The organism is Flavobacterium sp. W21_SRS_FM6 (assembly GCF_052119645.1).
In the GTDB taxonomy this organism is placed as follows: Bacteria; Pseudomonadota; Gammaproteobacteria; order Enterobacterales; family Alteromonadaceae; genus Paraglaciecola.
The window spans coordinates 115344-173014 of sequence record NZ_JBGQOM010000002.1 but is presented as its reverse complement, the minus strand read 5'-3'; the positions used below and the strand labels follow the sequence as shown (position 1 = coordinate 173014).

The 57671-nt window shown below is 43.9% G+C and carries 51 protein-coding genes and 1 tRNA gene (2 of these 52 cut by a window edge); 30 read left to right on the top strand and 22 right to left on the bottom strand.

The features are described from left to right. Both ACEN2L_RS03970 and ACEN2L_RS03965 read left to right on the top strand, forming a co-directional pair. Positions 1-493, top strand: the 3' portion of a protein-coding gene (locus ACEN2L_RS03970) for a substrate-binding periplasmic protein (RefSeq protein WP_441741879.1). 194 nt of this gene lie to the left of the window's left edge; 493 of the gene's 687 nt are visible here — the last part of the coding sequence; the start codon falls outside the window, past its left edge; its stop codon occupies positions 491-493. Between the two features lie 170 nt (positions 494-663). Beyond that, the gene (locus ACEN2L_RS03965; protein ID WP_441741877.1) at positions 664-1209 is read left to right on the top strand and encodes a gluconokinase; all 546 of its coding nucleotides are present in this window, start codon (positions 664-666) and stop codon (positions 1207-1209) included. 76 nt (positions 1210-1285) lie between these two features. On the opposite strand, the gene ACEN2L_RS03960 is transcribed toward ACEN2L_RS03965, so the two are convergent. Beyond that, a complete protein-coding gene (locus tag ACEN2L_RS03960; RefSeq protein WP_441741876.1) occupies positions 1286-2176 on the bottom strand; it encodes a GGDEF domain-containing protein in 891 nt (296 codons plus the stop codon). Positions 2177-2293: 117 nt separating this feature from the next. Here ACEN2L_RS03960 and ACEN2L_RS03955 point away from each other — a divergent pair, with 117 nt between their 5' ends. Continuing rightward, positions 2294-4267, top strand: coding sequence for a cation:proton antiporter domain-containing protein (locus tag ACEN2L_RS03955; protein ID WP_441741874.1), 1974 nt, complete (start codon positions 2294-2296; stop codon positions 4265-4267). 21 nt (positions 4268-4288) lie between these two features. Continuing rightward, the gene (locus ACEN2L_RS03950; RefSeq protein WP_441741872.1) at positions 4289-6112 is read left to right on the top strand and encodes a carboxyl transferase domain-containing protein; all 1824 of its coding nucleotides are present in this window, start codon (positions 4289-4291) and stop codon (positions 6110-6112) included. Here the strand turns inward: ACEN2L_RS03950 and ACEN2L_RS03945 are convergent. Beyond that, positions 6081-6485 (bottom strand): hypothetical protein, encoded by a 405-nt coding sequence (locus ACEN2L_RS03945; RefSeq protein ID WP_441741870.1) that lies wholly within the window; start codon positions 6483-6485, stop codon positions 6081-6083. The two genes, ACEN2L_RS03950 and ACEN2L_RS03945, sit on opposite strands and share 32 nt — an antisense overlap. 253 nt (positions 6486-6738) lie before the next feature. Here ACEN2L_RS03945 and ACEN2L_RS03940 point away from each other — a divergent pair, with 253 nt between their 5' ends. The 3 genes from ACEN2L_RS03940 (at position 6739) to ACEN2L_RS03930 (ending at position 8868) form a co-directional block, all read left to right on the top strand. Next, entirely contained in the window at positions 6739-7185 is a 447-nt protein-coding gene (locus ACEN2L_RS03940) for a DoxX family protein (RefSeq protein ID WP_441741868.1), read from the top strand. A gap of 26 nt (positions 7186-7211) precedes the next feature. After that, on the top strand, positions 7212-7907 hold the full coding sequence (locus ACEN2L_RS03935; protein WP_441741866.1) for a pirin family protein: 696 nt from the start codon (positions 7212-7214) through the stop codon (positions 7905-7907). Between the two features lie 67 nt (positions 7908-7974). Then, the gene (locus ACEN2L_RS03930; RefSeq protein ID WP_441741864.1) at positions 7975-8868 is read left to right on the top strand and encodes a LysR substrate-binding domain-containing protein; all 894 of its coding nucleotides are present in this window, start codon (positions 7975-7977) and stop codon (positions 8866-8868) included. Between the two features lie 152 nt (positions 8869-9020). Here ACEN2L_RS03930 and ACEN2L_RS03925 read toward each other — a convergent pair whose 3' ends face one another. Both ACEN2L_RS03925 and ACEN2L_RS03920 read right to left on the bottom strand, forming a co-directional pair. After that, a complete protein-coding gene (locus tag ACEN2L_RS03925; RefSeq protein ID WP_441741862.1) occupies positions 9021-9890 on the bottom strand; it encodes a 3-keto-disaccharide hydrolase in 870 nt (289 codons plus the stop codon). A 169-nt stretch (positions 9891-10059) separates the two neighbouring features. Continuing rightward, entirely contained in the window at positions 10060-10986 is a 927-nt protein-coding gene (locus ACEN2L_RS03920) for a GGDEF domain-containing protein (RefSeq protein ID WP_441741860.1), read from the bottom strand. 211 nt (positions 10987-11197) lie between these two features. Here ACEN2L_RS03920 and ACEN2L_RS03915 point away from each other — a divergent pair, with 211 nt between their 5' ends. The 3 genes from ACEN2L_RS03915 to ACEN2L_RS03905 are packed head-to-tail and all read left to right on the top strand — an operon-like array spanning position 11198 to position 13597. Next, positions 11198-11959, top strand: a complete 762-nt coding sequence (locus tag ACEN2L_RS03915; RefSeq protein ID WP_441741858.1) for a 5-oxoprolinase subunit PxpA — start codon at positions 11198-11200, stop codon at positions 11957-11959. 10 nt (positions 11960-11969) lie between these two features. Continuing rightward, positions 11970-12656, top strand: a complete 687-nt coding sequence (pxpB, locus tag ACEN2L_RS03910) for a 5-oxoprolinase subunit PxpB (RefSeq protein WP_441741856.1) — start codon at positions 11970-11972, stop codon at positions 12654-12656. Continuing rightward, the gene (locus tag ACEN2L_RS03905; protein WP_441741854.1) at positions 12653-13597 is read left to right on the top strand and encodes a biotin-dependent carboxyltransferase family protein; all 945 of its coding nucleotides are present in this window, start codon (positions 12653-12655) and stop codon (positions 13595-13597) included. Before pxpB ends, ACEN2L_RS03905 begins: the two co-directional genes overlap by 4 nt. 31 nt (positions 13598-13628) lie before the next feature. On the opposite strand, the gene ACEN2L_RS03900 is transcribed toward ACEN2L_RS03905, so the two are convergent. Next, positions 13629-14378 (bottom strand): GntR family transcriptional regulator, encoded by a 750-nt coding sequence (locus tag ACEN2L_RS03900; RefSeq protein WP_441741852.1) that lies wholly within the window; start codon positions 14376-14378, stop codon positions 13629-13631. Positions 14379-14629: 251 nt separating this feature from the next. Between ACEN2L_RS03900 and ACEN2L_RS03895 the strand changes: the two genes are divergently transcribed. The 5 genes from ACEN2L_RS03895 (at position 14630) to ACEN2L_RS03875 (ending at position 22191) form a co-directional block, all read left to right on the top strand. Beyond that, the gene (locus ACEN2L_RS03895) at positions 14630-16705 is read left to right on the top strand and encodes a glycoside hydrolase family 31 protein (RefSeq protein ID WP_441741850.1); all 2076 of its coding nucleotides are present in this window, start codon (positions 14630-14632) and stop codon (positions 16703-16705) included. A 31-nt stretch (positions 16706-16736) separates the two neighbouring features. Continuing rightward, positions 16737-17252, top strand: a complete 516-nt coding sequence (locus ACEN2L_RS03890) for a TRAP transporter small permease (protein ID WP_306022310.1) — start codon at positions 16737-16739, stop codon at positions 17250-17252. A 1-nt stretch (position 17253) separates the two neighbouring features. Further along, positions 17254-18540, top strand: coding sequence for a TRAP transporter large permease (locus ACEN2L_RS03885; protein ID WP_441741848.1), 1287 nt, complete (start codon positions 17254-17256; stop codon positions 18538-18540). A gap of 1 nt (position 18541) precedes the next feature. After that, positions 18542-19585 carry a TRAP transporter substrate-binding protein gene (locus ACEN2L_RS03880; RefSeq protein WP_441741846.1) on the top strand — a complete coding sequence of 348 codons (1044 nt, stop codon included), beginning with the start codon at positions 18542-18544 and terminating at the stop codon, positions 19583-19585. Positions 19586-19827: 242 nt separating this feature from the next. Then, a complete protein-coding gene (locus ACEN2L_RS03875; RefSeq protein ID WP_441741844.1) occupies positions 19828-22191 on the top strand; it encodes a TonB-dependent receptor in 2364 nt (787 codons plus the stop codon). Between the two features lie 540 nt (positions 22192-22731). Here ACEN2L_RS03875 and ACEN2L_RS03870 read toward each other — a convergent pair. From ACEN2L_RS03870 to ACEN2L_RS03860, 3 genes are read right to left on the bottom strand one after another with little or no spacing between them, the layout of a single operon-like run. Beyond that, the gene (locus ACEN2L_RS03870; RefSeq protein ID WP_441741843.1) at positions 22732-23730 is read right to left on the bottom strand and encodes a YeiH family protein; all 999 of its coding nucleotides are present in this window, start codon (positions 23728-23730) and stop codon (positions 22732-22734) included. A 31-nt stretch (positions 23731-23761) separates the two neighbouring features. Beyond that, entirely contained in the window at positions 23762-24751 is a 990-nt protein-coding gene (locus tag ACEN2L_RS03865) for a TauD/TfdA family dioxygenase (RefSeq protein ID WP_441741841.1), read from the bottom strand. Positions 24752-24759: 8 nt separating this feature from the next. After that, positions 24760-25725 carry an aldo/keto reductase gene (locus ACEN2L_RS03860; protein WP_441741839.1) on the bottom strand — a complete coding sequence of 322 codons (966 nt, stop codon included), beginning with the start codon at positions 25723-25725 and terminating at the stop codon, positions 24760-24762. Between the two features lie 201 nt (positions 25726-25926). On the opposite strand from ACEN2L_RS03860, the gene ACEN2L_RS03855 reads away from it, so the two are divergent. Then, on the top strand, positions 25927-26829 hold the full coding sequence (locus ACEN2L_RS03855; RefSeq protein ID WP_441741837.1) for a hypothetical protein: 903 nt from the start codon (positions 25927-25929) through the stop codon (positions 26827-26829). Positions 26830-26876: 47 nt separating this feature from the next. Here ACEN2L_RS03855 and ACEN2L_RS03850 read toward each other — a convergent pair whose 3' ends face one another. The 7 genes from ACEN2L_RS03850 to ACEN2L_RS03820 all read right to left on the bottom strand — a co-directional run bounded on the left by ACEN2L_RS03850 (position 26877) and on the right by ACEN2L_RS03820 (position 37977). Then, on the bottom strand, positions 26877-29549 hold the full coding sequence (locus tag ACEN2L_RS03850; RefSeq protein WP_441741835.1) for a response regulator: 2673 nt from the start codon (positions 29547-29549) through the stop codon (positions 26877-26879). Positions 29550-29785: 236 nt separating this feature from the next. Beyond that, positions 29786-30286, bottom strand: a complete 501-nt coding sequence (locus tag ACEN2L_RS03845) for a GAF domain-containing protein (protein WP_441741833.1) — start codon at positions 30284-30286, stop codon at positions 29786-29788. Positions 30287-30594: 308 nt separating this feature from the next. Beyond that, on the bottom strand, positions 30595-31515 hold the full coding sequence (locus ACEN2L_RS03840; protein WP_441741831.1) for a hypothetical protein: 921 nt from the start codon (positions 31513-31515) through the stop codon (positions 30595-30597). 388 nt (positions 31516-31903) lie between these two features. Next, entirely contained in the window at positions 31904-32335 is a 432-nt protein-coding gene (locus tag ACEN2L_RS03835) for a hypothetical protein (RefSeq protein WP_441741829.1), read from the bottom strand. Positions 32336-33492: 1157 nt separating this feature from the next. Then, a tRNA-Ile gene (locus ACEN2L_RS03830) sits at positions 33493-33569 on the bottom strand. A gap of 203 nt (positions 33570-33772) precedes the next feature. Then, positions 33773-35191: a YdgA family protein gene (locus ACEN2L_RS03825; RefSeq protein WP_441741827.1), complete on the bottom strand. Its 1419-nt coding sequence runs from the start codon at positions 35189-35191 to the stop codon at positions 33773-33775. 53 nt (positions 35192-35244) lie between these two features. After that, the gene (locus ACEN2L_RS03820; protein ID WP_441741825.1) at positions 35245-37977 is read right to left on the bottom strand and encodes a choice-of-anchor B family protein; all 2733 of its coding nucleotides are present in this window, start codon (positions 37975-37977) and stop codon (positions 35245-35247) included. Between ACEN2L_RS03820 and ACEN2L_RS03815 the strand changes: the two genes are divergently transcribed. The 3 genes from ACEN2L_RS03815 to ACEN2L_RS03805 all read left to right on the top strand — a co-directional run bounded on the left by ACEN2L_RS03815 (position 37949) and on the right by ACEN2L_RS03805 (position 40382). Beyond that, entirely contained in the window at positions 37949-38836 is an 888-nt protein-coding gene (locus tag ACEN2L_RS03815; RefSeq protein WP_441741823.1) for an MbnP family copper-binding protein, read from the top strand. The two genes, ACEN2L_RS03820 and ACEN2L_RS03815, sit on opposite strands and share 29 nt — an antisense overlap. Position 38837: 1 nt before the next feature. Next, entirely contained in the window at positions 38838-39944 is a 1107-nt protein-coding gene (locus ACEN2L_RS03810) for an MbnH family di-heme enzyme (RefSeq protein WP_441741821.1), read from the top strand. A 108-nt stretch (positions 39945-40052) separates the two neighbouring features. Then, complete coding sequence (locus tag ACEN2L_RS03805) at positions 40053-40382, top strand: hypothetical protein (RefSeq protein WP_441741819.1); 330 nt, start codon at positions 40053-40055, stop codon at positions 40380-40382. A 66-nt stretch (positions 40383-40448) separates the two neighbouring features. On the opposite strand, the gene ACEN2L_RS03800 is transcribed toward ACEN2L_RS03805, so the two are convergent. After that, positions 40449-41156 (bottom strand): hypothetical protein, encoded by a 708-nt coding sequence (locus ACEN2L_RS03800; RefSeq protein WP_441741817.1) that lies wholly within the window; start codon positions 41154-41156, stop codon positions 40449-40451. Between the two features lie 273 nt (positions 41157-41429). Here ACEN2L_RS03800 and gshB point away from each other — a divergent pair, with 273 nt between their 5' ends. The 4 genes from gshB to serA all read left to right on the top strand — a co-directional run bounded on the left by gshB (position 41430) and on the right by serA (position 44851). Beyond that, positions 41430-42401 carry a glutathione synthase gene (gshB, locus tag ACEN2L_RS03795; RefSeq protein WP_441741815.1) on the top strand — a complete coding sequence of 324 codons (972 nt, stop codon included), beginning with the start codon at positions 41430-41432 and terminating at the stop codon, positions 42399-42401. A gap of 5 nt (positions 42402-42406) precedes the next feature. After that, positions 42407-42964 carry a YqgE/AlgH family protein gene (locus ACEN2L_RS03790; RefSeq protein WP_306020401.1) on the top strand — a complete coding sequence of 186 codons (558 nt, stop codon included), beginning with the start codon at positions 42407-42409 and terminating at the stop codon, positions 42962-42964. Next, a complete protein-coding gene (gene ruvX / locus ACEN2L_RS03785; RefSeq protein WP_441741813.1) occupies positions 42964-43392 on the top strand; it encodes a Holliday junction resolvase RuvX in 429 nt (142 codons plus the stop codon). Before ACEN2L_RS03790 ends, ruvX begins: the two co-directional genes overlap by 1 nt. A gap of 229 nt (positions 43393-43621) precedes the next feature. Further along, a complete protein-coding gene (gene serA / locus ACEN2L_RS03780; RefSeq protein WP_441741811.1) occupies positions 43622-44851 on the top strand; it encodes a phosphoglycerate dehydrogenase in 1230 nt (409 codons plus the stop codon). Positions 44852-44916: 65 nt separating this feature from the next. On the opposite strand, the gene ACEN2L_RS03775 is transcribed toward serA, so the two are convergent. The 3 genes from ACEN2L_RS03775 to ACEN2L_RS03765 all read right to left on the bottom strand — a co-directional run bounded on the left by ACEN2L_RS03775 (position 44917) and on the right by ACEN2L_RS03765 (position 47443). Next, entirely contained in the window at positions 44917-46365 is a 1449-nt protein-coding gene (locus ACEN2L_RS03775; RefSeq protein WP_441741809.1) for a sensor histidine kinase, read from the bottom strand. 70 nt (positions 46366-46435) lie between these two features. Further along, complete coding sequence (locus tag ACEN2L_RS03770; RefSeq protein WP_306020405.1) at positions 46436-47164, bottom strand: 16S rRNA (uracil(1498)-N(3))-methyltransferase; 729 nt, start codon at positions 47162-47164, stop codon at positions 46436-46438. Between the two features lie 108 nt (positions 47165-47272). Then, complete coding sequence (locus ACEN2L_RS03765; protein WP_306020407.1) at positions 47273-47443, bottom strand: hypothetical protein; 171 nt, start codon at positions 47441-47443, stop codon at positions 47273-47275. A gap of 279 nt (positions 47444-47722) precedes the next feature. Between ACEN2L_RS03765 and ACEN2L_RS03760 the strand changes: the two genes are divergently transcribed. Beyond that, entirely contained in the window at positions 47723-48550 is an 828-nt protein-coding gene (locus tag ACEN2L_RS03760; RefSeq protein WP_306020408.1) for a mechanosensitive ion channel family protein, read from the top strand. A gap of 55 nt (positions 48551-48605) precedes the next feature. On the opposite strand, the gene mscL is transcribed toward ACEN2L_RS03760, so the two are convergent. Continuing rightward, entirely contained in the window at positions 48606-49004 is a 399-nt protein-coding gene (gene mscL, locus ACEN2L_RS03755) for a large-conductance mechanosensitive channel protein MscL (RefSeq protein ID WP_441741806.1), read from the bottom strand. Between the two features lie 117 nt (positions 49005-49121). After that, positions 49122-49919 carry a M48 family metallopeptidase gene (locus ACEN2L_RS03750; protein WP_306020451.1) on the bottom strand — a complete coding sequence of 266 codons (798 nt, stop codon included), beginning with the start codon at positions 49917-49919 and terminating at the stop codon, positions 49122-49124. A 137-nt stretch (positions 49920-50056) separates the two neighbouring features. On the opposite strand from ACEN2L_RS03750, the gene ACEN2L_RS03745 reads away from it, so the two are divergent. Further along, positions 50057-50530, top strand: coding sequence for a hypothetical protein (locus ACEN2L_RS03745; RefSeq protein ID WP_441741804.1), 474 nt, complete (start codon positions 50057-50059; stop codon positions 50528-50530). 64 nt (positions 50531-50594) lie between these two features. On the opposite strand, the gene metK is transcribed toward ACEN2L_RS03745, so the two are convergent. Beyond that, the gene (gene metK / locus ACEN2L_RS03740) at positions 50595-51740 is read right to left on the bottom strand and encodes a methionine adenosyltransferase (protein ID WP_306020411.1); all 1146 of its coding nucleotides are present in this window, start codon (positions 51738-51740) and stop codon (positions 50595-50597) included. A 274-nt stretch (positions 51741-52014) separates the two neighbouring features. On the opposite strand from metK, the gene tkt reads away from it, so the two are divergent. The 5 genes from tkt to ACEN2L_RS03715 all read left to right on the top strand — a co-directional run. After that, positions 52015-54012 carry a transketolase gene (gene tkt, locus ACEN2L_RS03735; protein WP_441741802.1) on the top strand — a complete coding sequence of 666 codons (1998 nt, stop codon included), beginning with the start codon at positions 52015-52017 and terminating at the stop codon, positions 54010-54012. A gap of 159 nt (positions 54013-54171) precedes the next feature. Beyond that, positions 54172-55182: an erythrose-4-phosphate dehydrogenase gene (gene epd, locus ACEN2L_RS03730; RefSeq protein ID WP_441741800.1), complete on the top strand. Its 1011-nt coding sequence runs from the start codon at positions 54172-54174 to the stop codon at positions 55180-55182. A gap of 44 nt (positions 55183-55226) precedes the next feature. Next, a complete protein-coding gene (locus ACEN2L_RS03725) occupies positions 55227-56393 on the top strand; it encodes a phosphoglycerate kinase (protein ID WP_441741798.1) in 1167 nt (388 codons plus the stop codon). A 123-nt stretch (positions 56394-56516) separates the two neighbouring features. Next, positions 56517-57416 (top strand): fructose bisphosphate aldolase, encoded by a 900-nt coding sequence (locus tag ACEN2L_RS03720; RefSeq protein ID WP_306020416.1) that lies wholly within the window; start codon positions 56517-56519, stop codon positions 57414-57416. A gap of 187 nt (positions 57417-57603) precedes the next feature. Beyond that, positions 57604-57671, top strand: partial view of a hypothetical protein gene (locus ACEN2L_RS03715; RefSeq protein ID WP_306020417.1) — the beginning only. It continues 271 nt past the right edge of the window; 68 of the gene's 339 nt are visible here — the first part of the coding sequence; it begins with the start codon at positions 57604-57606; its stop codon lies off the right edge, out of view.

Here is a 57671-nt window from a genome sequence, read left to right as displayed (position 1 = left end):
AAAATCGCCAGAGCGCAGTGAACATTTTTTATATTCTCAGCCAATTAACTTCGTGCCTATTCGCCTTTATGTGGCCCAAGATTCACGCATTGATACCATCGAAAAAGTCAGGGGAAAGCGCTTATGCATTCCGCATGGTTATAGTATTGGTGCGGCTGAACAAAGTGTTATTGAGCGATTTGCCATGACAGTGAACCGAGCTAAAGACGGCTTAGGCTGCGTTGGTCAAGTACAACGTGGCTGGAGTGATGCGGGTTTAACCAACGGCTATATTAAAGCGACTAAATTACATAAGACCGACGGACCTTACGGGCCCATAAAAATATTTCCCGAAGAACTCTCTACCGAGCCTTTATATTTTGTGATGAGTAAATCTTATCCGCATGCGCAGGAGTGGATCAACAAGTTTAATGTAGCCTTAGAGCAACTCGTCGCGAAAGGGCAAAAACAGCAAATCGACAAGGTCTTTATAGAAGCCTTAACCGGTAATTAACGTCTCAATACTGGGTTTATTTCTATCTGAATTATGCGGATAAAAACAGTAAGTTTTTATTGATAATCCTGTGATAGAGGTGCACTGTATGAGGCGATTTTGTGGCAGAGGCAGAAATCAGGTTAGGGTGCAACTGCCGTTAAGTGTTTATTCCGTGCAGGGAGCTCAAGATGTCTTTTCAACATAGCCAGTCTGATACCAGACTTAAACTTATCATTATTATGGGCGTAAGTGGTTGCGGTAAATCGTCTGTTGGTTCAAAAATAGCCCACGATCTTGCTTATCGATTTATTGAAGCCGATGATTTTCACTCAACTGAATCAAAGCGCCATATGGCCGCAGGTAAACCCTTAACTGATGCCATGCGAGAGCCTTGGTTGCAGCGCTTATCTGATAAAATTACCAGCGAACCGCTGCAGAATACCGTTATGGCATATTCTGGTCTGCGGCGTCATCATCGCCAGCGTTTTCGTAATTTGGGTTTCAACACCTTGTTTATTCATCTGTACGGCGAGCAAAAAGTCATAGAGCGCCGTATGCAACAGCGGGTCGATCATTTTATGCCCATTAGCTTGTTGACCAGTCAATATGCCGCTTTAGAGTTACCTCATGCGGAGCCTGATGTTGTCACCTTAGATATTGGGATTGATTTCCAGCATATTATGGAAAGGGTACATGCGGTGGTGCGTTTAACTCAACCTGTGGCGCTAGCTTAAAAGCGCCACCTACTTGCCATTCTTCTCTATTTAAAAACGCCACAAGGCAAATTCTTGCCGCTGCTACCGCAAAAGACTACGCCACTTTAATACAGTTTCGGCCGTTTTGTTTCGCTTGATATAAAGCAGAGTCGGCGCGAGCAAACATCGTTGCTGCTACATCGTGTCGTTGATAAAGCGTACTACCAATACTGCATGACACATTGTATTTGCGTAATAAGCCAGTGTGCGTAACGGCTGCTTTTATCCGCTCAGCAATAACTTGAATATCGGGCGCAGTGGTATCGGGTAAGAGACAGCAAAACTCATCACCGCCAAATCTAAACGCAAAGTCAGTATCTCGTAAGCAATGCAGTAGCGTTTGCGTAAAGGCGATCAGCACTTTGTCACCTTCATTATGGCCGTATTGATCATTCACTTGTTTGAAGTTATCCAAATCCAGTACGAGTAAACCAAAGGGGGCATGATGACGTTCTGCCTGGCTAATTAAACGACTCAAAGCCTCATCATAGCTGGCACGATTGCCTAAAGATGTTAAAAAGTCTTTCATGGCAAATTGCTTTATTTTGTAGTGTTCAAGCGCGTTATTCAGCGGATTACAAAAATACATGTGCATTTGTTGCAATATCTGCCAGTCGCCTACCGATAAAGCACGATTAAAGCCATAGTGAATGCTCGCAAAAGTATCGCCACTGCGTAAACAGCTTAAGGTTTTAGGGTGAGTTTGTGGACGTTTGGAACCTAAGCTCAATGTTTTTTCAGCAAACTGAATATCAATACTCTCAAGTCTTAAACGGACTTGTAGCTGCTGAAAATACACTTCGCTTAGACGCGACAAATCTATCGTGCTCAGTAACTTATGCATAAACTGATTCACGTCTGTTTGGCTCATTCCCTGATTGAAATGTTCTAGATTAAAGCGGGTATCACTGATACCTTCATCATAAAACGGACTGAGTTGTTCCAAGAGAAACTCCTGCCAATAATTTGGCGGCTAACTAAATTTTGTATTGCTTGAGAATGCTAGAGCAAAAATTGTGCCTAGTGTTTAAATACCACTCAATTGACTTACTCAAGGGTGAATATGCACGGGAATTTGGCCAACATCGTGATACTAATGGCGGTCGCTGTTGCGACGGTTTGGGTATTTAAACGTATCAATTTACCCCCCATTTTAGCCTATTTATTTTGCGGAATTTTGGCCGGTCCGGATTTACTCGCTCTGTTTGAACATCCTGAAGATATGCAAAATTTTGCCGAACTTGGCATCGTATTTTTGTTGTTTTCGTTAGGTTTAGAATTCTCTCTACCTAAAATGCTAGCCATGCGCCATCTGGTATTCGGGGTGGGCTTGAGCCAAATGCTACTCACCACCTTAGTGTTTATGGTGCTGGCTATCGTGCTTGGATTTGAGCTCAAAACTGCCTTAGTCATTGGTGGCATAATTGCCCTGTCATCAACGGCCATTGTCATCAAGCAAAGCAGCGATTTAGGTATTATCAATACGCCTCGTGCGCAAATCGCAGTGAGTATTTTACTCTTACAAGATCTGGCCGTGGTGCCCTTATTGATCTTGGTTCCCTTATTAGCCAATGATGCGCAACATAGTCTATGGCTGGCTATTGTTATGGCCTTTATCAAAGGCGTGCTCGTGGTTGCCATACTCATGTCTGTCGGTAAATGGGTACTACCTAAGTTATTCAGTGAAGTAGCGAGGACTCGAACTGACGAACTCTTTGTATTAACCACCATCATGGTCACACTTATGGCCGCAGGTTTGGCCTTTTCATTTGGTTTGTCGATGGCGCTGGGCGCTTTTTTAGCAGGCATGATGTTGGGAGAAAGCCAATATAAACATCAGCTTGAAGCAGATATAAGACCCTTTCGTGATATCTTGATGGGGTTGTTTTTTATTACCATCGGTATGCGTCTTGAGCTACATAATTTACCGGGGCAATTGCATTGGGCCTTGCTTGGTTTAGGGGTGATTATTCTTCTTAAGATCGTGCTTATTCGAGTGTCCGCTTGGCTTGTGGGGCTAAATAAACAAGATGGCTGGGCGGCAGGTTTTAAACTATGTCAGTTGGGGGAGTTTAGTTTTGTTTTAGCAGCTTTGGCGGTCGATCATAAACTGCTGTCTTCTGAGCAAGGTTCGTTGTTACTCACAATCGGGGTCATGAGTATGGCGCTGACCCCGTGGTTGGTTGATAAAAGTCATGAGTTTGCACGGCGCATCAGCCCTGAAGCCGTGCCTGTAGTGTTAGGGACAGAGCAGATGTTGGCTGAACATCAAGCTATGTGCGATCACATTTTGATCTTCGGCTATGGCCGAGTGGGGCAGTCAGTGAGTCGTTTATTAAAAACGGAAGCCATTCCTTATATGGTGGTGGATGCGGATCCTATCAGGGTACAAGAAAGTCAAAGTGCACAAGAGCCAGTGTATTTTGGTGATGTAAAACAAAAAGATATTTTACGCTCCGTTGCCATTGAAAAAGCCAAATTGGTGCTGATCACTTTTGATGAACATGAAAAAGCCAAAAGTGTCATTCAATTGATATCCAGTTTATATCCTGACCTACCTATCGTTGTTCGCACCCGCAAAGATTATCGTATGCAAGAGTTACTCGACGCTGGGGCATCACAAGTGGTGCCAGAGATATTAGAGGGGAGCTTAATGTTGATCTCACAGGTGATGCATTTATCTGGCGTGCCGATGTCACGTATTCTGAAGCGGGTGCAAAAAGAAAGGAAAGGTCATTATGGCAATATGCATGGTTTTTTCCCGGGCGAAACCACCGAGTTAGATTACAGCAAAAAAGATAAATTAGAATTTATGCACGCCGTCATTTTAACTAACAAGGCCTTTGCTGTGGGTAAAACCTTACAAGCTCTCGATGCAGAACGTTTGCGTATTCGGGTCAAAGGTTTACGTCGCGACAATAAAGAAATTGCCGAGCCAGAAGATACAATCGAATTACATGTCGGTGATGTGCTGGTTATTGTGGGTAAACCGCGGCGGGTTGAACGAGCAGAGCGCTATATTCTTGAAGGTCATTAACTAAGAAGTAATGGATTAACTATGTCACAAGGTCATACTTTAAATGCGCCGCTTATGGGAACGATTAGCGCTGTTCTTGTCAACGTGGGCGAGCAAGTTCAAGCAAATCAAGCGCTGCTCATTATTGAAGCCATGAAGATGCAACATACCCTGTGTGCTGAACATGCGGGCCAGGTGAGCGCCGTCAATGTGGTACCCCAGCAAAAATGTCAGCAGGGCGATGCACTGCTGTCGATAAAGCAAGGTAATTCAGAGACGCAAACAACAATATTGTCCACAGCGAATTACGAAGAAAGCTTATCAGCCTTGGAGTTACTCAGGCGGCAAGTAGATATGCGTAAAAACGCCACCTTAGATGCTACGCGGCAAAGGGCCATTGAACAACGACATGCTAAAGGCTATTTGAGTGCGCGAGAAAATTTAGCCGCCTTGTGCAATGAGCAACATTTTATTGAATATGGCCAGTTTGCAGTGGCCGCGCAACGTCAAACACGGTCGTATGAAGAACTAAAATCTGCTACCCCTGCTGATGGCATTATCACTGGTATTGCGCGAGTCAATAGTGGCTTAGTTGAGCATAGCCAAACGAGTTGCGCATTGGTGATCAATGATTATTCGGTTCTGGCTGGTACGCAGGGCTATTATCATCACATGAAATTAGACCGCATACTGGCGGTGAGCCTCGACAAACACCTGCCGGTGATCATGTACACCGAAGGGGGCGGTGGGCGTCCAGGCGATACCGATATCACTACGGTCAATTCAGGTTTGCAATGCCAATCTTTTGCTACTTGGGCATTACTTGGAGGGAAAGTGCCGCGCATTGCGGTTGCTAATGGCTATTGCTTTGCTGGCAATGCCGCGTTATTTGGTGCGGCTGATATCACCATTGCCACGAAACAATCTTGGATAGGCATGGCAGGCCCCGCCATGATCGAAGGTGGTGGCTTAGGTAAAGTAGCGGCAACCGATATCGGCCCTAGTCATATTCAAGCCAAAAATGGCGTTATTGATATCTTAGTTGAGGATGAAATAGCCGCAGCCCGTATGGCTAAACAGTGTTTGTTGTATTTTCAAGGGCCATTACAGCCCCAGCACATCAAAGCACCACAGCACAGCCAAGAGTCGTTACGCCACGCCTTACCTGAAGACAGACGCTTTGTGTATGAGGTTAAAACCATCATTGAAACCCTAGCCGATAAAGACTCGTTTACTGAAATAAAAGCCCAGTTTGGGGGAGCGGTTATTACCGGCTTAATGCATCTTAATGGCCATCCGGTGGGCGTGATTGCCAGTAATTGCAAAGTATTAGGTGGGGCGATTGACATAGACGCGGGTGAGAAAGTCAGTCAGTTCATGCGCCTATGTCAGCAGTTTACCCTACCTTTACTGGTGCTGTGTGATACGCCCGGCTTTATGGTAGGGCCCGAGCATGAAAGTCGTGGGGCAGTGCGCCGTCTGTCGCAAGTATTTAGCGCCGCCGCCACGTTAACCGTGCCATTGGTGGCTGTGGTGCTGCGAAAGTGTTACGGACTTGGCGCCCAAGCTTTATTAGGCGGTAGCACCAGTAAACCTAGCTATACCTTTGCTTGGCCCAGTGGCGAGTTTGGCGCAATGGGCTTAGAAGGCGCGGTAAAATTAGGGTATAAAAAGCAGCTCGCAGCTGAGGCTGATCCGGTCGCTCGTCAGGCTCTGTTCGACCGCTTATTGGCTGAACACTATAAAAAAGGGCAAGCGCAAGAAGTCGCCAGTGTGCTGGAAATTGATGCGGTGATTGATCCAGCTGATACCCGTCGGCATGTCTTGTTAGCGTTTAATTTTCCGCTACCTGCTTCATTTTTGTAGCGGCCTGAGCAAGGCGATAAGCGTCAAGGATGCCAAAGAGCCAGCACGCCAATAGCAGCCAAGTACTTAAGCTGACAAAGATATCACTTTGCGCTGCTAATTCGGTTTTTACGGCAAGGCTAATGCTTGGTATATCAAGGGCAATCTGTCCTTTTAACAAACGATCACTTATCAGATTTGCCACATTCAGGGCGACCATAGCGATTTTAATTACACAGGCACCAGTAACGAGTAATAACAGCGTCGCTGTTTTCTTATGTTTTAAATAGTAATGTCCCGCACCAGGAAAGGCGAGGGCGGATAATGCGACGGCGCGGCTGGTTATACTCAAGTTAAAGCCCTTCATGTGTTTGCCCCATTCATAATCAAGCATTGTACCCTGTAATGCTTCGAGTCAAAGGGCAAATGACAGTTCACTGACAGTAAAAATTTTACGAATAGTTAGCGCAGAGTGAGCGTTATACCGGTCCGTTATTTATCGTTCAAAAAAATTGAACTATTAATGCAAAAAATACTGATTTTATATAGCTAAATTTCTCTCTATAGTTATTTTAACAGCACTAATGCTGAATATACTGATTCAACATATTTGTTCAAAAAATTATTTAAACATTGAGGGTTATCACATGAATAAACAAACTTACACGAAATTACTGTCATCTGACGCGGGCTTAGCACCTTTAGCATTACGTCTTCCGGTAGGCATTATCTTTATCGCTCACGGCGCGCAAAAATTGTTTGGGGCCTTCGGTGGCTATGGTCTAGAAGGCACAGGGCAGTGGATGGCATCTATTGGTCTAGAGCCCGGTTATTTGATGGCATTGATGGCCGGTGGTGCAGAATTTTTTGGTGGCTTATTTATATTACTCGGTTTACTTACCCGTCCTACAGCCTTGGTTTTAGCTGTTACAATGCTGGTTGCTATTGTTACTGTGCATGTAGGGAATGGTTTGTTTATGGCCAACAACGGTTATGAATTTGGCCTAGCTTTATTCGCTGCCTCGGTGTCTTTGATGTTTTCAGGTTCGGGCAAAGTGGCTATCGATAATATCATTGCCAAAAAATTGTCTTAATTATTCAAGGCTAAAGGAGAGTAACCATGATTGAAGTAAGAGCAGCAAACCAGCGTGGCAAAGCGAATTTCGGTTGGTTGGAGAGCCACCATACTTTTTCATTTGGTTCGTATCATGATGAAAATCACATGGGACATTCAGCCCTACGTGTTATCAATGATGATACCGTTGCGCCCGGAGCAGGATTTGGTACACACGGGCACCGTGATATGGAGATCATTAGTTTTGTGACCCAAGGGGTCATTGCCCACAAAGACAGTATGGGTAATGTGCAGACCTTACCAAAAGGCGAATTTCAGCTAATGTCAGCCGGTACAGGGGTGACTCACAGTGAATTTAACGCGTCGGACACGGAGGTACTTAAATTTCTGCAAATTTGGGTGGTACCTGAAACGCGTGGCGGTGAGCCGGGTTATCAGCAAAAAAACTTTGGTCAAGCGCAAGGCTTAACACCTGTTATCACGCCAACAGGTGAAAATGGCACCTTAAAAATTAAACAACAAACCCGTATTAGTCAGCTGTATTTAGCTGCGGGTACAGAACAAGACATTCAACTTGCACAGGGTCGTAAAGCTTATGTGCACATGGTTGAAGGAAGCTTAACCTTAAATGGTCAAGGACTTTCTGCGGGCGATGGCGCAAAGGTCTTTGACATTAATGCGCTTAAAACGCGCAACCAGTCAGATGCTGTGGCGATTGCCTTAGTGTTTGATTTACCTTAACGCTAGGCAGGCCTTAACCTAAGCTATGCCGCTTTGGTTAGGGCCTGTTATATAGAGACTAACGACCATGAGAAATGCCTTAACACTAGACGCGATAAGAGTGCTAGAAGCGATTCATAGTCGGGGCAGTTTTGCCGCTGCCGCAGAAGCGCTATTTAAAGTGCCATCTGCCATTACTTATACCATGCAAAAACTCGAAAGTGACTTAGGCATTGCCTTGTTTGATCGCAGTGCTAAACGAGCGGTTTTAACTCCAGCGGGTAAATTGGTGTTAGAAGAAGGCATGGCCTTATTACAAGCCAGTGCCAGGCTGGAAGAAAAAGTGCATCAACTTGAGTCGGGCTGGGAAAACAAACTGACTATTGCGAAAGACACGATCATCCCTGATCACATCCTGTTTGATATTATTGGGCGCTTTTGCAGTTTGGATAAACAAGTTGAAATTACCGTCATCGAAGAAGTGCTCGGCGGTGGCTGGGATGCCTTACACACTAAACGCGCTGATATCGCTATTGGTCTGACGGGCGAGTTACCTAAAGGACAATTTAGCGTACACGAAATGGGGTATTTTGAGTTTGTGTTTGCCGTGGCCAAACATCATCCTTTAGCCGATTTCGTTGGCTTACTTGAAACACAGCACATCAATCAATATCCCACTATTGTGGTGGCTGATAGCTCTCGCACCTTGCCTGGTCGTTCATCAGGCCTTTTTGACAGTAAGCAGCAAATACGAGTATCGAGTATGCAAAGTAAAATTCAAGCGCAAATTCAAGGCATAGGTGTCGGCTTTTTGCCCTTGCATCTTATTCGTAATCAACTAACTGATGGGCAGTTAATTGCCAAAGCCTGTGCTATTCCAAGGCCCGCCGTACCGGTATATTTTGCCACTGAAAAAGGCAAATTGGGTAAGGCCTTAGATTGGTTTAGCCACGAGCTTAAACAACCTATTTGGTTTGTTTAGCGCTTAAATCTGAGGTAATCCGTTTTTAATACTCGAGTTAGTGCGGTTAGCGAAATCAGCTGAGTGATAACAACACACTATCCGCGCGTTTACCCCATTCTTTTTAGTGCCTGTGTCACTCTCCATTGTTTTTTGCTGTGTGTCTTGTCCTTTCAATCAAACATCGCGGCGTATTGCGAGGGGAGGGCGTCGATTGGCTTAATAGCGATGTTTTTATAAAACAGCTCTGCGGCCTCACTTTGCAGTTGTATTTTACCTTCCTCCAAAGGTTTACTTACGCCATTGTCCAAGTAGCGAGAATTTTTAAGCACCATAACAACTTGGCCGTTAACGATGTGTAAGCTTTGCCCTTCAAAGCAAATTAGCTCGATGGTATTCCACTGACCTTGCGGTTTTTCATGATTTTCTTTGCGAAGTACAAAGCCTTTAATATCTTCGCCCACACCGACTTTTATGAAGTCTTGTTTTTCATCGGCAACCGGATTCATAATGTATTCTGGCTTATAGGCTTTAATATCAATGGCTGATGTGGCTTGTTGCCAATAGTCTCCAATGTGTCCTTGCATAATTTGAAATTCTTGCGAAAGCATCCATGAGCGAAAATATTCTTGTCCGTGTTCACCAATGGCGTGATACAAAATACCGCTGTCTTTAAGCTTGTTTTCTCGTGGTGGCCATTTCAATTCACCCCAGCGAAATTGCAGTTTTAAGTGGTAGTTGCGATAAGAGGCTTTGCTGGTGACCGCGCCATAATACTCGCCGCTTACCCGCAACACAGGCTGATTGTTTTCTGGCACGATGGTAAATACTTTATGAATATCATTGCCAGTATTTAAGCCAATGGGTGCGATGGGCTTGCCTTGTTTATCCACGGGCATGCTGCCATCATAGGTTTCAGTGTGTTTGTAACTTAAATAGATGTCCCACTGACTTAAGGTATTATCCAGTAAAGGTTGCCACTGTGCTGCTTGAAGGGCTGGACTGAGAAGACAGATTAGCAAACTGCTTATTAAGGTTTTCATCGAGACACGGATCCTGTAACTGCTATTGATTATAAACTGATTTTGGCTTAGGTTACCGTAAGGTGAATACATCGAGTGAGACAATCGTGTAATTTGACGGGGCGATTGTGAAATTTAGTAAAAGCTATGTTGGCTGTGCACTTTGCTATTGTTAACCTTAACCTTAACCTTAACCTTGGTCGCTTACCACAACCTTATTGCGGCCTCCATTTTTAGCCTGATAAAGTGCAACATCAGCGCGCTTATATAGGGTTTCAAATTTAGTGGCTTGATTGAGTAAGGCGATACCAATAGAAACCGTGATACTCATTTTTTGATGGTCTATTTCTATTACATGTTGCTGAATTTTTTCGCGGATTCGTTGTGCTATTTCAGTGGCGGTGTTGGGGTCTGTATCGGCTAAAAAGATACCAAACTCTTCGCCACCGAGTCGGCCAAATACATCATATTCTCTAAGAAGAACGGTGATGAGTTGGGTGATATTTATTAACACGGCATCGCCCGCTAAGTGGCCATAGGTGTCGTTAACATTTTTAAAATAGTCGATATCCAGTAACAAAAACGCCATCTTGGCTTTATTTCTACTACAGCGACTTATTTCAGCATTGACCGAGTTGATAAAACTGCGGCGATTGGCAATTTGAGTCAGTTCGTCAGTCAGTGCAAGCTTACGCAGTTTTGAAGATTTGGCATGCAGCTCAAACTCATTCTTTTTTTGTTTAGTGATGTCTCTGGCGTGAATGAGCATGTCACCATTTGCTAAGGTTTGCTCAGAAAATAGAAACCACAGCCCATCCAACATATCCACTTCGAAAACTCGGTATGCTGCCGAGCGTCTGCGTGTTTTGGTCATGTCGATAAATTGTTCAACGTCTCCTGAGTCTATTTTTATGCCATGCTGTTTGCGAAAAGCGTTTCTCACCAGATCATCAAAATGCCTATTCAAAAAGGCATCTGGCGAATCGCCAAATAAATTTGCGAAAGCGTGGTTACAGCCGATGAGATGATCTTCACCATTAAAAATGCCATACGCTTCAGAACTTGTGCCTAAAAATTTGCCGATATGTTTGACTAATTCAGCAACGCTGCGCTCCATTTACTGTCCTTTAATTGGTGTGCTGTGGCGGTCGAACCGCATTAAAATATTCATTGGAACTGAGTATAGCGAGTATCTTGTAGAGTAACGATTTTTTCAATTTTTACGTAGTAATTTTTGCACCAGCCTTGTCTTGTGTGTAAATGAATCTTGGTTTTGCGCCCGCTTCATGGGAATATTTTGTAATTGCTACAGGCTAAAAGAGAAAAAAGTGACAACATTAATACGCAGCGTTGACATTAACTGTGATCTTGGTGAGGGGCTAACAATAGCCGATTGTGAGCAAGATGCTTTACTAATGCCTTTTTTGTCTCGATGTAATATCGCCTGTGGCGGACACGCCGGCAATCATGTGACCATGCCAATAACCCTGAGAAATGCTCTATCACATGGCTTGTTGTGTGGCGCGCATCCAGGTTATCCCGATAAAAACCACTTTGGACGTGTTTCTTTAAAGATAGCCACGTCTGAGCTACTTAATTCGTTGGTAACGCAAATAAAGGATTTACAGCAACATGCTCAAGCGCTAGGTATAGAATTGCAACATATTAAATTGCATGGGGCCTTATATAATGATGCAGAGCAATCCTTGGAACTTGCCTCACACATTTGTCAAATGGTGGCACAGCATTTTGGTCAATTGGCGCTACTGGGCCTACCACAGGCAGCTATGCAACAAGCCGCCCAGCAGCATGGCTTACTCTTTTTAGCTGAAGGTTTTATGGACCGGGCATACTTAAGTACTGGTCAATTAGCACCGCGAACGCAAGCCGGAGCCGTTTACACCGATAGTGAACAGTGTATCGAGCAGGTGCTGGCTATGCTAAACCAGCGGCTTGTGACAACATTTGACGGCAAGCAACTGCATTTAGAGGTAGACACCTTATGTTTGCATGGCGACAGTCAAATAGCATTACACCTTGCGAGCACGTTACAGGATCGCCTCAGCGCCAAAAACTGGATTATTGCTTAAGGTGAATACGATGCCTTATCAAATTGTGACCAATGGTGATGCCGGCTTGAGTGTGGTGTTTACGGCGCAAGTCAGTGAAAAACTGACTCGCCACATACAAGTTTTGTCGCGTTTATGCGCCAAGGAATTTGCTGGCTTAGTGACAGATATTATTCCTGCCTATCAAAGTTTGACCCTGTGTTACTTGCCCTTAGCCGCTCATCAGCAACAGATCATGGAAAAACTTCAAAGGATCTTACGCCATGACTTACCCGAGCAAGATTTTAACTCGCAACTTATCACGATCCCTGTTTGTTATGAACAAGCGTATGCCCCCGACCTTATCAGCCTGGCACAGGCCTGTGACTTGAGCGTAGAGCAGGTGATCGCACTTCATAGCAATACCGATTATTTACTTCATATGCTGGGGTTTTCACCGGGATTTTTATATTTAGGCGGCCTCGATCCTCGGTTAACTTGTCCGCGTAAAACCACGCCAAGTGCCAGAGTTCCTGCAGGCAGCGTGGGTATTGGCGGCAATCAAACAGGCATTTATCCGCAACAAACACCGGGCGGTTGGCACATTATTGGCCGAACGCCTATTACCCTGTTCAATCCTAGTTTGCCTTCACCATGCGTTGCTCAACCATTGGATAAAATACGTTTTACTGCCATTTCGGCAGCAGACTTCGAAGCAATAAGGCACACCCCAACATGAGTATTGAGGTGATTAGCCCAGGCTTACAAACGTCGATTCAAGACTTAGGTCGTCAAGGTCATATGCATTTAGGCGTGGCAAAAAGCGGTGCTATGGATAATTTATCAATGCAACTCGCTAATTGGTTGGTTGGCAATGCGCTTGAGCATCCGGTATTTGAGATTTGCTTGTTAGGGCCAACCTTGCGTTTTACCCAAGCCCTCACGATTGCCATTTGCGGTGCTAAATTTGACATTTATCTTGCCAGTGAAGATCGAAAGCGAATAGCGGTCAACACTAACCAGAGCATTCAGGTCAAGGCGGGTGATACCTTGCATTTTACCCAGCGTTTACAAGGAGCAAGGGCCTATTTGGCTTTTGCTGCAACTCTGGATTGCGCGCCCGTGCTAAATAGCTACTCAACCCACTTTGCTGCGCAGTTTGCTGGGTTTAAAGGTCGCGCCTTGCAAAAGGGTGACCGTGTGATACTCAGTCACTGCGAAGTAAGAAAAATCAAAACATTGCCAAAAGTTTTACAGCAACACTACAGCGGTAGTTATCTATTACGCTGCGTGCCTAGTGTTGAAACTGAACATTTTAGTGAGGCGCAGCTCACGCAGTTTTATTCCAGTACTTATGTATTGCGCAGTGATTCAAATCGCATGGGCTTACGGTTTGATGCAAAGCCCCTGACTAAGCTGAACATGCAAGAGTTGGTATCGAGCGGTTTGACCCAGGGTAGTGTGCAAATCCCTCCTTCTGGTCTGCCGATCATTTCAAGTGTTGATGGTCAAACTATTGGCGGCTATTCGCGTATTGCTAATGTGATCAGCGCAGATCATTTTGCATTAGGCCAGCTGGTGGCGGGCGATAAAGTTAATTTTACCTTGCTCAGCCAGCAAGACGCGCAAGACATTTATGCTCGTCAACACATGGCGCTAAAGGCGTTAAGCTCATCCTAAAAACAGCGCAGTGCTGCAAATAACTCTCGCCCTAGTTGAGGGTAACCAAATAGTGATAGTTATCACTGCGACAGCGACTGATACGAAACTCCATGGCTTTGCCGTTTAATGAATGAGCCGTGCGCTGGACACTTAAAATAGGCTCACCGGCTTTAATACTAAGCAGTTCTGCATCATTGCGATTGGCAATATCCGCCTTAATCGCGTCTTTGGTGCTATGCACTGTTAAGTTAAAGTGGGTTTGATAGAAGTGATACAAGGTATGCGGGATATCTGTCATATCGACTAAGGCTTTAAAGTACGCATAGGGCAGGTAAATGGTTTCAGCAATGCAGTATTCGTCGTTTAATAAACGTCTGCGTCGCATCACTATCACTTGATCTTTGTTGCTCAATTCTAACGCCGAGCACACCGTAGCATCAGGTACTTGAGTGTCGATAGACAGTAATTCTGCTTTGGGTAGTTCTGGGTTTTTGCCATCAGCAATAATGGGGAAAAAGCGGAACAAGCCATTTTGCGCAGTATGCTCAGAAACAAAAGTGCCCACGCCTTGTTTGCGCATTAACACTTTGGTATCGGTTAGGCTGTTTAAGGCTTTGCGCATGGTGCCTTGGCTGACATTAAGTTCAGCCGCTAATTGAAACTCATTTGGCAACATATCACCGGGTTTCCAACGCTGTTCAACAATCAATTGTTTAACGTGTTCTTCAACCTGCTTATAAAGCGGTTTAAAAACCGGACCGGTACTGCTTAGTTTGTTGTCAAAACGGGTTTCATTCATAGTTTAAACTGCTACCTTAACCACCACAGAATTCAAGACCTTCAGGATAGTAATTCATTAGGTCTTATACAATATTTCTTTTCAATAAAGACCATAAGCGAAACAAGCACAGATGTCACCTTAAGTTCGTTGACAATAAATTAACACTGTTATAACTTATGTCTTATATAAGAATGTAGTTGAGCAATTAGCCCAACGCGACTAATTTTCATGCTATTGAAGGCTTTAGAGTCAAAAAAAGGTAATAAGACATGTTCGACTGCAGTGCTCCTAATTGGAATGGCGTAAAACAACTGGAAATTAGTGGCAAGGCTGCGCTGTGTGAAAACAAACGTGCTGTCATTATCCCAACTTCTGAAGGCTCTATCAGCGTCGAATTTTATGAGATTGGCATGCGTTTTCGCGCAGGCCAACCAAGCGACAATCACTATGGTATGTTGCAAAGTCTACCTCAAACATTGATTTGTAGCGTTAATCAAGACGCCGAGCATATCGAGATCATCAGTGGTCAGTGGCAATTGCGCTGCCAATTAACACCCTTTGCCTTTTCCTTATTCCATGGTAACACCTTAGTGCAACGTACGCCCAACGACGGCCACTTTGTACGCCAATATCGTTTACCGCCTATGGCTAAAACATCACAAGGGTGGCTATTTAGTTTTGACTTAGCGCCCGAAGAGCCGGTTTATGGACTAGGCGAAAAATGGGCAGGACTGAATAAACGGGGGCAGTTGTTGCGCTCATTTAACCATGACGCCTTAGGTGTAAACGCTGAAATATCGTATAAAAACACCCCTTTTTGCTGGAGTCCACATGGCTGGGGCGTGTTTGTGCATACTCCATCACCGGTGACCCACGCGGTAGGTTATGCGCCATGGTCGAACCGTGGTTACAGCATTTTGGTTGAAGATAAGGAACTCGACCTGTTTATTCTGCGTGGCGAGCAGCCTCAGCAGATAATTGAACATTACACGCAATTGACGGGCAAAGCCCCCGTGCCGCCGTTTTGGAGCTTAGGGCTTATTTTGTCTAAAGCTTATTATCGTGATGTGCCAGAACTACTGGCCACTGCCAAAGCGGTGCGAGAGCACAAAATGCCTTGCGATGTGATCACCCTTGATGGCCGCGCCTGGCAAGACACCGATACGCGTTTTGCTTTTGAGTGGGACGCCAAACGTTACCCTGATCCTGGGGCAATGATTAAGCAGTTAAAAGCGCAAAACTTTAAAATATGTATTTGGGAATATCCCTTGGTGTCGGTAGCCAATCCGCTGTTTGGGCAAATGGCAGCCAAAGGCTGGTTGCTAACTGACAAACGAACGGGCGAGGCCTATCGTTATCAATGGGACATGAGCGCCTTTGCTGAGGTACTCACACCCTTACCAGAGTCTGGCATTGTGGATTTTACCCATCCTGATGCCTTTAACTTTTGGTTAGAATCACACAAACCCTTGTTTGACCTGGGCATTGATATGATCAAGGCCGACTTTGGTGAGCAAGTCGAAGACGACAATATGCTAGCCTACAACGGTGATTCTGGCATGCGTTTGCACAACATTTATAGTTTGTTGTACAACCGCTGTGTTTACCAAGCGGCGCAGAAATACAGCCAATCTGGTCCATTTTTATTTAGCCGTTCAGCGTGGATTGGCTCGCAACAATATCCCAGTCAATGGGGGGGCGATCCACAAGCTGATTGGGGCGGATTGGTCGGTAGTATTCGCGGGGCGTTGTCGTGGGGCATGTCAGGTGCACCGTATTTTGCCACTGACGTAGGTGGCTTCTACAAAGACATGCGCGACCCAGAGTTGTTTGTTCGTTGGTCACAAACTGCGGTTTTCTCTGCTCACATGCGTTTGCACGGTATTGGTCAACGTGAACCATGGAGTTATGGCTTTGCAGCAGAGGAGGCGGTTAATCGGGCCTTAATTTTACGTTACCAACTGCTGCCATACATATATCAAACCATGCAACAAGCCAGTAAAACCGGTTTACCTTTGATGCGCGCCATGGCCTTAGCGTTTCCTCAAGACAGGCTAAGCTGGGGTTTTGAGCTGCAATTTATGTTTGGTGATAGTTTGCTGGTAGTGCCATGTGTGCAGCCAGGCGGCGAAGTGGAGTTTTATTTACCAGAGGGCGATTGGTTAGCCTTTAGTGATAAACAGGTATTTACTGGCGCCAAAATTCATCGTCTTAGTTTAGGTTTAAACGACATCGCGGTATTTGTTAGAGCGGGTCACGATTTACCCATCGGACCCGATGTTGAACATACCGAGCAATTAGGTAATCAGCCTGTGGTGAGTCATTACTGGAGCAAGCAAGTATGAGTCTTACCCCCAATGTAAGGGAGCAACTTGCTTGTTAGCTTGGCTGCAAGGTGGCTTGGGCAAACTCAATTTTGCCATTAGCCATGTAGCAAAAAATATCGCCGGTGTGCTGCTTGCCCTCATGCTGGTGATGATTATTGCACAAGTGGTGTTTCGTTATGGCTTGAATAATTCCTTGGGCTGGACCGAAGAATTAGCCAAGTTTTTTATGGTCTGGATTGCCTGTTTAGTCGCGCCTTGGGCGTATCGTGAAAACCTCAATGTCTCAATCGATATGTTTGCTGATGCGCTGCCTAAGGTTTTGTATCAACTGAGTAATATCGTTATTTCCTTACTTGTACTTTTAGTCAGCGGGATCTTTTTAATGGAAAGTCTCGACTTTGTACAAGGAGGCTGGCAAATCTACGCTTCATCTCTCCCTGTAAAGCTCGCCTACTTTTATTTGTGTACGCCCTTTGCCTTTGGCTCTATTGGTTTGGTGGCCTGTGAAAAGCTACTTGAGCAAATACCTTGTTTGTTTAATTCACCCAGTCAGCGAGAGAGCTAGTATGTCTTTAAGTTATTTTTGGGTGTTTATTTTATTGCTTACTGCGGGTACACCCGTGGTATTTGCCTTGCTTATAGGCCCAGGTGTGAGTTTGCTTATTGACGGTAACGAGGTGTTTTTTTCTGCCTTGTTAACACGCCTTTATTCAGGCATGAATTCGTTTCCATTGATGGCAGTGCCGTTTTTTATCTTGGCCGGTGAATTAATGAATCAAGGCGGCATCACCCAGTCTATCGTCCGCTTCAGTCAAACCCTGATTGGCCATTACCGCGGTGGTTTAGCTCAGGTCAATATCTTGTCATCAGTATTGTTTGCGGGTTTATCGGGCTCGGCGGTAGCTGATACTTCGGCTTTGGGTAAAATGCTGATCCCCGCCATGGAGCAAAACGGTTACAGTCGCCGATTTGCCGCTGCTATCACCGCCGCATCGTCGGTGATTGGGCCAATCATTCCGCCCTCAGGCATCATGATTTTGTATGCCTTTATTATGAATGTATCAGTGGCTGGCATGTTTCTCGCGGGCATCGTGCCGGGCATCATGATCTGCGTGGGTTTAATGATGGTAACCAGCCGAATTGCTAAAAAGCGCAACTATCCAGTGGCCAACGCGAAGGCAACGTGGCATGAGCGCGGCAGTGCACTCAAAGGCTCATTTTTACCCTTATTAACCCCCGTTATTTTGCTAGGCGGCATTGTACTTGGCGTGTTTACGCCCACTGAAGCGGCCGCAGTTGCAGCCGGTTATGCCCTGGTTATCACCCTGTTTTTTACCAAAACCCTTAAAACGAAAGCCTTACCAAGCATATTGGTAAACTCGGCGATCCAGTCGGGCACTATTTTATTATTAGTCGGCTCTGCTGTGACCTTTGCATGGATCATTACCGTCTCGGGTATGGCTGATTTAATGGCGCAAAACATTATTGGTATCACCGATAACGTATTATTGTTGCTGCTTATTATTAACTTGTTTTTATTTGCCATTGGCATGTTTTTAGATGCCGGCCCGGCTATTTTAATTTTGGGTCCGGTACTGGCGCCTATCTTTATTGCGCTGGGTATTGACCCTCTGCACTTTGCGGTGATCATGTGCGTCAACTTAACCGTGGGTTTAGCCACACCGCCCATGGGCTTGGTGTTGTTTGTCGCTGCATCAGTATCGGGTGAAAAAACCGAAAACATCGCCATCGAAATGTTACCGTTTTTGGCGGTAGAAGCCTTGGTTATCTTTTTAATTACCTATTTTCCTGCGCTGACAATGACCTTGCCACGCTGGTTTGGATTTGCTTGATATGCCAATGAAACGCAAAGTGCTGCTGTTTATTTACGGTTGTGTGGTTATTGCCTGCGGCATCGGTTTAATCAACAGCACCACAAACCACGCCGAATATACGATTAAAGCGTCGATTCAAGCCTCTACTCAAGATGAGGACTATGTCGGTTTAGTGGCTTTTAAACACTTCCTTGAACAACACAGTCAGGGCAGGGTAGAGGTACAGCTTTACCCGTCCGGCCAGTTTTGTGGCAGTGTGCCAGAATGTATTGGTAATTTACAAAAAGGCGTATTAGAAATTTTTCCGAGTACCGCAGGTGGCACAGGTAACTTTTTCAGTCCGGCTCAAGTTATCGATTTACCTTATGTATTTAGTAATGACGAGCAAGCTGAGTGTGTTTTAGCTGGCCCTTTAATGGACGAAATGCGCAAGCAAGTATTAGCCCAAGGTTTGAATTTGCGTTTACTGGGGGTATCAAACACCGGTGGTTGGCGAAACTTTGCTACCACCAAAAAGGCCGTTCACCGTCCTCAAGATTTAGTAGGTTTAAAAATTCGCACCACCCCAGCCGACATTCAACAAGAGTTAGTACGCCAGTTAGGCGCTAATTCAACCCCTATTTCATGGGCCGAACTCTATACCGCGCTGGCTACAGGAGTGGTTGAAGGCAGTAAAAACGGTATCCAAGATATCATTGGCGCCAAACTAGAAGAACATCTTAAATTTGTTGTACTAGACGGACACTCTTACATGGCCACCTTGTGGTGGTTTTCAGAGCCTGCGTGGCAAGCCTTACCCAGTGATATTCAACATCTTGTGTTAGAGGGCTTTAAAATTCAAGCCGCCACAGCCAATCAGTTTGTTAAAGACCAAGAAGCAAACTCCTACCGTTTATTTGAAGCCGCAGGCGGCACGATTTATCGCCCCTCTGATGCCGAAAAACAGGCCTTTATTGAAGCAAGTAGTCAGATGCGCCCTTGGTTTGCCCAGCGCTTTGGCAATGACTGGCTCACTCTGCTCGATAGTGCAGTGGCTCAATGCTCCGCCGATCCAGCTCTGTAAATCCTTAGTCCTCACGTGTGTTGTTCTTGATCGCTAAATAGTCAATTAAATTAACAAAATAATTGCAATTGCTTTACAAATTCGTTAGCTTATCTTTTGTCTTATATAAGACAAAAGATAAGGTGACAGTTTATGAGCTATCTCAGCTAACGGCAGATGCGTAAGACATGGAGCTGATTGGCGGCTAAGAGATAACGGGACAACATGAGACACAACAAAAAAGACAATGTCTGGAGCACACTATGCGATTCACACTCAGTAGATTAAACAGCAGCATTAGCGCGGCCTTAGCCTTAACTAGCTACGTCGCTTTAAGCACAGCGGCGTTGGCACAGGAAGCCCCTAAAGAAGATCAAGGATTACTCGAAAAAATCACGGTGACAGCACAAAAGCGTGTAGAGAATCTAAACGAAGTCCCCGTGGCGGTTTCAGTGCTGCGTGAAGATCAAATTAATGCAGCTTTTGCGGCTAACATCGAAGGTTTACAAGCCTTAGTGCCGTCAGTGAGTTTTCGAAAAGGCAATACCAATCGTAACTCAGCCATTACCATTCGAGGTATTGGAACAATTTCATTTAGTGTGGCAGCAGAGCCCAGTGTTTCTACCGTCGTCGATGGCGTGGTTCTAGGCCGTTCTGGCCAAGCCTTTATTGACCTCTATGATCTAGAACGTATTGAGGTATTACGTGGTCCGCAAGGAACGTTATTTGGTAAAAATGCCTCAGCAGGTGTTGTTAATATTTCAACTAAAAAGCCCACCGCAGGATTTGAAGGTAATGCCGAATTAAGCTTGTATCAAGACAACGAATACCGTTTAAAAGCCAGTGTTTCAGGTGAGTTGAACGATAATGCCTTTGGGAGTGTTACCGTTCTTAAATCGCAATTTGATGGGTATATTAAAAACGTTCATAACAATGAAATGACCAATGGTTATGACAAAGAAGGTGTGCGTGCCATGCTGAATTATGAAGCAGCGGGCGACACCAACATGTTGTTTATTTTTGAAAACATGAAGTCAAACGACAATTGTTGTGCCGATTTAGAATTAACCCCAAGTGGCCGTCATCCTGGCTCAGAAGCCTTGCCAAACAGCACCGGATCGGGTGACTTCGATTTTGATCAACGTAAAATAGACCATGATTTTGAAACTCGCACAATTGATGAAACCACTGGCTTTTCATTGCAAATAGACAAACCCATTGGTTCACATGAATTTACGTCAATTACCGCGTATCGTAGCTGGGATAATACCGAGCTACGTGAAGGTGACTTTACTTCTATCGGTGGTAGCCAACCTATTCCAACGGGCACTTTTTTGTTGCACGACACCGGTATTCAAAACTGGAAACAAACCTCACAGGAGTTCAGGTTCGCCTCGCCCACAGGCAATGATCTTGAGTATCAAGTGGGCTTTTTCTGGTGGAAACAACAATCTGAGCGTAACTTTACTCGCGACGCCAGTTGTTCGGGTAATTTAACCACCACTATTCAAAACTACTTGTCGACGCAGTTAGGCCAAGACGCCCCTACCGCCGAACAAGCGGATCAATTCATTGCTGATAATTTGTTATCGTGTAACCGCAACGATATCGTTAGCGCAACAGCTTTTATGAATACAGAATTTAATAACTGGGCCTTATTTGCAGACGGTAAATATCACATTAATGAAGACTTCCGTTTACTCTTTGGTATGCGTTACACCGACGACGAAGTGAGTTTTGAACATAACCGTTACAATAACGATGAATATGGCCGAGGTGGTATTGGTGTACGTGATTTTGCCACTAACTTCGACGGCAAAACCGATGAAACTAACGTATCTGTTAAGGTTGGTGCGCAGTTTGACATCAATAAAGACAGCATGGTGTATGCCACTTACTCACAAGGCTACAAAGGGCCAGCGTTTAACGTGTTTTATAACATGAACCCAACGGATACCTTGCCCATTGGCAAAGAATCATCTGATGCCTATGAGTTAGGATATAAGTTTGCTAGCCGTGATTTGATTTTTAACGCCGCGATATTCCGTACCGAAATCGATGGCTTTCAAGCCAATAATTCAGAATTATTGGATGGCGTGACCATTACCCGCTTAACCAACGCAGGTTCGGTTATCACTCAAGGGATTGAAGCCGACGTTTTGTGGCAAGTATCTGAAAGCTTTACCTTGTCCGGCGGTTTTGCCAGTGTTGATGCCGAAGTTGACGAGTTTTTATGTCCAGTTGGCTCTGCAACCTGTGATGGTCGGTCAGGTGCTGATTTACCGTTTTCCCCTGATTTGAAATATTCAGTAGTAGGTGAATACACGTGGGAGTTGGCTGACATGAATGTCATTTTAAACAGCTCATACGTTTATACCGACGAAATATTTGCTGGCGCACCGGGCGCAACTGCGCAAAGCAACCCGGAAGCCTTGTTACCCGATTACGGTATACTAAACGCAAGCTTAGCCTTCTCGTTTGATGATGATGCCTATCGCGTGACCTTAATCGGTAAAAATCTAACGGATGAAAGCTTTATCACCACCTACTCTGGCGACGGTTTTCGTTATCAGATCCCACGTGATGCCGACCGTTATTTTGGCGTGCAATTTAAAGCCCGCTTTTAAACCTCTTTTGTGTGTGTGACCTGTGAGGCGCCGTAAGGCGCCTTTTTTATGGTGAGAATTCAGTATTGAGGTAGTCACAGGGTGCCTTATTGATGTTGTAAAGCGCTGCCCCGGTTATTGATTTGTTGTGAAAGAATTCGGCCGTGAACGACCTCCTACAAGGGATATTTGGGGGTTTGTAGGAGTTGCTCGGCAATGGAGTTGTTAGCTGCGCAGGCTGATGTTTTGTTATTAAAGAATTCGGCCGTGAACGACCTCCAACAAGGGATGATTGTGGTTTTGTAGGAGTTGCTTGGCAATGGAGTTATTAGCTGCGCAGGCTGATGTTTTGTTATTACAGAATTCGGCCGTGAACGACCTCCTACAAGGGATGTTTGGGGTTTTGTAGGAATTGCTCGGCAATGGAGTCATTAGCTGCGCAGGCTGATGTTTTGTTATTAAAGCATTTGGCCGTGAACGACCTCCTACAAGACGAGGTTGAGGTTTTTGCAGGTGTCATGGCGTGATTTTAGTAAAAGCTGCCGCTATTCGGCAGCGCTATTAGGCCAAATAGGGCAAGCTCAAGAGTATCAAACCTGCTATCCATAAGGTTTCGATGATGAGTAAAATAATCGGTTTAATACCAACCGTTAGCAGTCGGCGCAGGTTTGATTTCATGCCGATAGCGGTAATCGACACAACAAGGGCAAAGCGGCTGAGTTCGTTGGCACTGGAGCTTATCAATTCTGGTAAATCAACTAAGCTGTTGATGGTCATGAGCACGACAAAGCCAATTAAAAATCCGGGTACACCGGGTGATTTAGCGTCAATAACACCTGGCCCGTTCAGCTTTTTGAGATTTAGCTTAATGACTAATAAAATGCACAGCACTACTGGCATTAAATAGGCCACGCGTACTAATTTAGTCAACGTGGCTAAGTCGCCCGTTTGTTCTGATACCGAATAACCCGCGCCAACCACTTGTGCCACATCGTGAATAGTGCCGCCTAAAAAAATACTGGTACTGGTTTGATCAAGTTCAAGTAAGCCCGCTATGATGGGGTAAAGCACCATGGCAATGGTTGATAGGGCGGTTACTCCAACCACCGTCAGTATGGTATCCCGTTCTTTTTCTGGGCTGTCGGGTAAGACAGCTGATATGGCCATGGCAGCCGATGCGCCGCAAATACCCACGGCACCACCACTAAGTACCCCAAAACGCTTACTTAAACCAAAGGCCTTGGCCAGTGCAATGCCAACTGCAATGGTGCTCACAATCGCCACAATCAAGACTAGGGCTGTTTTCCAGCCTAATGCCGCTAAATCACCAAAGGCGATGCGCAAACCGAGTAAGGCAACGCCGATACGCAGAATATGACAAGCGGTAAATTCGATACCGGCTTTGCATTTAGTGTCTTCATATAAAAACGATAATGCAATGCCAAGTAATAAGGCAAACAGCATGGCTGGCGCGCCATAATGTTCAGACAAAAACAGCGCAGCAAATCCCGTCACGGTTGCCACCACAATACCTGGCAACAGTATGTTAATTTTTTCCATTTTTGACCTTACCACTCAATTAAATACCGCTTCAGTCCATCGCTAGGGCGACTAACACCTGACGTTTGCGCTCGCCAGAATAAGGGCGACGGCCATGCATGGTAATATAGTTATCAACTAATGCCACGTCCCCATCTTGCCAAGGCAAGTCGAACGTATAGTCTTTAGATAAACTGACCATGAGTTCTAGGGCTTCAATCGGAATGGGGCTGTCATCACCAAAAGTAATGGCTTTTGCTGGGTTTTCTCTCACACCTTTCCAGCCCATAAACGCTGCAATTAACTGATTATAAAATACTTTTTGCTCTTGGCCGATATCAATAACAGCAGGCAATATGGGAGTGGTGGCCCGAAGGCTGCCGTCTTCTAACCATGTCCAGCTGTAACCGAGTTCTTTTAATTTGCTTTCGGCTTGCGCAAGGTCACTGACATTAAGCGTGCTTTTCCAACTGCGGCCTTGGCCTGAATTAGCATCATTTTCTGCTGGCATTTGCGTTGTGTATTTCAAACCTTTTGTGATAAAGGCCTCGGCCCACTGGGGCTGTTGACGAGCAAATTCAGCAAACAACATATCCGAACGGCACAAGGGCGTTGCGCCGCCTTGTTCAGCGGCTGCTTTACAAAAGAAAAACAACTTACTCGGTGAAATGGGCGTTTGGGCCATTTCGTGATGCAAGAAAATTTCTACGTCTTTAGGCGCTTCATTAGCGGTAAAAACACGCTCGGTGAAATTAATCCTAACCGCGTTAGACAACGACTCTTTATAAGTGAAATTGGGATAAGCAAATGCTTGAGAGAATTCGTCAAAGGTTTCTGCTGAATCAAGTGGAAAACCACGAAATAAAATGGCACCAGACTCTCTTAGTTTGCTCTCAAGCTCAGGTAAATGGGCTTTTATCCAAACTGCCGCTTGTTCAAGGTTGGTCACGCTGCCATCATTGACTACAACGCTAGGAAATATAGCGTCACCGCAACGTAATTGGTGAGCGACTTCGACATAGTTTATTGCTGGTGTAGCCATGATTTACCTCAATCGTAAATAGGATAAAAAGTATTAAATGCCGCTTCACAAAACTGACCGGGATCGTTAAACCTGCGGTTGCAATTTAGGGCGTCGATTGCCGTCATTTCAGTTTCTGATAACTCGAAATCAAAAATGGCTAAGTTTTCTGCTAAACGTTCTGGGCGTGACGTTTTAGGAATAATGGCGTTGCCACGTTGTACGCCCCAGCGCAATACGATTTGTGCAGGAGTTTTATCTAAGCGTTTGGCGGCTGCTTTTACTACGTCTTGTTCAAGTACTGATTCTTTGGCTCCAGCCATATCCAGTTCAAGATACGATAAGGCCCCAAGAGGAGAAAACGCGGTGACTTGAATGCCGTAATTGTTAGCTAGCTTCATCAAACGTTGCTGGGTTAAATAAGGGTGAGACTCTACCTGTAATACAGCAGGTTTGATTGTGGCGTAGCTCATTAAATCGTGTAACAAGCCGGTGTTGTAATTACATACACCAATTTGTGTGGTTAAACCTGCTTCTACTAAGGCCTCCATTGCCTGCCATGTTTCATGCAATGGCACTGGGGCGGTTTCCATGCGCGGCTCGGCGGCGCTTGGGTCAAATATCCATTCAGGGGGATATCTATCGTCAAAATCGACATAGGGCTGGGCGATAGGGAAATGAATGAGGTAGAGATCAAGGTATTCAAGCTGCAAGTCTTGCAAGCTGCGACGAATAGCAGGCTCTACATGTTCTTTGTGATGAAAGGTATTCCACAATTTTGAGGTGATCCACAGCTCATCACGCCGACATAGGCCATCGTCAATCGCACGTTTAATGCCATTACCTACTTCAACTTCGTTACCATAATCGCTGGCGCTATCAAGATGGCGATATCCCGCTTTAATGGCGTTATATACTGCATCTGCACAAGTTTCTTTGGATATTTTCCACAGGCCAAAGCCAACTTTCGGCATGGTTTTATTTTGGGTCGACATAGAATTTGTCCTATCGTTTAAAGATATGTCTTATATAAGACATAAGTTAAGGGAGTGTTGATTAATTGTCAAATTTAACTTTCATACAACATCATTCATGAGATTTTGTGCGTCTACGCTATTCATAGCTACACTCTTCTATACAGCTTGCGTTTGCTGCTGTAGTGTTTCCCTTAGGTTTAGGTATGAAAGGTGTTGCCTATGAAAATAATCCTCTTATTGGTGAGTTTAACTTATGCGGTTCAGGGAGCATGCCAGCAAAGTGATAAACGTAAACCGCATCATGAAAGCACACGAGTGGTTTATTATCCCACCAATGAAACAGACACCCTGTATAACCATCAAAATGAATATTTTTTAGCCTTGTTTAAACTGGCCTTGGCAAAAGTGCCCAATGCAGTGATGGAAATAAAATATGTGTCGATGCCTTCTGTACCTCAAGGGCGCAGTGCTGCCTTAATTGAAGAGGCCTTTTATGACATACATTGGATGGTGTCTAATACTGAGCGAGAAACCAGATTAGCGCCAATACGAATACCCTTGTACAAAGGGCTGATTGGTTTGCGTTTAGCTTTTGTTAATAAAAATAACCCTGACTTACTTGCCGATGTAACCAGTCAAGCGCATCTGCAAAACCTCGTAGTAGGTCAGGGGCGTGACTGGCCCGATACTCAAATTTTGCTAAACAGCCAATTTAATCTTATTACCACCACCAACACTAACGCACTATTTGATTTGCTAACCATCGAGCGAATCGACTACTTTCCTCGCTCGGTGATCGAGATTTGGGCAGAGCATGCATTAATGCAACATGCCAAAGTCATGGTTGACCCGCATATCGCTATTTATTACCCAACAGCCGTGTATTTTTTTGTTAGAAAAAACGACATGCACTTGCATGGCGTCATTGAAAAAGGCTTACAAATCGCTATTGATGATGGCAGTTTTGAGGCCTTGTTTACACAGCATTTTGGTGGTTTATTAAAGCGCGCTAACTTGGCAAAACGTCAAATATTTGAGTTAGACAACCCATTTTTACCCAAAGAAACACCCTTGGCCGATGCGCGTTTATGGTTTGATATCAACGCTACACACCCTGAATAAAGCCAGAGGCCTTGCCACACCAACTCAATAAATCCAACGACTTGCACTCAAGGCTCGTTCCTCTTCGCTTTTTTAGGTTTTGATACCAAACTTAAAATACAGCTGATAATTTTGTGCGTTTCAAAGGGTTTGGCTAAATGGCCATTCATGCCCAAGTCGCTGTATATTTGTTTGTCTTCACTCAATACGTTTGCGGTTAGCGCCACAATGGGCAGATGGCGGTAAGCTGGGTTTTCACGAATGATTTTAAACGCGCTGATGCCATCCATAACAGGCATTTGAATGTCCATTAAAATCAGGTCAACATCAGGGTTTGCATACAATTGCTTGATGCAGTCTTGACCGTCTTGACTCATTATCACGTTGGCGCCATGTTGGCTAAGCGTCTCAAAAATAATTTCACTGTTGATTTCGTTATCTTCGGCAACTAATAACGTTATGCCTGCAAGCGCTCGTGGTGGTTCGGCGGGGTTTATTGTGTCTTGTTTAACACTCAAGGCGCGATATAAATCAATACGTTGGCAGGGTTTGGCGATGATGTGTTCAATAGCCAGTTTGTTTTTTTCTTGGTTAACGCTATCCAGCTCGTAGGCGGTAATCACTATAATCCGTGGTGTATAAGACAGCTGAGCTTGTTTAAGGCGCTGTAAAAACTCATGGCCATCACAACCCGGTAACATCCAGTCTAGTAAAATAAAATCAAAGGCCTGCGGCTCGGTAAGCAAGCGGGTTAATGCGCTGTCGGCTTGCTGAAAACAGCTTACTTGGGCACCCATTTCGCTTAGCCGATCGGCCATTAAACTCAGTGTTTCTGGATTATCGTCTAGCAGTAACACGCGAGGTTTGGTGCTCAGTAGGTATATTTCATCGTCGTTGTCGATCATGGCTTTGTTAATGTGTAAGTCTACTTCTGCGACAAAAGTACTGCCTTTACCCAGTTCACTACTTACTGTTATTTCGCCATTCATTAAGCGGCACAATTGCTGACTTATGGTTAATCCAAGCCCTGTTCCGCCATACCGCCGTGTGGTTGAAGCGTCGCCTTGGCTAAAGTTTTCAAACAATAAATCAATATACTCTGGCGCAATACCAATGCCGCTATCCGTCACGGTAAAACGAAAGCGATACAGGAAGGAATCAGCCACTTGATGTGCTTTTGGCTGGCCATTGACGATAAGGGTAACGTTGCCTTTTTCAGTAAATTTAATGGCATTAGAGCACAGGTTAAGCAGTATTTGGCTGAGTCTGACTTTATCACCTGACACATCGACGGGTAGATTTGGGGGTAGGTTAATGGTGAATGTTATGCCTTTATTATTGGCTTCTTGACTCAGCATGGCGTGTAAATTGTCGATTACGCTCAGCAACGAAAACGGCCTTTGTTCAAGTTCAAGGGAGCCTGAGTTAACTTTTGAATAATCTAAAATATCGTTGATGATGGTAGCCAAATGATTCGCCGATAGTTTTATTTTAGCGAGATATTCTGCTTGTTTAGGCGCCAAGTCTGTTTTTCGACACAGCTCGGTTAACCCAATTATACCGTTAATGGGCGTGCGAATTTCGTGGCTCATATTCGCCATAAATTGCTGTTTTGCCACCGCACTTGCCTGAGCCCCTTTAATGGCAATACCTAACTGTTCATTGTTAAAGGTGAGCTGTGCCACCATGTCATTTAATTCTTTGGTTTGTTTGCTTACTTGCCGTTTTAATTGGCTTTTTTGTAAAAGCAGCATACGAGTGATAAAAGCAATACCCAAAGACAGCAGTAGGCCTAACATTAATAAGACTTTGTAAACCATACCAATTTCGAACAGCTGGTGGTCGTTGTGGTAGAGGTAAAGTGTCCAGACTTGCTGGTTAACGTTGATAGAAAAGGTATAAGAAATTGTTTTGCTTGGTGGCAATGCACCCACTAATTGATTTTCAGGATAGGCGTAAAAATGCTGTTGGTGATCCTCAAGCAAATAAGAAAAATGCTTGTTACCGACTTTTTTCATTATCGAATCAAAGTGGTTTACTAAAAAATTGCCTGAGGTAATAAAGCCTCGTCCAAAACGTTTAGCTCCTAATTCGATAGGAAAACCAATAATGTACATGGGCTGAGCACTTGTTTTATCAGCAAGTGGGTCAAGTATCATAGATGAAAACAAGCTCTTTCCCGACAGACGTGTTTTTTCTAATAAGGGATAAACAGGCGAGTGAGGGCCTAGGGCCCGTCCTAACATGTTATTTTCTGGCGTTAAAGGGAAAGGGTAGGCTACCGCCCACAGCTGATTATTAATATAAACCGGCTCTTCAACGTGCGTATCTTTTATCGAAAAGAAGCCCATATCCGCAAATCCTGGCTCTGGATTTTGACGCAGTTTGTCGAGTAGTGGCGGAATGTCTTGTTGGTCAACCCGCACAACCCAAGCAACGCGGCGATAGTCATGTTCATTGAGGTAAACCAATTGAATGAGGGTATTGAACTCCTCGTAGCTTACCCAATCTGAAGTGGCAAACAGGTTGGCCACCGAGGCAACTTGTACAAAGCGATTTTGAAAGGTTTGTTGTAGCTCGTTGGCAATGGAGTCAGCTTGGTTAAAAGATGCTGCTTTAAGTTTTTCTTTTTCGCTAGACACAATTTGTTCATAAATCAGCCAAGATGAACAACTGCCTAAACCTAAAATAACGATAAAATAAATATTCGCGACACGGCCATTAAACAAAAAATCACGCATGTTACTTTCTCAATAGTAATGGAAACCAATGTGGTCCGTCATTTGAATTTATCCTGTGTCTAAAAAGCGACTATGACTCAACACGAGGTGTTTTGAAAGCGATGCGATGCCAAGAAAAACAAACCGATAACGGTTGTTCAGGACAAAAGGGCGAGTAGTTTAACTATTAAGCGCTACCACCCCCTGCTGCGCTAGCAGTTGCGCAGTGCAGTTAGCGCAGCAGGGGTATGAATATGTTATAGCGCAGTATGATAGCCGTTAAACAATAACTTTTCTGCCGCAGCGCCAAAACGTTGCAACACAGCTATGTCTTCTTTGGTAAATTCCCGCGGTTGATCAAATATGATACAAAAAGTGCCTACTTCATAACCTTGCCCAGTGTGCAAAATACTGCCAGCATAGGCACGAATAAAAGGCGGGCCCGTTACTAAAGGGTTATTGCAAAAGCGCTCATCTAAGGTCGCGTCTGGTACAACAAGATACTCTTCCTCGGCAATGGCATAAGTGCAAAAAGACACACTCTTAGGAGGCTCGGGACCTTCAATGCCTTGACGCGATTTAAACCACTGGCGATCTTCAGCAATGAGGCTGATTAAACAGGCTTTACTATTAAAATAGTGCTGGGCTTCAAGGGTAATTGCATCAAGCTCTTGGTCTTGCTCGGTATCGAGAATATTCATATTTTTGAGGGCGCGAATTCGTGCTTGCTCATATTCTAGTGAGTGTACGTTGGTCATGTATAACTCGTAAAAACAACAGAAAAACCAAAAAACTGCCGCCCTGTTGTTTATCAGTAAAAAGGCTGAGAAATTGGCGCGAGTCTAGCACGAGCGTATAAATAGTGGTTAGTATATTTGGCCTAATTAACGCAGTTTATAGCCTGTTTTTTTGCGGCATTCACGATGTTGTAAGTTATAGGCGTGGCTTATTCATTCAAGGGACACATAAAACGACCCACTGGCGCCATAAACAATCTAAAACCGCATGAAATTTAGCCATCATGGCAACGATTTTTTTGGCCTTATAAGCTCATTAGTACTCGTTTTTAGTCAGGGTCTTTAGGTGCGTAACCCAACCAAGTTTTCAATGCTTTACGTACTAAAAACAGAATAACGCCAAATATTAAGGCCAGCAGTGCAACCCAAAACTCAGTCGCTTTTTCCCAAAAAATATCAACAAAGCCTTGTTTGCGTTGCTCATTGATAACCTCTTCGTCAACCACCACATTCACGCTTAACTTGTTGGCAGTTTTAGGTATCGCAGGGCCTGAGCAATCGTCTGTATTAAATAGATTAACAGTAGCACTCACCTCAAAATCACCGGCGCTTTTTGCGCTTAAATAAAACTTGGTATCAACGCCAGAAGGATGCAAAAAAATACATTTTTGATCAGGGCCAGTCACATTGAAATCGGGTGCGTTGGCCTCTATCAAGGCATATTCACCCGCGGCGTTAATATCTGATTCAGCGCTATTCATTGAATTATCCCGCGGCGGTTTAAAGTTAATATCACCTATCCAGACGTTGAGTAATCCAGTGCTACCTGGCAATTTTAAATGTTTAGAACCAGACATAATGACATGATAAATTTCAGGGATTGTGGCGGGGTGGTTAGCCTTTGTATGAGGGGAGCGCATCGGTCTTGGTGGGTAAGCTAATTCTTGATTATATTGACTATAGTCGGGATGTATTGTGGATAATTTATCCGAATAGTATTGAAAATCTTTGGCGTTGTTTACACTAGCAGTCGGTTTAGGCCATGGCGCTGTTGTCACTGGTTCTGACGTTTGTTGATTTGCTAAAGGCTCGGTAACTTCTGATTTAGGTGGGGGAGCAGTATTATCAGGCGCAGACTGTGTGACATGAGCAGTTTCAGGTTCAGGTTTTTCACAACCAACAAGAGTCACTAGCAATAACAACAAACCAATAACTCTAAGTTCACCGTGCAATACGTGACTTAGAGGCATAACAAATCCCTATCAAGTTTTATAAAATCGATCTGATGCTAGTTTATTTTTTGTACAGAAACAAGCGGGGTGCGGCTTGATGCGAAAAGTTGTAGCCATTTTATATTTCATTCTTAGTATGTGTTTTACAAATAATTTTCAATGGCTTAAAAACAGCGCTAAAGCCTTTATAGCGAAAGGCAAACATTCGCAGCGCTAGCGTTAACAAGCAATAGTATCTTAGTGCCTACAAAATCGGGGGAAGATCACTCGTACATAAGCACGCATTTATTCTTTAATTGATTGTTAATGTTGTTGACAAGGGGGAGTCCACATAAGCGAAGCGAAGGGAGCCTACGTGTTTTTGTCCCTAGCGAGCGCAGCGAGTGTTAATGCGTTTGTTATGCACTTAAAGTTCCGATACAGCCTGTTCTGGTTTTATATCATTACCACTAGAGTCTGTTAGTGGAAAAATTTTTCCACAAGGCTTGCAATAATAGCCAACCCCGCCTGTAGAATAACTGTTATAACCCCCAATCGGAATTTTGCAATTTGGACAGTGAGGATTTTTTTCCTTATCCCAATATATTCCATACTTGAGCCTAAACTCCGATTTTTTCCTATTTAGCGCCCAAAAAAGAATTAATAAAAGAAGGTTGAGAGCTAGAGATCCAAATAGTAGGGAGATTAGTAACTCTTTAGGCGCTTTTTCTTCTATTATTGGTGTAATTATTGGGGCTAACTTACCTCCACACCAAATCAATATTAGGGCTACTGCTACTGCCACGCCTTCAGCTGTCTTTGAAATGAGAGCATTAGCAACTTTTTCTTTTACTTCCATAGAACTTCCTTATTCGGTGAGTGCATAACGCTTTAAACAGCGGAAAGACCGAGCGCTTTGGCCGTTGTTTGGCCTGCGAGGGATTTTCCGATGATTTAACTTGTTATGTGTAGGCATTCTCAAGATTAAAGCCTGGGCCTATAAATGTTGGGATTTAACGAAGAATGATGCAGCAGCCAAAAAACTATGACGGCAACAGGACCGCTAAGGAGCACCATCAGAAACCAGATAAAAAGAGGAAACAAGACCAAATCCTTTTCAACATCCGATTTGTAATAGCCAGCGTACTTAAACAAGGCTATGAATGACGCAATCCAAACGAAAATGGCTGAAACAGCCAATAACATCGGCAGAATACTAAATACAATATACAAAACTAAAAGCTCCCTTTACACATAACGCTTATTAACGAGCATTTCGCATTTGCAACTGCTCGGCTTGATTGTTTTTTTCGTCATTTTCAGTGCTTACCTTCTGATTTTATTACGTATTTTTTACTTCAATTAAGCTAAAACTACGGCAGTTCTAAAAAGCAAAAGGAGCCTGACGGGTTACCCGGTAATTTAACGAGACTTTTTTCGCTTCCTATTAAAAACCATGTGCAAAATATTTTCCATAATTAAATTAATAACTTAGCTGTTTTCTGAAAAACAAAGTGAGTCCTAGAAAATCTATTTAATAGGAAGCGATATTGGCATTATTCACCAAACCTTATTATACCTGATTTTTTATACAGCATATTGAGGTGAGAAATATTTAACCAATCAGTTAATCTAAAGTCCGCTATGGTCTGAATATTTGCTCTATACCAAGACGAGGGCGAAGGGCGGCTTCTGGCACATAGTGTCTATTCAAACATGATCTAACTCTTGAAATTTTAATTATAAAATTGTGTACGGTCAGAATTTCCCTAATCTCTGCTAACTAAATGGATACCTTTTTCGCTTGGAAAAACTATTTCTATAGTAATTATGAATCTTGATTGCTGATTTGTAGAAGGATAGCCAATTTATCTATTTTAGGGCCAAAATTAATAGTTTGACCTTTTGACAGATAAAAATACAATGGAAAAGTGGAACAAAAGTGGAACAAAAGTGGAACAGAATTGATTTATTTTCAGGTAAGATATTGATTTTAAATGTTTTTATCTTTAAAAATGGTGGCCCCACCCTGACTTGAACAGGGGACCTGCCGATTATGAGTCGGATGCTCTAACCAACTGAGCTATGGGGCCATTATTTGTGCAGATTGTTTGATACCGTGACTATGCAAAACGTAGCGGTGGCAACAAAACGGTGCGCAGTATAAGCAGTTTTATGGGGCTTGTCATTAGTTTGCATGTGAATGACTGACTGTTTGGTTGATTTTTGTGCGCTTGTTGCAAGGTAAAAAAGGTCGCAGGTTTTATTTGCGACCTTTTTTGTGTCCAACACCTGCCTATGGGATAGGTAATGGAATTGGGTTACCGTTTAAAGTGGCTTGGCTGTCTTTTAATTCTGCCACGAGTTTATAGCCGTTTGCCGTTGTTTGCAGTAGCCCTTGTTGTTCTAAATTTTGCAACATCATCGGGGCTTGTTGCATGGCTATTTCGTCTAATTCTTCTGGCGTTGCTTGGGCCATTTGTGGGTTGCCTTGTAACTGCGACTTCAGCACTAACTTGGCCACCATCTCAGCAATGTTTTGCTCAAGCTCAATGTTGGTACTGGCTTGAATGTGGCTTAACCAATATGCGGTGTCGAGCATGTTGTCGGGTAGGGCGGTGATATTGACTAATTTGGTAAACAGTTGAGCGCTAAAATTACCTTGGTCAATGGTGCCACTCAGTTGTGCGATATTGAGTTCGGGTGATGCAATAAGTAAGTCCAATAGGTTCTCATCCATAAACGCCAATAGTTGTTCTTGAGTGGCGGCGGGATCGTTTTGTGGGTTTTGCATGACTTCTTGCATTTGATTTTGGTAGGCTTTTAAAAAGTCTGTGCTGATGTTATTCATATCGATATTAAGATGCAGGTTTTGACCTTCTGAGCCCATGACCTGATAACTTTCGACTGAGTATGACGATAAAATATGGAAGAGCTTATTGGCTTGGTCTGCATCACTTTCTGCCGTTATGACGGTATTGGTGACATTGCTGGTCATGGCGGGATCTTGTTCATCTTTAAAGTGCATCGCGGCAATGCTAACTTTGACGATTGAGTCGTACACCTCACCCGAGAAAATTTGGTCTAGTGTTGCGTCAAGGCTGGTATCAAATTGAATATGGTCAATGGAGGCATGTTTACCGTCGCCATCGATGCTCATTTTTTCGATGTTAGCCAGATAATTTATATGTTTACCCTGTATTTCGCCGCTACCTTGATAGCCGCTAAAACGCATCGAGATTTCTTGAAACTCTTTGATGGTCACGTTGAATGGCAAAACACGGTCGCTGATAGACGTTGCGCCTAATAGGCTGGTTTTGGCATTAAAACGATAAAGTGCTTGTTCAGCGGCAAAGTCGAGTTTTTCTCGTAAACTGTCACCTTGATAACTGATGCTCCACGCCTCGCGGCCAATACCAATTTGTTCACCCATTAAAATCGGGCCATGTTGGGCACTGAAGTCAAGGTGAAAGGTGAGGGCCTCTTGCATCTCGGCGTCTAATTCCGGCACGCTCAGCGCTACATCAATAACAGCTGTGGTATTAAACCAAGAGGAATGAACTTCTCTGATACTGGCTTGATAACTGGGAATTTCATTGATTTGTGCGATGTGTGCATTCAAGTTTTCGACTACTGATAAGCCGATCAATTTAGGTGCGGCAGCCACACCAGCGATAACGGCCACCGCAATGGCGCCTTTTAGGAAGTTTTGCATGAGAGTATTTCCCTATATTTTTTAGTTAGAATAATAAAACTGGGTGAGTCGTATTAAGTGGGTTGATTAATATACAGTTTACGGCGTAAACGGGCGGGCAAAATTAGCATAGCTAGGCAGAGTAAAGCAACTAGGGTTCCGCCACTTCCCCCTGTTGGTGTAGTGCTGTTGGTGCTCACTACGTTGACCTGCACACTGTCGGTGGCGTTTAAGCCAAAATCGTCGCTTACGGTGAGGCTAAACGTTAATGTGCCGGCCACCGCTGGCGCGGTAAACGAGGCTTGTGCGGTATTGGCATTATTTAAAGTAACGCTCGTGCCCGCAGTTTGTTGCCATGCAAAACGTAAGGTACGTGCTTCAGGATCATTGCCAGTGCCGTTTAACTGGCTTGATTGGCGAGTATTAACCTGAAAATTTTCACCGGCCTCAGCTTGTGGTGCTTGATTGGATTCGTCATCAAATATGGTAACGGCTAAGCTTGTTTGTTGGCCTAAAAAGCGTGCTTCAGGGGCTTGCAGTATAATCGTAAATGACTCGTCAGGCTCAGATTGCGTATCGTTTAGCACGCTAATTGGTAAGGTGCGACTGCTGCTATCACCGGCTTGCCAAGTTAAAGTCCCTTGAGTGTCGGCGATATCTTGCCCAACAATCGCCGAGCCTGATTGCACACGGTATTCAATGACTATTTGTTCTTCACTGCCGCCAATGCGTTCAACGATTACCTCAAATTCGCCGTCGGTTTCTTTTACTTGCAAGGTACTTTGGGCAAAGCTGATGGTGCCAGTTTGACTCAGGCCGGTAATTTTAAGCTGCAATATATTGGGATTGCCAAGGGCAATGCCATTGGTTGGGTTGATTAAGCGTACAAAAAAGACTTCGTTGGGCTCTGCGAGCGAGTCGATATTGACGCTAATCGACATGTTCTGTGGCGTGTTGTCATTGGCTGGCCAGCTTAGCTCGCCTTGAGTGATGTGGTAATCACTGCTATTGGCAGACCCACTGAGTACTTCATAAGCGACTGTACCGCTATTAGGCCCACTTTTAGTGACCGAAATTTGTGCGGTATCACCTTCATTAATCTCTAGAACGCCTTGGCTAAAGGCCACACTGGCGCCATTTTCTGCCAAGGTATTGTCTTGTAAAACAAATAAACCACTGTTGATATCACTGACAAGAATGTTGCCGCTGGGTAAAAACGGGTAAACACCCCATGCTCCATTAAATGCTCCATTGTCAGACACCGGATAAGTATCAAAATAGCCAATTTGCTGTGGACTTGCGGCTTGAGTGATGTCGAGCACCGTTAAACCACGCTCGTAATTTGACATAAAATAGCGGTTTCCACGCACAAAGCCATTATGATCAATGGCGCGAGTGGGGCCTGTCCATGTGCCGACAAGAGTAGGGGCAGTTAGATCACTAATTTCAAATATGTTTAAGGTGGTGTTGATGCCATGGCGCTGTTCGTCAAGCTCGTCGTGCACAATGACGTATTGTTTGTCTTCGGTCCACCAACCAGAGTGGGTGTACTCGGCTAAAGGATAGGTGGTGTTGCTAAGCTCTGTCGCTTGATTGGCATTGCTGTGATCCCAAATTCGTAAGCTGGTTTCGTTAAAATCAAGCAGCACCTGGCACCCCGGTGCAGTGGCATTAACACAATCGCTTTGCGCCCGGCTATCGGTAATCAATAGTGATGAGGCGTCATGGGTGTAGTCACTGCGGCTCGCATTAGGCAACTGATACTGCAAACTAGGTGACTCTGGATTAAGGAGGCTATATGAGCGAAATGCCCCGTTTGAGCGATTAGAACCCGTCACGTGTAGTAAAGGCTGGCTGGTGTTGTGGGCAATGTTTAAACCGTAATCCACGTTGCTGATATACACGTTGTGCGCTGAGGCATCGAGGGTTTGGCGGCTGGCTACACTGATACTCTGGGGCAGGTTCGATAAATTAATAATGGTGAGACCTTCACTGACATTGTCAGCACTGGCATAGGCGTAGGCTTTCCAGCGATTTTCCGTGACATCAAAATATTGCCATACTTTGATATCTCGCCACGTAGTGGCTTGCCCGCTAATACTTCCTACAATTACTGGGCTTTCAGGTTGGCTTACATCCACTACGCTAATGGCGTTGCTTAGGCCAATTAACGCGTATTCTTTACCGTTATTTAAATCAACATGACCCCAAATATCATTGGCAGACTGTGGCGATGAAGGAAAATCGGCTAATGCTACATGAGACAACAACGAAATGTTTTCACACGCAAAACCACTCGCTTGCCCGGCCGTGCAGCTTTGTGCTCCTTGGCTTTTTTGCATGACGCTAAGCGGGCTAAAAGCACTGTTTTTGGCCATTAAACTGATTTGCGGTAAGGATTTGCTGTCGCGAATGACATGAAAGCCTTGCTGGCTGAGTTGCTCTGCATATTCAGCAGGCACGCCACTAATACTGGTAACAAAAGTGTCTGGATTTTGATTTTGATACTGATCAACCTGGTCGAAACCGGCTAAAACGGGAGTAACTTGACCGCTTAGATACAGTAAATCTTCGGCAGAGGTGATGTGGTATTGGCCCTGTGCTACTAATATTTTGTCACCTTTGGCGGCATGCTGCGCTGCGTAAGTAACTGTTTTACAAGGTCTAAATCGGTTATTGCATAAACCTTCGTCAAGCCCATTGTTGGCAACAAATCTGGCTTTATCGTGCTCTGCATGTGCGTGAATCCCTTGACTGAGCACCAAGGTAAGCAGCATCATGCCGCTTTTGCATAAACGTATTATCACAGTTATTACCCAAAAGATGATTAACGATAGATTAACAACAAGATGTCGATTTTTACACCAAGCTATGCAAAATACTTTGGTGTTAGTTTTTATTTTACTGTCTAGCGCCTGTAGCAAGTTGCAAGACAACCCCACGCTGAGCGAGATTAAAGTTGAGGTGTTTTTTCAACAAGCTCCCATAAGGTGCGAGCAAATAGTAAGCTTGGATGAGCAAAACTGGAGCATTAATCAACTCGCGTTTTTTATCAGTGAGCTGAATGTTAGCCAAAATGGGGTGCAACAGGCCTTGCCTCTCACCACTAACGACTGGCAAAGCAATGATGTGGCTTTACTGCAATATACCGATTGTGCGGAACAAGCAAGTCAAACAGAACAAAGCGGCCCGCTTATCTCTGCTTATCATGCAAGCTTACAACTTGCTCAGCCTATTGATTTTTCCGAGGTCATGCAATTGCAATTTACCCTCGGAATCCCCTTTGAACTAAATCACCTAAACCCACTTAGCCAAGCATCGCCGCTGAATATTCCTTCAATGTTTTGGTCGTGGCGGGCTGGGCACAAATTTATGCGCCTTGATATGTTGGGTGACGAGCAAAGCTGGGTTTTTCATCTTGGCAGCACTGAATGTTATGCCGATTCTGCAATGCGAGCACCTACCATGCAATGTGGGCAACCTAACCGCGTGACCTTTGATTTGCCTAAACAGCAGCAAGGTGAGACATTGGTCTTACATTTAGACCGCTTGTTGAGCGGTGTTGCACTTAACAACAAAACAGCATGCTTGATGCAACCTGATCAAGAAAGCTGCGTACAAATCATGAAAAACATGTCTGATAATCAGGTTTTTGAATGGCAATAATATGCTTTGTAGAAGCGTGAAATACATCGCTTTTTTATTGGCCATTGCCGCTATAGTGGCGTGTAAACCTGCGCCTGATCCTTATAAGTGGCCAATACCGATAGGGTTTCCCGAACCCATCGTGCCTGCAGACAATCCGATGAGTGAAGCCAAAGTTGCGCTAGGCCGTGCACTATTTTTTGATGTTAATTTGTCGTTTAACCAATCGGTGTCGTGTGCTTCTTGCCATCAACCTGAATTTGCGTTTGCACAAAATAGTCAGTTTGCAATGGGGGCAACGCAACAGGTGCTGAGACGCAATTCGCAAGCGCTGGTTAATATTGCTTATAACAGTAATTTAACGTGGGCGCATTCTGGTATAAATACTATTGAGCAACAGATTTTGATACCCATGTTTGCTGAAGATCCTGTGGAACTTGGGATTACTGGCCATGAAAAAGAGGTGCTTAACCGTTTTAATACTGCGAGGTATCGACCTTTATTTGAGCAAGCCTTTGATGGGGCTGACGCCAATTTTGAGCGTATTGTTTTTGCCTTAGCCAGTTACGTACGCAGTTTGGTGAGTTTGAATTCGCCTTTCGATCGCTATGCTTATCTCGCTCAAGATGATGCCATGAGTGAATCGGCGCTACGGGGTATGGAACTGTTTTTTTCAGAGCGTTTAGAATGTTTTCATTGCCACGGTGGTTTTAACTTTACCCAATCAAGTCAGCATGAAAACCAGCGCTTAGATTTGCGGCCGTTTCACAATACCGGTTTATATAATGAAGATGGCGTTGGCGCGTTTCCGTTGCATGACCAAGGTTTATATGAAGTGACACATAAGGCGCAAGATATGGGGCGTTTTCGAGCGCCCACCTTAAGAAACGTACAGTATAGCGCGCCGTATATGCATGATGGCAGTTTGGCTACTTTGGCTGACGTTATCGATTTTTATGCCGCAGGTGGACGTGCAGCAGGTATCAATAACCCATTAAAAAGCCCTTTTATTCAGGGGTTTACTTTGCAAGCTGAAGAAAAACAGGATTTGTTGGCATTTTTGGCTAGTCTAAGTGATGACGCATTTTTGAGCACTGAAAATCAAGGTAAGGATCGCAAGTTAGAATAAGCCGCGTACCTTCGCAACAATAAAGTGCAAGGCAGAAAAAACTTTGATATCTTCTTAACAAATGCAGACTAACTATATTTAGCGTCCTTGCGCAGTATGGAGAATAAGATGAACGAAAAGCCTTTTTTGGTGAGTGGCCGCAACACCCTAATACATAAGATCAGAAAACTAGATTTATTGGTAACTAACGGTGAAGATCAACCTGCTGTTATCGTTACCCATAAAGCGATTAAAGAATACACAGGAGAAATTCCTGATAACAAACGCGATGCAAAAATGAAAGAAATGGAATTGGTTGATGTAACCAGCCAAGAAATTTTTGGTGAAGAAAAAACGTTATTGTTTATTCAGACTATTAACGGCAAAGAGTACAAGGTTGATTACAGCAAATACGGCACTTCCTTATTTATCAAAATTCACCAAGAAAACGCATTTTAAATCGAGTAACGCACACGGTTTTACTGGCCCTGTTTATCAGGGCTTTTTTGTGGTTGTAGACAATATTCAGACCATAAAATTGGCGGGTAAGATAGTGTTAAACCCTGAAATTGCAGTTTTGGGGCCGCGAATTTGCGTATATCGTTGGTGAAAAATCGCTAACTGACAAATATCGATAGGCGTGCACTCAGACGCATTTATATTATGAATTAACTTACCTATTCCCAAGGCTGCTGCAACCAGTTCTGAACAAAACCACTGTGAAAAATCTTCGACGTTATAACTTAAATATCTGAAAAAAGGCAGCGTGTCGGTGGCATCAACAGTGGAGCCAAATAGTTGGCTGATGTCGTAAGGTTTGTATAATTGCGAACGCAAAAAGTTTATGCATTCTGTTTTGTTGAGCTCAAAGGTGTTACGGCTTGCTTCACTAAGAGGTAACCACCATACGCTGCCATCGTAAGTGGCTATGCGTTCGCATAGGCGATTGATCATTACCCCAGAGTTGCCGCCATAACACGTTGATTCGATGATCTGATGAATGGGGCTTTGCGGATTGCCGTAAGGCGTTTTAGTGTCTAAAACAAGGGCTAGATGGGTGACAACAGAGCGAGTGGTTAACTTTGCCCAGCGAGAAAACAAACTGTTGCCACCAAACGCAATCACGTCGCCTGGTTGTATTAGCTGCTCGAGTTGCTGGTAAGGTTTGAAGTCAAAGTCAGCGACTAAATCGGTTTGTATGGGCAAAGCATCGCCTCCTTGTGACGTTCGCATATTATGCCAAATTATGTCGGATAAACCATACCTGACCAGCTTTTCTTACGTCACCCAACTCGCTTATATTTGCGTTAAAGTGGCTTGAGTCGCACGACTCACGAACACAAAAACTGGCATAAACCTTTATTTTTAAACCCATTTTAAAGTGAGATATTTGGCCCAGCACCTTGAATTTATAACTTTCGTCGCTAGATTATGAGCCTAAGGGTTATAATGCATCAAACCTTGGCAACTGTACTCACCTGTTTTACCAAATAGTAAGGATTCAAATTGACTATTAAACTCGGTATTGTGATGGATCCCATTGCAAGCATCAATATCAAAAAAGATACTAGCTTTGCTATGTTACTGGCGGCTCAAGCGAGAGGTTATGAGATCTTTTATATGGAAATGGGTGATCTGTATTTGCTCAATGGCAAACCAATGGCGACGATGCGCAGCTTGTCAGTGCAATACGATGCGCAAAACTGGTACGAGTTTACTGGTAGTAAAACCCAATCTTTAGGTGAGCTAGACGTGATTTTGATGCGTAAAGATCCGCCGTTTGACGGTGAGTTTTTATACGCAACACAGATGTTCGAATTAGCAGAACAATGCGGCACGTTAGTGGTGAACAAAGCGCAAAGTTTACGGGATTTTAATGAGAAACTCTTTACCTCTTGGTTTCCTGAGCTTATTCCAGACACCTTAGTGACCCGCAGTGCCAAACTGATTCGAGAATTTCATCAAACCCATCAAGATATTATCTGTAAACCACTGGATGGTATGGGCGGCACCTCTATTTTTAGAGTGAAAGAAGACGGTAATAACCTAGGTGTTATCATCGAAACCCTGACTGAACTTGGCACGCGTTACGCCATGTTTCAACGTTATTTACCGGAAATAAAAGACGGCGATAAACGTATTTTGATTGTTGACGGTCAGGTTGTACCTTATGCCTTAGCCCGTTTACCTACAAAAGGTGAAAACCGCGGTAACCTTGCCGCAGGTGGCACAGGCAGGCCACAACCTCTGTCTGAGTCAGATAAAAGAATCGCTGAAACCATTGCGCCTCTTCTCGTTGAAAAAGGCCTTATCTTTGTTGGACTCGATGTGATTGGTGATCGCATTACTGAAATAAATGTCACTAGCCCAACCTGTGTGCGAGAAATCGAAGCCGCTTACGATATCAGTATCACTGGTATGTTATTTGATGCGATCGAAGTGCGCTTAGCCAACGGCCGTTTTAAAGGGAGCCATTAAGCTCTATGCAGAGTTTGCAAAACCACCTATTAATTGCGATGCCGACTATGGGCGATCCGTATTTTTCACGTACGGTAACGTATATATGTGAACACAATGATAAAGGCACAATGGGCCTAGTGCTCAATCAGCCCATTGGTATGACGCTCAAAGAATTAATTGCCCAAACCGATGAAGATGCCATTGTGCTTGAAGAAAAAGCCAATGTCATTGTGCTCTCTGGTGGTCCGGTTAGCCAAGAAAGGGGATTTATTTTACATACAACCCAAGCGGGCTGGAGCTCAAGTTTAGCACTTACCGATGAACTGATGGTGACCACATCCAAAGACATACTTGGCTCGTTAGGAAACCACAGTGGACCAGATAAGTCGATAGTAACATTGGGTTATGCGGGATGGTCTGCCGGACAACTTGAGGAAGAATTGCAAACCAATTCTTGGCTGACTATTGAAGCTGACTTAGCCCTATTATTTGATGTGCCTATTCACAAAAAATGGGAAGCGGCGGTGCAGAAGCTGGGCATTGATATTTGGCAGCTTGGTCCTGATGTTGGGCATGCGTAGTGGCTAGGTTGGGGCAAAGAACCGTATTGATTTTTGATTTTGGCACTAAAAGTATTGGAGTGGCAGTAGGCCAAGAGGTGACCGGCACGGCTTCACCTTTAAACGCCTTAAAAGCCGTCGATGGTATTCCCAATTGGGACACATTAGCGCATGTATTTGCCGAGTGGATGCCACACTTGGTGGTAGTGGGCTTACCCTTAAATATGGATGGCACAAACCAACACGTGACGTTTGCAGCCAAGAAATTTGCTAACCGGCTGAATGCTAAATTTCGCGTGCCGGTCGAAACCAGTGATGAGCGTTTAACCACTGTGGATGCCAAAGCGCGACTTTTTGAACTAGGGGGCTATAAAAAATTAGACAAACAAAAAGTCGACAGCGTGTCAGCTTGTTTGATTTTTGAAAGCTGGTTTGAGGCGCAGTTTTAGCGTTTGAGTCTTGGGTATTGTTGTTGCAAATGGATTGCTTTGCCCGTTTATAGTATGAGGCCGCTTTGTGAACGGCAATACCTTATAAACCATAACTAAAAATCTGAGATTATTTGTGCCTTTTCTAGGTAACTCTCTTTCTAATTCGTCAGAATTCTGCTATTTTCTCCTCAAATAGACGTCCAGATGTCTGAATTTATTTTCACTCAATCGTAATGCGGAAACCCTAATGAGCAAAGTGTCACTGCCAAAAGATAAAATTAAGATCTTATTACTTGAAGGTTTACATCAAAGTACCTTGGATACGCTAAAGTCCAACGGTTATGAAAACATTGAGTATTTGAAAACCTCGCTACCTGAAGATGAGTTAATCGAAAAGATTAAGGATGTGCACTTTATTGGTATTCGTTCTCGTACACATTTGTCTGAAAAGGTGTTTGAGGCGGCTAACAAACTAGTGGCGGTGGGGTGTTTCTGTATTGGTACTAATCAAGTAGATCTTGAGGCTGCGCAAAAACGGGGTATTCCGGTATTTAATGCACCGTTCTCAAATACTCGCTCGGTGGCGGAGTTAGCTTTAGGCCAAATGATCCTGTTGTTGCGTGGTGTACCAGCGAAAAACGCAAAAGCACATAAAGGAATTTGGGATAAATCTGCGAATGGCTCTTTTGAAGCGCGGGGCAAAACCTTAGGTATTATTGGTTATGGTCATATCGGCACCCAATTAAGTATTTTGGCTGAGCATCTTGGTATGCGCGTGCAGTTTTATGATATCGAAGATAAATTAGTATTAGGTAATTCAACTCAGGTAAAAACCTTAAAGCAATTACTTAAAACATCTGATGTCATCAGTTTGCATGTACCCGAAACCGAACAAACGCAAAATATGATTGGCGCAAAAGAATTTGCCATGATGAAAGACGGCGCGATCATTATGAACGCTGCTCGTGGCACGGTCATCGATATTGACGCCTTAGTTGATGCCTTAAATTCAAACAAACTGTCTGGTGCGGCGATTGATGTATTTCCTGTTGAGCCTAAGTCAAATGACGACCTTTTTGAGTCGCCTTTAACCGCTTTTGATAATGTAATATTGACTCCGCACGTGGGCGGGAGTACTCAAGAAGCACAGCAAAATATCGGTATTGAAGTTGCGGGTAAGTTAGCGAAATACAGCGATAATGGCTCGACCTTATCAGCCGTCAACTTTCCAGAGGTATCTTTACCATCGCACACCAACCGTTCTCGATTACTGCATATTCACCACAATACCCCTGGTGTGTTGACTAAAATCAACCAAGCGTTTGCAGAAAAGGGTATTAACATTGCTGCCCAATATTTACAAACCAAAGGCAATATTGGTTATGTGGTTATTGACGTTGAAACAGATGATGCTGCAGAAGCCTTTGAGCAATTGACCTTGATTGAAGGTACCTTAAAGACCCGAATTCTTCACTAGGTCATCAGTGACAAAAAAGCCCCAAGTAGAGTAAGCCCTACTTGGGGCTTTTTAATTTTTAGCTTTTATTCGTTTTGTAAGGGGAACTGGATACAGAAGTGCACCCCTTTTCCCAACGAGGATTTGCAGTCGATATTTCCTCTGAGCACTTTCATTACAATATTGTTGCAGATGTGCATGCCTAAGCCCGTACCGCCGGAATCTCGAGCCAAGGTAAAAAAGGGTTTGTAAATGTTCTCAATAGTGGCTTCACTCATTCCAATACCGTTGTCGGTGTAGTCGAGCTGAATTTTTGGCCCTTGTGAATCGGCTATGAATAGGCGTACTTTTATGTTGATGTGTCCTGTCATTCCTAACGGAAAGGCATGTTGGACTGAATTGAGAATTAAATTAATCAGCAACTGACTAATCGCGCCCGCATTACTGGTTATTTTTAAGTCTGTGGGAATATCTAAACAAAATTTATGAGGCGTTGACTTGAGGCGCGGTTTAAGCGACAGCAATACCTCACTGACATAATCACAAATATTGAATGAGCGAATATCTTGACTGTGTTGATCTAAAGATAACTGTTTAAAGGTTTTTATTAAGATATCAGCACGGCTTAAATTTCGTGCAATAATTTCAGACGCTTCAGCGGCATCATGAAAATAGTCAGTCAGTTCAGATTTTTTTAAATTGTCGTTGCTCAGTTTATGCTGCACGACTTTTTGCATATCACTTAGGTATGTTGAGGCGGTTAATGCAACACCAAGTGGGGTATTTACCTCATGGGTTAAACTCGACATCATGGTGCCGAGCGCCGCCATACTCTCTAATTCGATTAATTGGCTTTGCACTTCAGTACGCTGAGCTAGGGCTTTTTTTACCAAGGTATTTGATTCGTCTAGCGCAATTTGTCGGGTTTCTAATTGTTCATGCAAATTAACGTGTTTACGAAGCTCCAGCGCTTTACTTTTAGCATGGGTAAGGAGGGCAGCAACCGTACGTGCACCTTGTTGTAATACGGCGAGTTTTTCACTGCTTGGCACCGTTTTTTTATTAAAGAACACACTGATTAAGGCAATCGTCATCCCTACAGAATTAACCACAGGAAGTGTACAACTTGCATGAATGTCGTGTTTTTCAGCGCTTTCTAACAGACCGAACCAGGCGGCAGATTGCGACAAGTCACCATCAATTAGTAAGGACTTTTTAAGAGTAAGCTCATCATCTTCAAGGTGGTTTTGTGCGTAATAGTCTTTGATACAGCTTTTAATAAAATCTGTATAAAGTCCCGATGTCGCGCCAATCGCTCGAAAACGTTGGTGTTGGCCGGCGTGTAGAATAACTTGGCAAAGACTGGCTTCAGTAATTTTTTCAAGACACAGGGCAATCTTCGTGATGCCCTGATCAAGTAAGCCACCATTGAGAATTTCTTCCATCGCTGACACACGTGCATGGTCTAAAAAACGTTGGCTGGCGGTGCTAATTTTAGTGTTTAAATTACTGCTAACTAATTGTAACGAGTGCATGTTTTCTTGTTATTGTTATACATGTTTAATTACGTTAACAGATTTGTTTCATATGTAAAGTTTGCAATATCTATAAGTCGCCATGGATCGCTTGTAGTGCAGCAATGGCGGCAATTGCTGCCGTTTCAGTGCGTAATACTCTTGGACCCATTTGAATAGTATGAAAGCCAGACTGTTCGGTTTGGTAAATTTCTTGATCAGAAAAACCACCTTCTGGACCAATGAGTAGTCTTACCCCAGAAACGGGCAGTCGAATATGGCGAAAAGTACTTTCAGCACGGGGATGTAGGGTTAAGCGTAGTTGCTCTGTAGATTGACTAATCCACTGATGAAAATCGATAGGCGTATGTAATGTAGGTAAGGTATTTCTGCCACATTGTTCGCAGGCCGAAATAATTAACTTTTGCCATTGTTCATGTTTCTTTAGCCATCTCTCGGCGCTTAGTTTTACCCCACATCGTTCAGTGATGAGAGGGCTGATTTCACTTACGCCTAATTCAACGGCTTTTTGGATGACCCAGTCCATCCGATCGCCACGAGAAATCCCCTGTCCTAAATGAAGTTTAAGGGGAGACTCAACAGACAAGGACAATTTGGTATCGATACACACTATGACTTTTCGTTTGGTGATATCGACAACGTGAGCACTGTATTCTGCCCCGTCACCATTAAATAGAATGAGAGGCTGACCGACTTTAGCCCTGAGTACATTGGCTAAGTGGTTGGTGGCGTCATCGCCAAGGGTAACGTGTTCGTCGACACTTAACAGGTCGGGATGAAAAATTCGTGAAATTCGCATTAAGAGGAATCTAAGCTGAAAAGAGCGTAAATGGTAACAATAAAAGGGGGAGGGGTTAAAGAAAATAATCCCGTTAAGGGTTCCAACTTAACGGGATTACAGATAAGACTAGTTGATTTCTATCACAGTGGTGGTGCGTAATTGAACATTAGCTTGCGACTTATTAGCTATGGCGTTAGCTCCTTTTCGCGCATGCTTGGTGTTTTTGCCCGTTTCTTTCGATAATGAAAAAGCCAACAGTATTACGATAGAAAAAACTAAAAAATATAGTAGCAACATTTTCAATTCCTTTAAAAATATTAAGCCTCCGATTTTACGGAAGCCGCAGTATAGCACCAACATTCTTGAGATCTCAAAAATGATTTTAATCAAGGTAAAACTGATTGGCGCGCCGTAATGTAACAGCGAAAGGATGATAAACGCAGATGATGACGAAATGATGAAAATAAGGGCTGCTTAAAACACAGCGCGCTAGTTTTTACATGCTCTTTGTTATGTTTTAGAATGCCCACGCTACACATAACACATCGGAAATAACATCCACAATCGGAGCACACAATGTTTGATTTTAATTCAGAAGATATATCCCGTTTAGTCGACACCTACGTTATCCCTTGGTCCATCAATATCGTGATGGCACTTATCATTTATATCGTTGGCCGTATTATCGTTAAGATTTTGGTTAACTTATTTGGCAAGGTATTAGCGCGTTCTAAGTACGACAATATGCTTGTCGACTTTGTTAAAGCCATATTGAATGCGATTTTAATGCTGTTTGTCATTGTTGCTTCACTCGATCGTTTAGGCGTTGATACCACGTCTTTGGTGGCTATTTTAGGTGCAGCTGGTTTAGCTATTGGTTTGTCGTTACAAGGCTCACTACAAAATTTTGCGGCGGGTGTGATGTTGTTGGTGTTCCGTCCTTTTAAAGCCGGTGATTTTGTTGAGGCTGGTGGTACAGCGGGTGTCGTAAAAAGCATCAGTATTTTTACTACCGTGATGACAACGGGCGATAATAAAGAAATCATCGTACCAAATGGGTCTATTTACGGTGGCAACATTGTTAACTATTCAGCTAAACCGACTCGTCGAGTTGATATGGTTGTTGGCATTGGTTACGACAGTGACTTAAGAAAAGCCAAAGAAATATTGAAGGAAATGGTTGCTGCTGATGAGCGTATTCTGAAAGATCCAGCGCCAACGGTTGCAGTATCTGAATTAGCTGATAGCAGTGTTAATTTTGTTGTGCGCCCTTGGGTTAATTCATCAGATTACTGGGCAGTTAAATTTGATTTCACCGAAGCGGTAAAATTAAGATTTGACGAAGAAGGCATTAGCATTCCTTATCCTCAAATGGATGTACATTTACATAAAACCGAATCGTAAGATCAAAAAAAGCCAGATTCGGCGACGAATCTGGCTTACTAAATCAAGTAGCGTTTTATTTTTTCAACAAATCACGAATTTCTTCAAGTAATACTTCTTGCTTAGGTGGTGCAGCTGGAGCAGCCGGAGCAGCTTCTTCTTTCTTTTTCATCGAGTTCATCGCTTTAACACCCACAAAAACAGCAAATGCAATAATAACAAAGTCTATTACAGTTTGAACAAATTTACCCCAAGCGATTGCGACCGCTGGACTTTCTGCAGTGGCGTCTTTTAGTACATAAGCCAAATCAGTAAAGTTCACTCCACCTAAGGCTAGGCCAAGAGGCGGCATTAAAATATCACCAACGAAAGAAGCAACGATCTTACCAAAAGCGGCACCGATAATAATACCGACCGCCATATCGACCACGTTGCCTTTCATTGCAAATTTCTTAAACTCTGACATAAAACTCATTTAAACATCCTTCTTATTCGTTTTAATGAATGTTTAAACGTTAAACATTCTGTCGCGAGTCTATCTGATGATCACGATGTGTACAATTTTTTTGCATTTTGTTACAAATTAATCCAATTACCTCTTGCACTTAGGTTTATCAGAAGCGCTATTGAACATAGCCACCGCGGCAGGCAAGTGTTGCTCGATATTGCTAATCCGAGTAGCGGGTAAGGGGTGAGTAGATAACAACTCTGGTTGACGTTGATCACCACTGGCTTTTGCCATGTTTTGCCACAGCTTCACGGCTTCACCAGGCGCAAAACCAGATTGGGCCATGAGTTCTAAACCGATTAAGTCAGCCTCGCTTTCATGGGTGCGGCTAAAGGGTAATTGCACACCTACTTGCACTCCTGCGCCGATTGCCGCCATGATTAAGTTGTTATTGGCAATCTCATTGGCTTGCAACAAGGCATTGGTGGCTTCCATACCAATACCTATTAACGTACTACTCGACATCCTTTCGTTACCGTGCTCGGCAATAACATGGCCTACTTCATGACCTATAACCGCTGCCAGCTGTTCTTGGTTTTCTGCAACCGCCAATAAGCCCGTGTAAACACCAATTTTTCCTCCTGGTAAGGCAAATGCGTTTACTTGTGGATCGTCAAATACCACCACTTCCCATTGGCCATTAAATACTGAGTTGGGCACATGTTTAGTAATCGCGTTGGCGACACAATTGACAAATTCGTTAGTCACTGCTTTGCTGGATACTTTTTGTTCGGCTTTCATTCCGTCAAAGGTTTGTTGTCCCATTCCGGCTAGTTGTTGATTTGAATAGAGTTTGAGCTGGTTTCTGCCCATAGGAGATTTGGCACATGCGGTTAATAAAACTAAACAGCCAGCGTAAGTAACAAACCGAGAAAACTTCATCAAAATATCGACTCCAATTGAATAACTAAGTGTCTTGATATTACATTGATTCGGATAAGTCGTTAAGCTTATGTTCAGGCAAGTTTCATTATTTTGCTGCTTAGGATAGGTGAGTGTTAAAAAAACTAGGACGATATATGCAAAACAAATTGGCTTACGTAGGTGTTTTTCTCTTAGGGTCGCTATTGGTTGGTTGTGCTAATTCCACTGATGTGGATCGAAGAGCCCAGAACCAGTTTGTAACTGAATTTTATGCTTATGTGCAAGAGGTAAAAAAAGTTAGATTTAAATCCTATATCGGCGAAGGCATGGCCGTTGGTGCAATCGGTGGTGTAATTGAAGGCTCTGATGGCGACAAAGAAGATATGATTGCGGGCGGCATAGCTGGGGCTTTAGTAGGCGGTTTGTTTGCCGCGATTTTTGAAGGTAGCTCTAAAGGTTATGAATATCAGTTAAAAGCAGTAGATGGTGATGTGGTCACGGTGATTGTCGGTAAAAAATCCGGTGCAGTAGGGGAGTGCGTTAGTGTCAGAGTAGCGGGTGATGTAAGAATAACCCAGCGCCCAATGGAGAGCTGCATTGAAGCGGCTAAAGAATACCCGTCACTATAAAAAACGCCTCATCAATGAGGCGTTGTTGTCATAAGCGTTGACTTAATTGGGCCTAGCATAAAGTTTATAGACCGGCTTTTAGTAATTCCGCTTTGTCGGTTTTTTCCCAAGGGAACTCGTCACGGCCAAAGTGTCCATAGGCAGCCGTCGCTTGGTAGATGGGGCGTTCAAGGTCCAGCATTTTAATTAAACCATAGGGACGCAAGTCAAAATTAGCGCGCACCAACTCAATCAATTTGGCCTCAGATATTTTACCTGTACCGAAGGTTTCAATATTAATGGAGGTGGGTTCGGCAACACCAATCGCATAAGAAACCTGAATTTCACAACGGTCAGCAAGGCCAGCAGCTACGATATTTTTAGCCACATAACGTCCGGCATAAGCGGCAGAACGATCCACTTTTGAAGGGTCTTTACCTGAAAATGCACCGCCACCGTGTCTTGCCATACCACCGTAGGTATCAACAATAATTTTTCGACCCGTAAGACCACAATCACCCATTGGCCCACCAATAACAAAACGACCCGTTGGGTTAATAAAGTATTTGGTTTTTGCTGTTAACCATTTTGCTGGTAGCACCGGCTTGATGATTTCTTCCATGACCGCTTCACGTAAGTCAGCTGTACTGATTGAATCGCAATGTTGGGTTGAAAGGACAACCGCATCAATACCCACAGGCTGATTATTCTCGTAAACGAACGTCACTTGGCTTTTTGCATCGGGACGTAACCAGTTTAAAGTTCCGTTTTTTCTGACCTCTGCTTGGCGCTTTACTAAACGATGAGAATACGTGATGGGTGCGGGCATGAGCACGTCAGTTTCGTTACTGGCGTATCCGAACATCAATCCTTGGTCACCAGCGCCTTGTTCTTCTGGAGACGTACGATCAACGCCCTGATTAATGTCAGGCGATTGTTTACCGATAGCGTTTAAAACGGCACACGAATCAGCATCAAAACCCATATCAGAATGCGTGTAGCCAATTTCTTTTACTGTTTTACGGGTGATTTCTTCGATATCAACCCAAGCAGAAGTAGTGACTTCGCCACCGACTAATACCATACCGGTTTTGACAAAAGTCTCACAGGCTACGCGGGCACGTGGGTCTTGCGTTAATATAGCGTCTAACACCGCGTCAGAAATTTGGTCAGCGATTTTATCCGGATGTCCTTCAGAAACAGACTCTGAGGTAAATAAATGTGTTGTCATAATGGGCCTTACTTTGTTCGATTTTGTTTTATCGACTTGATAGCTCGGTATTTTACCTAATGTTCAATAAATTACCAGTCTTTCCATCTAGACGTCCAAACGTCTTTTTTAATGCGAGGAAATTTAGAGAAATAAAGTCACGTCAAAACAACCTTTTGTTATATGAAAAGCATTGAAGTTGTTGGTAGGCTAATACAAAATGCCAAGCCAATCGGATCTATTCCTTTTTATTTACTTTATTAATTTGATTTCAAATTTACCGTCAGGAGACAACATGCCCCAACGTCAAGAACTTGCCAACGCCATTAGAGCGCTAAGCATGGATGCTGTGCAAAAAGCTAATTCTGGTCACCCGGGAGCCCCAATGGGGATGGCTGATATTGCACAAGTGTTATGGTGTGATTTTCTAAACCATAATCCGACTAACCCTAAGTGGGACAATCGTGATCGCTTTGTCATGTCTAACGGCCATGGTTCAATGTTGGTGTATTCACTGCTGCATTTATCTGGTTATGATTTACCGATGGAAGAGTTAAAAAACTTTCGTCAACTTCACTCTAAAACACCTGGTCACCCGGAATACGGTTACGCACCTGGCGTTGAAACGACAACGGGTCCACTAGGACAAGGCATCAGTAATGCGGTCGGTATGGCGATTGCTGAAAAAACCTTAGCAGCTCAGTTTAACCGCGAAGGCCATGACGTCATTGATCATTTCACTTATTGCTTCTTAGGCGATGGCTGTCTAATGGAAGGTATTTCTCACGAAGCCTGTTCATTGGCCGGTACTTTAGGCCTTGGCAAGTTAGTTGCTTTTTGGGATGACAACGGTATTTCTATCGATGGTCATGTAGAAGGTTGGTTTACTGATAACACACCAGCGCGTTTTGAAGCTTATGGCTGGCACGTGATTGCTGATGTTGATGGGCACGATCCTGCTGCTATTGCTAGTGCAATTGAAGCGGCAAAAGCGGTAAGCGATAAACCTACCTTGATTTGCTGTAAAACCATTATCGGTTTTGGCTCACCTAATAAATCAGGTAGCCATGATTGCCACGGTGCCCCTCTTGGTGATGCAGAGATAGCCGCTGCTCGTGAGTTTTTAAAGTGGCCACACGCCCCCTTTGAAATTCCTGCTGATGTGTATGCTGGCTGGGACGCAAAAAGCCAAGGCGCCGAAAAAGAAGCGGCTTGGAACAAACAATTTGCAGCCTATGAGCAAGCTTACCCTGAATTAGCCGCGCAATTGTCTCGTCGTTTAAGCGGGGAATTGCCTGCTGACTTTAGCGAAAAAGCCGATGCCTTTATTGCTGAATCTCAAGCCAAAGCCGAAAATATTGCCAGCCGTAAGGCCTCACAAAACTGTATCCAAGCCTTTGCTACCTTGTTACCAGAAGTGATTGGTGGTTCTGCTGATTTAGCCGGCTCTAACTTGACTCTGTGGAAAGAAGCGAAAGGTATTTCTGCTGACGATGCCAGTGGTAATTATTTGTTCTATGGTGTTCGCGAATTTGGTATGAGCGGAATCATGAACGGGATTGGCTTACATGGCGGTTTCAGAGCCTTTGGTGCGACTTTCCTTATGTTTATGGAATATGCACGTAACGCTGTGCGAATGTCAGCTTTAATGGGCATTCCCAACATATTTGTCTACACCCATGACTCAATTGGCCAAGGCGAGGATGGTCCTACGCATCAACCTATTGAGCAAGTTGCAAACTTACGTTTAACGCCCAATTTGAATACTTGGCGTCCTTGTGACGGTGCTGAAACTGCGGTTGCTTGGAAATCTGCTTTAGAGCGTACTTCTGGACCTTCTGCATTGGTGTTCAGTCGCCAAGGTTTGACGGCGCAGTCTCGCACTGCTGCTCAGCTTGCTGATGTGGCAAAAGGTGGTTATGTACTGGTTGATTGTACTACACAACCTGACGTTATTTTGATTGCGACAGGTTCTGAAGTGGGTATTGCGGTTGAAGCTGCAGCCGCCTTAACGGAGTCAGGTATTGCAGTGCGTGTGGTATCCATGCCAAGCACGAACTTGTTTGATCAACAAGATGCGGCTTATCGTGAGTCGGTATTACCCAAAGCGGTAACTAAACGGGTTGCCGTTGAAGCTTTACATGTAGACTTTTGGCATAAATACGTTGGATTTGATGGTGCAATAGTCGGTATGTCGACTTTTGGTGAATCAGCCCCAGGTGGTGCTTTGATGAAACATTTCGGTATTACCAGTGACGCGGTCGTTACGGCAGCCAAAGGCTTATTGAATTAGTCGTTAAATGGCTTTCAGTAAAGTCAATAAATCTATATCCTAAGGCGCTTTCAAGCGCCTTTGTTTTTTCTGTTTTTAGGCTCAGTAGTCGACGCAGTAAAATCAAGTTCAAGGGATATCATTTTGGTTGAATAAACCAATGAATTATTTACGAGTATTATGCTGAGAATTGCAATAAATGGTTTTGGCCGAATAGGACGCAATGTACTGAGGGCCATGTATGAGACAGGGCTAAATCAGCACATAAAAATAGTGGCTATTAATGAAATTGCCTCACCCCAAGGGATTGCTCACCTATTGAAGTATGACACGTCTCATGGACGTTTTAGGATCCCTGTGGATCTGCACGATGAAGCTTTGCGTGTGGGCAGTGATACTATTCAATTATTTCAACAGCATAAAATTGAGCAACTCCCTTGGGCAAAGTTAGACATCGACCTTGTGCTTGAATGCACTGGAGTGTATGGCGATCGTGAAGCAGGGCTTGCTCATCTAAACCAAGGTGCCAAAAAAGTATTGTTTTCTCAGCCTTGTAGCGCAGACATGGACGCTACGGTGATCTTTGGCATCAACGAAGATCAACTCAAACCCACCGATCGCATTGTTTCTAATGGTTCATGCACCACAAATTGTATTGTGCCAGTAATACAAGTATTGGATGACGCCTTCGGCGTGCTCAGTGGTACGATCACTACAATTCATTCTTCCATGCATGATCAACAAGTTATTGATGCATATCATCCAGATTTACGCCGAACAAGAGCAGCAAGCCAGTCTATTATTCCGGTTGATACCAAGTTAGCAATTGGAATAGAACGTATTTTGCCCAAGTTCGCGGGTCGATTTGAAGCGATAGCTGTGCGCGTGCCCACCATCAATGTTACCGCGATGGATTTAAGCGTAACCTTGGACACCGAAGTGTGTATAGCGCAGGTTAACGCTGCCCTCAAAGCAGCAAGAAAAGGGCGCTTAGCGGGAATACTGGATTATACCGAAGAGCCCTTAGTATCAGTAGATTTTAACCACGACCCTCATTCGTGTATTGTGGATGGCAATCAAACACGGGTTAGCCACAAGCAATTGGTGAAAACCTTGGTGTGGTGTGACAATGAATGGGGTTTTGCCAATAGAATGCTAGATACAGCATTGGCCATGTTTGCCAGCGAATAAGCTGACACGTTTTCGATTTAATTTAAATATCAAGAAGGTACTGTATGTCTATTTTAAAAATGAGCGAACTTGAACTAGCGGGTAAAAGAGTCTTAATAAGAGAAGACCTTAACGTGCCGATTAAAGACGGAAAAGTGAGCTCTGATGCACGTCTACGCGCAGCTATCCCCACTATAAAACTTGCCGTGGATGCAGGTGCCAAAGTCATGGTGATGTCGCATTTGGGCAGACCAAGCGAAGGTGTGTTTGAAGAAGAGTATTCATTGCTTCCCGTTGTCAATTATTTACAAGACGCGCTTTCGTGCCCCGTGCGTTTAGAAAAAGACTATTTGCAAGGCCTTGAAGTGCAAGCCGGTGAAGTGGTTATTTTGGAAAACGTCCGCTTTAACAAAGGCGAGAAAAATGATGACGAAGTCTTAGCAAAACAATATGCTGCCTTATGTGATATTTACGTAATGGATGCATTTGGTACGGCCCACCGTGCGCAAGCGTCTACTCACGGTGTTGGCGTTTATGCACCTGTAGCCTGTGCTGGTCCATTATTGGCTGGCGAGTTAGAAGCTTTAGGGAAGGCGCTTGGTAACCCTGCACGTCCTATGGTGGCGGTAGTGGGTGGTTCTAAAGTATCAACCAAATTAACGGTGTTAGACGCTTTATCTAAAATTGCTGATCAGTTAATTGTCGGTGGTGGGATTTCAAACACCTTTATTGCGGCTCGTGGCCACAATGTGGGTAAGTCTTTGTATGAAAAAGACTTGATCCCAGAAGCACAAAAATTAATGGCGAATCTTGATATTCCCGAAGCGGTTGATGTGCGAGTTGGTAAAGAGTTTTCTGATACCGCACCGGCTGAAGTGAAGCTGGTAAATGAAGTGTTAGATGACGAAGAAATCATGGACTACGGTCCACAAACTGCAGCTCATGTTGCTGAAGTACTTAAAAGTGCTAAAACCATATTGTGGAACGGCCCATGTGGTGTATTCGAATTTGATAATTTTGCTAAAGGCACAGAAGTGGTCGCTCGGGCTATTGCCCAAAGTGACGCGTTTTCAATTGCCGGTGGCGGTGATACCTTAGCGGCCATAGATAAATGGGGCTTAGAAGATCAGATCTCTTATATCTCTACTGGTGGCGGTGCTTTCTTAGAATTTGTTGAAGGTAAGACTTTACCCGCAGTGGCTATGCTCGAAGCTCGAGCGGCAAAAAAATAATAAAAACTGGCTTAAGTCAGTAAGAAATTTATAAAAAGAAGGGCTTGAGTCCTCAACTACTAACCTATGTAACCTACGAGCCGTTCTACTATCGGCTTTAAATAAAAAGAAGGAGTGCACTACATGGCATCACCAGCACAATTGGACATGCTTGAAAAAATTAAGTCGCAAGTTGGATTTATTGCGGCATTGGATCAGAGCGGAGGGAGTACACCAAAGGCGTTGCGCTTATACGGTGTCATGGAATCTGACTACAATGGTGATGAAGAAATGTTCCGCAAGGTGCATGACATGAGGACCCGTATCGTAACGTCAAAAGCGTTTGATGGGAGCCGCGTGTTAGGGGCCATTTTGTTTGAAAATACCTTAGACCGAGAAATCGCTGGTAAACCATCAGCAGAATACTTGTGGCAAGATAAACACGTTGTGCCTTTTTTGAAGGTAGATAAAGGCTTACAAGATGAAGTAAATGGTACTCAGCTACTTAAGCCCATCAGTAACTTAGACGAGCTGTTAGCCAAAGCAAATAAGCAAAACGTCTTTGGTACAAAAATGCGTTCAGTGATTAAGTTAGCCAACGAAGCCGGTATTGAAGCAGTCGTTGCTCAGCAATTTGAGGTTGGAAAGCAAATTTTGGCTGCGGGCCTCGTGCCAATTTTAGAGCCTGAAATTGATATTCACAGCCCTGAAAAAGCAGCCGCTGAGGCAATGTTAAAGGCGGCCATATTGAAGCACCTAGATTCATTAAGTGCAGATACTCCAGTGATGTTTAAAGTGACTTTGCCAGAAACGGCGAACTTTTACGCAGAGCTTGTAAGTCATCCTAAAGTGTTGAAGCTGGTGGCTTTATCTGGTGGTTACGACCGTGAAGAAGCCAATCAGCGCCTGACAGAAAATAAAGGCATGATTGCCAGTTTTTCTCGTGCCTTAACTGAAGGTGTGAGTGCCCAGCAGTCTGATGCAGAATTTGATAGCGTACTAGACGCGACCATTGAAAGTATTTATCAGGCATCACGCAGCTAATTAGTTTGTTAGAAGCATGAACAAAGCCGGATCTCATTCGGCTTTTTTTATGTCCGCAGGCTGTTCAGTCTACTTCTACTTACTTGTTTTTTCAGTAGTTTCAGTTATTTTAAGCTTTTAAGATGAAATAATTACGCTATTATTGAGATGATAGTAATTTAACCCAAAGTGAAAGTAATTATCCCTTATGAATGTTGATTTGCCCTTACCACTTTATAAAAAGCTGACAGTAACGTTTCGGGTTGAGCCTGGTTG

What these genes read in the sequence shown, in the direction of transcription:
- ACEN2L_RS03745 (WP_441741804.1), top strand. Translation starts at nt 50,057, where the DNA reads ATGCAAAACAAATTGGCTTACGTAGGTGTTTTTCTCTTAGGGTCGCTA.
- ACEN2L_RS03940 (WP_441741868.1), top strand. Translation starts at nt 6,739, where the DNA reads ATGAATAAACAAACTTACACGAAATTACTGTCATCTGACGCGGGCTTA.
- ACEN2L_RS03950 (WP_441741872.1), top strand. Translation starts at nt 4,289, where the DNA reads ATGTCACAAGGTCATACTTTAAATGCGCCGCTTATGGGAACGATTAGC.
- ACEN2L_RS03945 (WP_441741870.1), bottom strand. Translation starts at nt 6,485, where the DNA reads ATGCTTGATTATGAATGGGGCAAACACATGAAGGGCTTTAACTTGAGT.
- ACEN2L_RS03835 (WP_441741829.1), bottom strand. Translation starts at nt 32,335, where the DNA reads ATGGAAGTAAAAGAAAAAGTTGCTAATGCTCTCATTTCAAAGACAGCT.
- ACEN2L_RS03850 (WP_441741835.1), bottom strand. Translation starts at nt 29,549, where the DNA reads ATGCGTGATTTTTTGTTTAATGGCCGTGTCGCGAATATTTATTTTATC.
- ACEN2L_RS03870 (WP_441741843.1), bottom strand. Translation starts at nt 23,730, where the DNA reads ATGGAAAAAATTAACATACTGTTGCCAGGTATTGTGGTGGCAACCGTG.
- ACEN2L_RS03930 (WP_441741864.1), top strand. Translation starts at nt 7,975, where the DNA reads ATGAGAAATGCCTTAACACTAGACGCGATAAGAGTGCTAGAAGCGATT.
- ACEN2L_RS03720 (WP_306020416.1), top strand. Translation starts at nt 56,517, where the DNA reads ATGGCATCACCAGCACAATTGGACATGCTTGAAAAAATTAAGTCGCAA.
- ACEN2L_RS03840 (WP_441741831.1), bottom strand. Translation starts at nt 31,515, where the DNA reads ATGCCTCTAAGTCACGTATTGCACGGTGAACTTAGAGTTATTGGTTTG.
- ACEN2L_RS03885 (WP_441741848.1), top strand. Translation starts at nt 17,254, where the DNA reads ATGTCTTTAAGTTATTTTTGGGTGTTTATTTTATTGCTTACTGCGGGT.
- ACEN2L_RS03760 (WP_306020408.1), top strand. Translation starts at nt 47,723, where the DNA reads ATGTTTGATTTTAATTCAGAAGATATATCCCGTTTAGTCGACACCTAC.
- ACEN2L_RS03955 (WP_441741874.1), top strand. Translation starts at nt 2,294, where the DNA reads ATGCACGGGAATTTGGCCAACATCGTGATACTAATGGCGGTCGCTGTT.
- ACEN2L_RS03765 (WP_306020407.1), bottom strand. Translation starts at nt 47,443, where the DNA reads ATGTTGCTACTATATTTTTTAGTTTTTTCTATCGTAATACTGTTGGCT.
- ACEN2L_RS03725 (WP_441741798.1), top strand. Translation starts at nt 55,227, where the DNA reads ATGTCTATTTTAAAAATGAGCGAACTTGAACTAGCGGGTAAAAGAGTC.
- ACEN2L_RS03965 (WP_441741877.1), top strand. Translation starts at nt 664, where the DNA reads ATGTCTTTTCAACATAGCCAGTCTGATACCAGACTTAAACTTATCATT.
- ACEN2L_RS03900 (WP_441741852.1), bottom strand. Translation starts at nt 14,378, where the DNA reads ATGAATGAAACCCGTTTTGACAACAAACTAAGCAGTACCGGTCCGGTT.
- ACEN2L_RS03860 (WP_441741839.1), bottom strand. Translation starts at nt 25,725, where the DNA reads ATGTCGACCCAAAATAAAACCATGCCGAAAGTTGGCTTTGGCCTGTGG.
- ACEN2L_RS03880 (WP_441741846.1), top strand. Translation starts at nt 18,542, where the DNA reads ATGCCAATGAAACGCAAAGTGCTGCTGTTTATTTACGGTTGTGTGGTT.
- serA (WP_441741811.1), top strand. Translation starts at nt 43,622, where the DNA reads ATGAGCAAAGTGTCACTGCCAAAAGATAAAATTAAGATCTTATTACTT.
- ACEN2L_RS03770 (WP_306020405.1), bottom strand. Translation starts at nt 47,164, where the DNA reads ATGCGAATTTCACGAATTTTTCATCCCGACCTGTTAAGTGTCGACGAA.
- ACEN2L_RS03875 (WP_441741844.1), top strand. Translation starts at nt 19,828, where the DNA reads ATGCGATTCACACTCAGTAGATTAAACAGCAGCATTAGCGCGGCCTTA.
- ACEN2L_RS03775 (WP_441741809.1), bottom strand. Translation starts at nt 46,365, where the DNA reads ATGCACTCGTTACAATTAGTTAGCAGTAATTTAAACACTAAAATTAGC.
- ACEN2L_RS03865 (WP_441741841.1), bottom strand. Translation starts at nt 24,751, where the DNA reads ATGGCTACACCAGCAATAAACTATGTCGAAGTCGCTCACCAATTACGT.
- ACEN2L_RS03790 (WP_306020401.1), top strand. Translation starts at nt 42,407, where the DNA reads ATGCAGAGTTTGCAAAACCACCTATTAATTGCGATGCCGACTATGGGC.
- ACEN2L_RS03935 (WP_441741866.1), top strand. Translation starts at nt 7,212, where the DNA reads ATGATTGAAGTAAGAGCAGCAAACCAGCGTGGCAAAGCGAATTTCGGT.
- ACEN2L_RS03815 (WP_441741823.1), top strand. Translation starts at nt 37,949, where the DNA reads ATGCCGCTTTTGCATAAACGTATTATCACAGTTATTACCCAAAAGATG.
- ACEN2L_RS03810 (WP_441741821.1), top strand. Translation starts at nt 38,838, where the DNA reads ATGCTTTGTAGAAGCGTGAAATACATCGCTTTTTTATTGGCCATTGCC.
- ACEN2L_RS03800 (WP_441741817.1), bottom strand. Translation starts at nt 41,156, where the DNA reads ATGCGAACGTCACAAGGAGGCGATGCTTTGCCCATACAAACCGATTTA.
- ACEN2L_RS03845 (WP_441741833.1), bottom strand. Translation starts at nt 30,286, where the DNA reads ATGACCAACGTACACTCACTAGAATATGAGCAAGCACGAATTCGCGCC.
- ACEN2L_RS03805 (WP_441741819.1), top strand. Translation starts at nt 40,053, where the DNA reads ATGAACGAAAAGCCTTTTTTGGTGAGTGGCCGCAACACCCTAATACAT.
- ACEN2L_RS03750 (WP_306020451.1), bottom strand. Translation starts at nt 49,919, where the DNA reads ATGAAGTTTTCTCGGTTTGTTACTTACGCTGGCTGTTTAGTTTTATTA.
- pxpB (WP_441741856.1), top strand. Translation starts at nt 11,970, where the DNA reads ATGCCTTATCAAATTGTGACCAATGGTGATGCCGGCTTGAGTGTGGTG.
- ACEN2L_RS03825 (WP_441741827.1), bottom strand. Translation starts at nt 35,191, where the DNA reads ATGCAAAACTTCCTAAAAGGCGCCATTGCGGTGGCCGTTATCGCTGGT.
- ACEN2L_RS03855 (WP_441741837.1), top strand. Translation starts at nt 25,927, where the DNA reads ATGAAAATAATCCTCTTATTGGTGAGTTTAACTTATGCGGTTCAGGGA.
- metK (WP_306020411.1), bottom strand. Translation starts at nt 51,740, where the DNA reads ATGACAACACATTTATTTACCTCAGAGTCTGTTTCTGAAGGACATCCG.
- ACEN2L_RS03905 (WP_441741854.1), top strand. Translation starts at nt 12,653, where the DNA reads ATGAGTATTGAGGTGATTAGCCCAGGCTTACAAACGTCGATTCAAGAC.
- ACEN2L_RS03920 (WP_441741860.1), bottom strand. Translation starts at nt 10,986, where the DNA reads ATGGAGCGCAGCGTTGCTGAATTAGTCAAACATATCGGCAAATTTTTA.
- tkt (WP_441741802.1), top strand. Translation starts at nt 52,015, where the DNA reads ATGCCCCAACGTCAAGAACTTGCCAACGCCATTAGAGCGCTAAGCATG.
- ACEN2L_RS03895 (WP_441741850.1), top strand. Translation starts at nt 14,630, where the DNA reads ATGTTCGACTGCAGTGCTCCTAATTGGAATGGCGTAAAACAACTGGAA.
- mscL (WP_441741806.1), bottom strand. Translation starts at nt 49,004, where the DNA reads ATGAGTTTTATGTCAGAGTTTAAGAAATTTGCAATGAAAGGCAACGTG.
- epd (WP_441741800.1), top strand. Translation starts at nt 54,172, where the DNA reads ATGCTGAGAATTGCAATAAATGGTTTTGGCCGAATAGGACGCAATGTA.
- ACEN2L_RS03925 (WP_441741862.1), bottom strand. Translation starts at nt 9,890, where the DNA reads ATGAAAACCTTAATAAGCAGTTTGCTAATCTGTCTTCTCAGTCCAGCC.